Below are 57,671 nucleotides of genomic sequence, written 5' to 3' on the forward strand. Positions count from 1 at the left end.
TCTTTTCAACTCCTCGCTTGTGAAGCTGTTCTAGAAAACTGGTTAGCTCTGAACCGTTTTTAAATTGTTCTAAAAAAGCGTCGTTTAATAAATCTTCTGGTTTCAGAAATGTGTTAAAGTTAATAAATAAAAAAATCTCGAGGGTGAATTAAACCCCGAGATTTTTAAACTTACACAGTTTATGAGATACTGCCTTTGCTTTATAAGGCTTTAATTCCTTACAATGTGCTTATTTAAACTCACGTGTCTAAAATCTGGATAATCTCTTAGGTTAGGATTTATAAAAAAGAGCTCAATTAAATCATCGGTTATCTCAATATCATATCCTTTTCCTAGAGCTATGGTTTTTCTATTACTTTTAGTATTAATGTAGTTATTACAATGACTTATTCTTACATTTTTTAATGTTATAAGTTCCTCAAATTTTTTGTGCTTTCCAAGAAGTGATTGTCCATCTGTAATCAGAAAATCATTAAAACCATACACAATGCTATTCTTGAGTGAGAATAGACTTTCTTTACTTATATTAATTGCTTCTTTAATTAAGCCTTGATTATTGTCTTCTGTATTTACTAAGGTAATATTATTAGCCTTAACATTGGTTTTCTTTTTTGTGGGATCAAAATTTTCAGATTTTTTATGCGTGTCAATTTCAAAACAGCTAGATTTTTGAATATCTGAAGAATAGGGGTTTCTAATAGCGATGCTATTATTTATTGTAGATTGGGCTCCTTTAGTAAAATCAAAATCGTCATCAGTTGCTCTGTACGAAATTAAATTTTTCATTGTCACATTACCTCCATAGAATTCAAAAGAATCATCGTTAGAATAACTAATTTGGATATATTCTATAGTTGTTTTGTTTCCGACGCCAGCAAACGAAATACCGTTCAGTTCTTTTTTTGAACTTAATTTTCTTCCACAGTACTCTACTCTAATATATTTTAGTATTCCAGAAGAACTATTCGAGTTGTTTCCGCCATAGGTACTGAATTTCCTATTCAGTTCAAAGTCTAACACATCAACACCTCCAAAAGCGTTTATAGGTGCATCACCTATTAGTATTATACCGCCCCAATCTCCAGGCCTTCTTGAGTAGGCATCTCTATTAGACGTAAATACGATGGGTTTTGTGTCTAACCCTTCTGCAATTAGTTTTGCCCCCTTTGTTATAACGAGTGTGCCACAAGATTTGTAATCTCCTCGAATAACTGTTCCAGGCTCTATTGTTAAGCTTGCATTGTTTGTTACATAAACGACACCTTGTAATAAATAAGTATACCTGTTTGATAAGGTTGTATTTTCAGTTATTGTGCCTAATAATGTTTTATTCGGTTTTCTGTAGATTTCGTTTTTGGGATCAAAATTAGTCCAATAATCAAACCAATTCTCTTCGCCAGAAATTCCAAGAGTTGTTTGTGAGTAGTTTATATTACTGATTATAGTGAGTACGAATATTAAAACATTTTTTTTCATAATTGCTTTACCTAACTTTTTTTGCTACGTAAAACTAATATGTTTCCATTGTTGGAAACTGTATAGTGATTTATGCTTTTGTTATTAATAAATGTTTAATGTGAAGTAATTGTTAATTTAGGTTGGTAGATTAGGATTTTTAGATTTTTAATTAAAAGCTAAAATGAATTTGTAAATCCAATTCATAATGTTTGAATCGCTCTAATACGATTGTTTAAATAAAAAAACCTCACCTGTAGAGATGAGGTTTTTACTTTACGGTTAGAAAAAGTCTTAATTTTTATTATTTTCTCTATTTACATCTGCCATTAGGCCGCTAGGATCTATTTCGACGAATTTAACAGCTTTTTTTGCTTCAAATGAATAATATGGATTGGCCCATGACCAATCGTCTTTAATGCTCGCTTCTGTTGGTTTTTCGCCACGCATCATTTGTAATGGAATGTAAATATTTTCTGTAGAACCGTCTGTATAGGTTACAGTTAAATCTATAGGCATTGGCATTAAGCCTATGCGTTCCAAGGTTACAGTCTTATCATTTACAGTTTTAACAGCATAATCTATAGTATTAGTTGTTTGTGTCCAGTCTGTTAAATACCAATCTAATTCTAATCCAGATACTTTTTCTGCGACACGAATAAAATCATTTGGTGTAGGGTGTTTAAATGCCCAATCCTTAAAATATGTTTTTAAGGTCTGTTTTAGGTTTTCTTGACCAATTATATAGCCTAATTGCGATAAGAATACCGACCCTTTGTTGTATGCAGCGATGCCATAAGCCATATTGGTTTCAAACCGATCGGCATGTGTGGTTTGTGGTTTTTCTTTTCCAGATTTAACTAAATGATTATAACCTCTATATGCTCCAGAATTTGGAGTGATCTTGTTTGTTTTTGAAATTTCATTCATAGCTTGATCACTTATGTAACTGGTGAAGCCTTCATCCATCCACTCGTGTAAGCCTTCGTTGGTGGCTAATAGGAATTGAAACCAAGTATGTGCTAGTTCATGTGCAGTAACGCCTACTAAGCTTCCAAATTTTCGTTTTCCAGTAATTAAGGTACACATGGCGTATTCCATTCCGCCATCTCCACCTTGAATAACAGAATATTGTTCGTACGGATATTTACCAACATTGTTACTAAAATATTCCATTAGAGCAACCGTTTTGGGCTGTAATTCTTTCCAGAATTTTAAGTTTTCTTCAGGTAACGTTTTCTTGTAATAGAAATTAAGTAACGGGCCGTTAGGAACTTGCATTGTATCATGAATATATTCAGTATCTGCTGCCCAAGTAAAATCGTGTACGTTTGGAGCGATGTAGTGCAATGTTTTTTTTTTGCCTTCTATTTTTATATCGTCTTGAAGATAGCCAGTGCCGCCAACAACGTAGTCTTTGTTAATGGTTAATTTTAAATCGAAATCTCCCCAAACACCGTGAAACTCCCTTCCAATATAAGGATCGGCATGCCATCCTTGATAATCGTATTCGGCTAGTTTAGGATACCATTGCGTCATAGATAAGGCTACACCTTCTTTATTATTTCTTCCAGAACGGCGAATTTGTTCGGGAACTTGTGCATTAAAAACCATATCGAAAGTTACGCTTTCTCCAGGTTTTATGGATTTAGCCAAATCGACTTCTAGTACAGTACCTACTGTTTTGTGTTTAATAACTGTTCCATTTTGTTTTAATGAAGCAACCTTAATATAACCAATTTCATTTGGTTTTAAAAGGCTTATACGGTCTCCAACTCTAGAATCAGGATCAGCAATAGTTCGTGAGCGAATATCCATATCACTTCCTGGTTGAAAGGCATTAAAGTATAAATGGTAGAATACTTTATTTAAAACATCTGGCGAATTATTAGTATATACTAATTTTTGAGTGCCTTGGTATTGATAATTGTCTACATCCATATCAATTTCCATTTTATAGTCTACATGTTGTTGCCAATAAGTAGACTGAGAAAAGGGATTGCTAACGGTGTTAGATGTTGTTGTGTCTGCAATGCTTTTAGAGGCATCGCAAGCAGATAATAACAACGAAGCAGATAAACCGAATAATAAAATCTTTTTCATATTAAAAATGTGTATTAAAATAAAAAGCCTCAACAATTGTAGTGTTGAGGCTTTTTTAAATATGTTTATGTTATTTAGATAATTCTTGAGCCATAATTAAGGCATTATAGGCATTTACTATTTTTTTAGATTTGCTTAAGTCTGCAAAGGGTCTTATATCATCTGCTTCACCACCAACAATAACTTTAGTTGGTATAGGTAAACCCGAGTCCATAATAATTTGTTTAACTTGGGCTGCTGTTAATTTTGGGTATTGAGACCATACTAAAGCGGCAACACCAGCAACAGCAGGAGCAGCCATAGATGTCCCTCCCATTGTAGCATATTCATTTTCTGGAGTTGTAGAATATATTTGGGCTCCTGGAGCAAATACATCAACATTCTTTTTTCCGTAATTAGAGAAACCAGCAACCATTTCACTACCATATTTTGGAGCTAATGCACCCACTCTAATATAGGTATTTCCAACCTCTACACCATTAACATTATCGTCTGGAAAATTATATTCTGTATCGACATCTTTACTATCGTTTCCAGCAGCGTGAACAAAAATAACATTGTTATCGCTGGCGTATTTAATAGCTTCTCTTACCCACTCTGGGTGTGGAGAAAAACTTTTTCCAAAACTTCCATTAATTACCTGCGCGCCATTATCTACTGCATAACGAATAGCCTTTGCTACATCTTTATCGTACTCATCACCATTTGGAACTGTACGAATGCTCATAAGCTCAACATTATTAGCAACACCATTAGCTCCAAGGCCGTTATTACGTTCAGCGAGAATAATTCCTGCTACGTGTGTACCATGGCTTTCAGATTTTTTTACCGGAATTACGTTTCCATTTCCGTAACCTGGTTTATCATTAAAGTCATTTGGATTATCTCCTGTTTTGCGACCATTAAAGTCTTTGTTTAAATTATAATTGACTTGATCTGTATAATAATCTACACCTCTTTTCACTTGCTCTACAGCATCTTTTACAGAGTTTAAACCATTAGCATAAGCAAAGTTTGCTGTTTCAATAGCAGCTTTTAATTCTGAATTATCTCCAGCGTTAATGGCTTTTACTTCGTCTTTTGTATAGTCTTCTTTGTTAAAGTGAGCAGCTAAGGTTTTATGTGCTCCTTTTAATCTTCCATAAATTTGATCTAATCTATTTTTACCAGCTAAAGCCTGCTTGTAGTCTTTTTCATACATAGCTTCTGCTTCAGCATATCTTGGGGCATTTTGATCTCCGCTAGCAACTAAACGGATATATTCTAATTGCTCATCATAACCATCACCTAGAAAATTCCAACCGTGAATATCGTCAATGTAACCATTGTTATCATCATCAATTCCATTATTAGGAATTTCTTTTTTGTTGGTCCAGAGTACACCGTCTAAATCTTCATGATTAATATCTATTCCAGAATCTATAACAGCGACGATAATTTTCTTTCCTTTTTTATCTTTAATAATTTCAGCATAAGCTTTATCTACACTCATTCCTGGGATGGTGTCTTTAACAAGATCCAAATGCCCCCAGTTGTGTTTTTCTGTTTCGGTTAAAGGAGCTTCCTTTAAAGGTGTCGCATCTATGTTTTCAATAGGTGTTGACAAAATAGCTCCCCCACCACAGCTTGAAAGCATTACAGCAGAAATTGCTGAAAATAGTACTGTTTTATTAATTAGTCTCATAAATTTAATTTTAATGTAAAATATCTTTGCAAGTGAATGTTTCTTTTAGGCGTACGCCTTTTTCTGTATGTTTTACTGTAATAATTTCATTATGTGCATCATGCTCTAAAAACAGATAATAATTGTTATCTGCAGCTAAATTGAGGAATTTTTCTTTTTCATCAAGTGTTAGTAAGGGTCTTGTATCGTAGCCCATTACAAATGGAATAGGTAAATGTCCAGCTGTAGGTAGTAAATCTGCCATAAAACAAATGGTTTTTCCTTTATAATTTATCATGGGAATCATTTGTTTTTCTGTATGACCATTGGCAAAGAAAATATCGAAACCTAGGGCAGAGTTTTTTAGAATATCCTCTTGCGGAAGTGCTGTAAAATGTAAATGCCCGCTGGCTTTCATTGGTAAAATATTTTCTTTTAGAAAGGAGGCGACTTCACGACGATTGGGCGCTGTTGCCCATTGCCAATGTTTTTCATTACTCCAAAATTTAGCATTTTTAAAGGCTGGTTCTAATACGGTTCGGTCTTTATTGTATTGAATAGTTCCACCACAATGATCAAAGTGAAGGTGAGTCATAAATACATCAGTTATGTCATCACGATGAAAACCATACTGAGCCAATGATTTGTCTATAGTACTATCGCCCCAAAGGTGGTAGTAGCCATAAAACTTCTCACTTTGCTTATTGCCCATTCCTGTATCAATAAGAATGAGTCTGTTACCATCTTCTATTAGTAGACATCGTGCTGCAATGTCTATCATATTATTGCTGTCTGCAGGATTGGTTTTTGTCCATAAAGATTTAGGGACAACACCAAACATTGCGCCGCCGTCCAATTTAAAATTGCCGGCTAGTATTGGATATAAATTCATATTGCTTCGCAAAGTACTAAAATAGCTGGAAAAATTTAAAAACCTTAAGAATTTATTAAGAGATACATGCTAAGATAAAAGTAAATAAATTAAAATTAGAAATGTTTTATATTTTATTTAGGCTATTATTAGGTGAAATTTAATAAGGTTTTTATGAAAGAACTTCTTTTAATCGTTTACCAAAATCGAAAAGGGCTTTAATTTCTTTAATACTGGCTTGACGTTCACGACCGAATATTAATAAACAACTTCCATTAGATTCGATATGATAATAAGGATTACTTTCAAAAAAATGCGTAACATCATCATTAAAAAGGGCTTTAATACTTTCTTCATCTTCACCTAATAAATAAAAACGTTTCGAAAAATCGTTATGATCTTGAATAGGAATATCTTTAAAGCCTGCAAACGCATATATTTTTTCTAAAAACCCTTCTCTATCTAATGTGAATTCAGGGATAGCTTTATTTAAACTAATGTGTAACATTGTAGATCTCACAACTTCTTTTGCTATAAACTCCCCTTCAGAAAATTCAATATCAAATAGATTAAAAATTTTATTTTCTGGAGTTAATAGGTTGTAAATATGATTGATTTTTTTAGTTCTAAAAAATAAAAAATTATTCAAAAAATGTATTGCTTTTTGTTTTTCGGGAATGTAGTTTAGTTTATAGTTTTTTGCTAATTCTTCTATAGAAGTTTGTCTTTTGGTTAAGTTGTTCTTAATAATATTAGGCACAGGAAGTAAACGTCGTAATGCGAAAGGGTGTTTTGAATCGGTGTCATGCATATCTAATCCTACAACTTCAAAAGAACCGTTTCGTTTTTCAAACAATTCTTGATAGTTGTTAAGGTTTTCCATTACAGTATGGTCTACGAATTCACAAAGTGAAAAGTCGACTACAACATCCTCGTTTTCTGGGATTGCATCTATTTTGTCTTTTAATCTGTAATAATTTAAAAAACTACAAAAATGTTTTACACTCAAATAATAGTTGTTTTCACCCTGTGTTTCTTTAAACATTAAAACATTAGGTTTTAATACGTTTCTTGCGAATAGTGTAAAATTGCGACTTATTATAATGTGAATAATGAAAGTAATAAAAACTCCAGAAGCGATTCCTGTAATTAACCCAATTTTTAATGTTACAAAAAGAGTTACAAAAAAAATAATAAGTTGTTCTCTACCTATAGAGAATATATTACGTACTGTACTTGGGGAAGCTAATTTGTAACCTGTATAGACTAAAATAGCCATTAGTGCTGGTAAAGGAATCCTTGTGAGCTGAGTACTAAATAAAACTATAAATACAACTAAGAATAAAGCATGAAAGAAATTTGCAGATCGATTGCTTCCACCGTTATTAACATTTACCGAGCTTCTAGCAATTACAGTTACAACATTTAACCCTCCTAAAAAACCGCTGCCTATGGTTGCTAACCCTAATGCCTTTAAGTCTCTATTAACGTTTGAACGCCGTTTTTCGGGATCTAATTTATCGACAGCTTTAATGCTTAATAAAGATTCTATACTAGCAATAAGTGTTAGTGCTAGTACACTGGTCCAAAAGGGAAATGAATTTATTTTACTAAAATTAATAGAAGGTAATTGTTCTACAATTTCAGAAAATTGAGGAATACCAGAAATCATATAGTTATAATCTATAGGATTTGGTGAGTGAGCTATCATTTCAAAATAATAACTAAATGTTATAGATAAAATAACAATCCACATTGGAGCAGGAATGAGTTGAAGGTATTTATTTCTAATCTTTGAATAAAATACCATTATCGCTAGGCTTATGACTCCTGCAATGGCAGCATATATTAATCCTGTGTCTTGATAATGAAGACCATTGTTTATGGTATATGGGATTTCTAAAAGATAATCTATAGTATTTTCTCGCTTTATTTTATGAGCTAGCATAATATGGAATTGCTTTCCAAGGATAATTAATCCAATGGCGGCTAGCATTCCTTGAATGGCTGAAGAAGGAAAAAAATCGGCTAACTTACCTAAACGTAAGAAACCTAAAACTAATAGTAAAATTCCAGAACAAATAATAGCGGCATAAGCGCTTTCTATACCTAAAGCGGTTATGGTTAGTAATAGGACGCCAACCAAACCGTTTCCTGGCCCAGAAATGGTGACATTACTTCCGCCTAGTATGGAGACAACAACACCTCCTATAACGGCAGCAATGATACCAGAAATGGGTGGTGCATCGCTAGCCATTGCTAAGCCTAAACCTAATGGTAACGCTATAAGGCTAACTACAAAACCAGAAAATATATTTTTAGGCAGAGCTTTAAGAAATGGAGTTATATTATTCTTTTTTGAATTCATTGAATAATTAAGACATCGGTTGGTAATTCTGTTAAGATATGTTCAATATCATGTGGAAATAGGCGGTCCCAAAAAGTCATTTTTGAAGGCGCATTCATTATCAATAGGTCCGCACGAGAAATTTGTGCATAATGACCGATGGAGTAACCTTGTTTTCCAAAAATAGGTTGTAATTTTATAGTTGTATTTTTAGTATAGGTTTCAGGAATATGCTCAATAATTTCGTTTATTCTAGAGGCTTCTCTAAGTTTAATACGTTCTTTATAAATAGTTGCTTTTCTTAAAGATTTATCATCATTTACTTTTACTGCAACTTCATTTTGTTTAATTTCCTCTACAATAGTAATGCGATCTGCGTATAATTGCTTGGCTACATAAAAGGCTGTAGTAATGGTTTGTTCTGTTTTAGGATCTTTAAGCCCATTAACAACAATGTGTTGGCATGGAACTCTTTCAATAGAAGGTTTAATAAGTAAAAGAATAGAACACTTTGCTTGTCGTGTAATTTTTCTAGCAATAGAGCCAAGATAGTATTTTACAAAGTTTTCACGTTGAACAGCACCTAGAATTAGCAGGTCTATTTTTTTTTCTTCCGAGGTTGATAAAATGGCGTTAACAGGATTTTTCTCTGGCTTAAATACAATTTCATAGTCTAGAAAATCTTGCCTAAAAGCACTTAATATAAGGTTTAGTGCCTCTGTTTTTTCAGAAGAAGAGCTCCCAATGTGAATTAAAATTAATTTAGCTTTAAAAAACAACGATAAACGCGCTGCTTCGTACAAGTTGGCTTTTAAGTTTGGTGAAAATGCGACACCAATACCGATGGTTTTAAAGGGTTTTAAAATCAATGTTTAAACTATTAAATCAAAACCGAAGATAGTATTTTTTAAAAGAAAAGCACTAGTTTTCAAAATATAAGACAAAATAAAAAATAATATTTTTTAATAGGTGTTTTTTTATATATGTTTGCACAAAACATACCAATTTATGAAAAAAATTATTTTATCAATGGCTGTAATTACAGCTTTCGCATTTACAGCTTGTTCATCTGATGATGACAATAACGATTCAAACTGTCAAACTTGTGCTGGATTTGAAATACTAGGAGTAGCAACTCCTGAAGTACAGGTTTGTGAAGGTGAAGATGGAAATGCCGTAGTAGAAGGAGTAGAAATTGATATTACATTTGCTGATTATATTGCATCGCAAGAACTTAATACTACCTGCGAATAAGCTTTTTATTTAAAGATTAAATGAATTAGGTCTGAACAGTCTGAAAGATAATTTCACTGTTCAGATTTTTTTTATTCAATATTTTAAGGAGTTTATTAAATTAAAAGGGTCTTGACTTAATACTACATAACATAAAAAAGCCAGAATTTATTAGAAATTCTGGCTTTTTTTATGTTAGTCATTCAGTTTTAAAACGGCCATAAATGCTTCTTGAGGGATTTCAACATTCCCTACTTGACGCATTCGTTTTTTTCCTTTTTTCTGTTTTTCTAATAATTTACGTTTACGAGAAATATCACCACCATAGCATTTGGCAGTTACATCTTTACGTAAAGCCTTAGTGGTTTCTCTAGAAATTATTTTTGCACCAATAGCAGCTTGAATAGGAATATCGAATTGTTGCCTTGGTATTAGTTCTTTCAATTTTTCACACATTTTCTTACCAATAGTATGGGCATTATCTGCGTGTATTAATGCAGAAAGAGCATCTACAGGTTGTGCGTTTAATAAAATATCAACACGTACCAATTTCGATTTACGCATTCCTATTGGAGAATAATCAAAAGAGGCATACCCTTTAGAAACCGTTTTTAAACGGTCGTAAAAATCGAAAACGATTTCAGCTAAAGGCATATCAAATGTTAATTCAACGCGCTCTGTTGTTAAATAGGTTTGATTCGTAATGAGCCCGCGCTTTTCAATACATAAGGACATTACATTACCTACAAAATCGGCTTTAGTAATAATAGTTGCTTTTATATAAGGCTCTTCAACACGATCTAAACTAGAAGGGTCTGGTAAATCGGTTGGGTTATTTAGAATGATAATATCGTTTGGCGCTTTTCTGGTAAACGCATGATAACTTACGTTTGGAACCGTAGTAATAACGGTCATATTAAATTCCCGCTCTAAACGTTCTTGAATAATTTCCATATGTAGCATTCCTAAGAAACCACAACGGAAACCAAAACCCAAAGCGGCAGAGCTTTCAGGGGCAAATATTAAAGAAGCGTCATTTAATTGTAGTTTTTCCATAGAGTTACGAAGCTCTTCGTACTCATCTGTATCTACAGGGTAAATACCAGCAAAGACCATAGGTTTTACATCTTCAAAACCTTCAATAGCGTTTGTAGTTGGGGTTTTAGCATCAGTAATAGTATCACCTACTTTTACTTCTTTAGCTTCTTTTATTCCTGTGATTAGGTAGCCAACATCTCCAGCTTTAATTTCTTTTTTAGGCTCTTGAGTTAATTTTAAAGTACCAACCTCATCGGCGCCATAAGTTTTATTTGTCGCTATAAATTTTATTTGTTGATTCTTTTTAATAGATCCATTGATTACTCTAAAGTAGGTTTCAACACCTCTAAAAGGATTGTATACCGAATCAAAAATTAAAGCTTGTAAAGGCTCGTCTACATTACCTGTGGGAGCAGGAATACGCTCTATAATAGCTGTTAGTATATCTTCAATACCGATACCTGTTTTTGCGCTTGCAGGAATGACTTCGCCAGGATCGCAACCTAACAAATCTACAATGTCATCTGTTACTTCTTCTGGGTTTGCACTTGGTAGATCTACTTTATTAAGGACTGGAATAATTTCTAGATCATTCTCTAAAGCCAAATACAAGTTGGAAATGGTTTGCGCTTGTATACTTTGTGCAGCATCTACAATAAGTAAAGCCCCTTCGCATGCAGCTATAGATCTAGATACTTCGTATGAAAAATCAACATGACCTGGTGTGTCAATAAGATTTAATACGTACTGTTCTCCTTTATGAGTGTATTCCATTTGTATGGCATGCGATTTAATGGTAATACCACGTTCGCGTTCCAAATCCATACTGTCTAAAAGTTGATCTTGTTTTTCACGGGCAGTTACCGAGCCTGTAAAGTCGAGTAAACGATCGGCTAATGTACTTTTTCCGTGATCTATATGTGCAATAATGCAAAAATTTCTAATGTTCTTCATAAATCTAAAATCTTCCCATAAGTAAGATGTTGCAAATATAACGCATTTATTATGCTTTTCTTGAATTTATTTAAAGAGTAAAACCTTAGAGATTACGGTTTTTACCGTAATGATAAGTAATAAACATATAGTATCTTGCGCCGTATATTAAATATTATTTTTTTGAAAAGTTTTTTTTGTATATTTTTCTGTTGTTGGTTTTCGACGATTTTTGCTCAAGACCTTACTATTTCTGGAATTTTGATAGATAAAAATAATGAGCGCATACCGTATGCTAATATAATTGTTAGTAAAACAATAGCACTAGATTCTATAGAATACAAAAAAGGAACTTCAACAGATGAAAATGGGGTTTATAGATTTGAGGGCTTAAAAAAAGGAAAACATCAAATTAAGGCTTCGTTTTTGGGGTTTAAAGACGAAGTAAAAAAGATAAACCTTTTAAATAGTGTAACAATAGATCCTATTGTTTTAAAGGAATCCGTAGAAAACATAAAAGAAGTTGTAATTGCGGTTAAAAAGCCCGTTTTAAAAAAAGAAACCGACCGTTTGGTTTTTAATATTGCAAATACGGCTTTGAGTGAAGGAACGATTTTAGAGGCTTTAAAAAGCACGCCTGGCGTTTTGGTATGGGATGATAAAATCTCAATAAAGAACACGTCACCAGTAGTGTATATAAACGATAGGAGAGTAAATCTGTCGGCGAATGATCTTTCACAATTATTAGAAAATACATCTGCAAATAACATTCAAAAAATAGAAGTTATTACAAATCCGCCTGTAAAGTATGGTGCTGAGAGTGCAACAGTATTGAATATTGTGATGCTTAAAAACTTTATTGCTGGATATAGGGGAAATGTATTTGGAAACTACAGACAAGGTGTTTTTTCTAGATATAATGGAGGAGTAAATCAATTTTATAAGACTAAGAAAGTAAGTTTGAATGCGAATTATAATTTTGCGAAAAATAAGTCTAATAGAAATGAAGAGGAAAAAATTAATTATTTACAGAATAATATAATAGAAGAACGTTGGGACACCCGGCAAGACAGAAATACTTGGTCTGAAACGCATAATCTAAATTTAAACTTTGATTATTTTTTAGATGATAGTAATACATTTAAATGGTCTTCAAATGTATTGTATACTCCTTATTTTAAGTATTTAACACGAGGGAATACAAACGTTATAAATGCTAATAATGCATTAGAGTCTTATTTTAAGCCTCAGAATCTTTCTCAAGATGAAAAGTATAATATTAGTTTTGATTTTGATTTTGTACATCGTTTCGGCGATCAATCAAAATTATCTGCAAATAGCCACTTTACTGCTTACGACTATAATAGAAATCAAGAGGTGAATAGTGATTATTTCGATGCTAATGGTGTTTTTGATTTTAATACGGCTTTTAATACTAAGAATAATCAAAAGACAAACATATTTACATCTCAATTGGATTACGAGCTAACGCTAAATACAAGCTCTTCTTTTTCTACTGGCTTAAAAATATCTCAGATAGATACTAAAAGCGATATTACTCAATTTGATATTGATACAAATACAAATGAACAAATCTTGAATGTTAATAATACCGATAATTACCATTATGATGAGATTGTTTATGCTGGTTATGTGAGTTATGCTAAACGTTTTGGAAAGTGGGACGGATCTATTGGAATGCGTTTAGAGCAAACGCATTTAGAAGGGAGTTCTGAAATAGTAGATGCGCCTAATACGCAAGATTATTTAGAGTTTTTTCCAATGGTTAACTTGAGTTATCAAGCTTCAGAGGAAACCAGTATTTACACTAATTTTAAACGTAATATAAAAAGGCCAGACTACGAAGATTTAAATTCTTTTATGTTTTTTTTAAGTGATGTTAGAATTTTTAGAGGGAATCCAACTTTACAACCTGCATTCACCAATCGTGTGTTAGTTGGATTGGCGGTTTCTAATTTTAATTTTGAAGTGTATTATGAAAAAATAAAAGGAAATATTTTTGAATTGCCATTTCAAGATAATATAGAAAATATTATAATATACTCGCCAGTTAATTTGAGTGAAACTAAGGAATTTGGGTTAGATTTTACTGCTTCTTTTGATGTAACGAATAATTGGTCAGCATATCTTTTTACTACGTTTTATAATGCGGAAGATGAAATATTTTTTGAAGGCTCTGAATTGAAAAGAAATCAGTGGTCTAATTATACTTCGTTAAGTAATGCTTTTTCTTTTTTGAAAGATAAAAGTTTAGATATTAATGTTGATCTAATCTATAATAGTAAAAGCCAACAAGGTTTTTTAACTACTGAAGCTATATTTATATCTAATTTATCTTTGAGAAAGAAAATACTTAAAACAAAGGGCGCGTTATCCTTATCTGTTAGTGATTTGTTTAATACACAGGACTTTAAAGTGACCTCTAAGTATGCCAATCAAGATAATTTTAATTTAACCGATTTAGATACTCGTTATGTAAAATTAGGTTTTAGCTATAAGTTTGGGAATACTGCTTTAAAAACAAATGAACAGACTAAATCTACTACAGAGCGTGAGCGGTTAAAGTAATGTGTTTTGCTTCAAGAGATCTATGTTGCGGTCTATTCATTCTGTAAAAGGGTGTGAGAATTCGTAGTCTAAAGTATTAAACTACCACAAACCCCTAAACTAATAATAAGATAGCTAACTGCTAATATGAATAAAACTTTAGAGGCTTTTTTATTTTTAAACCGAATCGCAAGTCCTATTATTATTAATAATAGTGGAATGCCAAACATAATAATTAATATCATTAGAATAATTCCAGTGTAATTCCCTCCTTCTATAACTAAGCTGTTCATAATTTTATTAGTTTAGTTCTGTTCTAAGCGCTTCCAATTTAGCTCTTTTATCATCACGATAAAATAAGTTCATTGTTTCAAAAGGAATGATTTTATTATCCTTATTTACAATGTGAACACACGATTTTTTGACGGCTCTTACATCAAAATTATAAGCATCTATAAATTGCATAATAATGACACGAAATAAATTGTCGTAACCTAAATTAGGAGCGTCTATATTGGGTAAACAGCACATAATAGATTTTAAATTTTCTTCAGCAACTTCAACAGAATTACCTGTGCTAAACAGGTCTACCATTTTGCCTTGTAAGCTTTCGTCTTGTTCATATATTATAGTGTTCTTACTATTATCTAATAAATCAGCTGGGTTAATGTATCTGGTTAATGGAAAGACCTTATCTTCAAGTTTTAAAGCATACCCCATTACTAAGGCGTCTGGGTTACAAGGCACGGGAATTAAATCATCATTATTAAAAATAGTAGTTTGTTCCATTATTTTTCGTCTCACTTCAGTAAGTGTTATTCTATCTGTCTCTGGGTTAAAATGATTTAATCTACCAGCGATTTGAGTTGGTTGAAACGTTACGCCACGAACACTTTTTTGTTTTAAAGCATAATCTATAATTTTTCCTATTTCAGTGTCATTTAATCCTTTTTGAAGCGTTACGACTAAAGTTGTAGAAAGGTTAACTGCGTTTAGCTTAGCAATGGCTTGTTTTCTAATGCTATTTAAATTGGCGCCGCGTAATTCCTGTAACACTTTATTATCAAAAGAATCAAACTGTAAATAAATTTCAAAATCTGGAGCGTATGTTTTTAATTTTTCAGCAAAACCAGCCTCTTTGGCTATTCTAATACCATTTGTGTTTAACATTAAATGTCTAATAGGTAATGATTTTGCATACTCTAATATTTCGAAAAATTGTGGATGAATTGTTGGTTCGCCTCCGCTTATTTGAACAACATCAGGTTCCTTTTCATTGGCAACAATCGTATCCAACATCGTTTTGATTTCATCTAAACTTCTATGTCTACCATAGGTTGGAGAAGAACCTGCGTAACAGGTAGGGCAAGTTAAATTACAGCGGTCTGTGACTTCAATTACTGTTAAACAGGAATGCTGTTCATGGTCTGGACACAATCCACAATCATACGGACAACCATAATGTGTTTTAGTATTGAAAGTATAAGGTGTTTCACTAGGTTTGTTGTAGTTTCTAATGTTTTTGTAATAAGCAATATCATCTGCAATTAACACTTTCGAATTTCCATGTTCGTTACAGCGTTTTAACATATATACTTTATTGTTTTCAAAAACAATTTTGGCATCTACACGTCTTAGGCATTCTGGGCATAAGCTTAATGTGAAGTCGTAATAGGTATATTTTCTAACGGGCATTTTTTAATATTTTTAGTAGGGTTTTATTGTAATAGAGTATACAAATTAGACATAAAATTTGAATAGTACTAAGGCCAAAAATATAAAACACATTAGGCTTTAAAAACTCAACAAAAAAGCGAAAGGCGAAATATATAATCATAAACCCTTTAAATAGCATTCCATTTTTAAGACTAATGTTGTTTTTTATATGTTTTAAGCTAAAAAATAAGAATATTAAAAATAATAACTCGTATAAAGCGAGAGGGTGTCTTAAAATACCATCTCCTAAATCCAATCCCATAAAAAAAGAGGTTGCTTTTCCATAAGTGAATTCATTAATACCAGAGAGAAAACAACCGATACGCCCAATAAAAATTCCGAGAATAATGGGGAGAACAAATGCGTCTCCAGAAGCTTTTTTTTCTCCGATATTCTTTTTTGTTATTTCTACACCTAGAAGCCCACCAAATAAACCACCCATTATGGTTTTAGTGTTAAATAATTGAATAATGCTGGTTTGCGAAAGCGGTATTAAAGGGTTTTCTAAAAAACCAATAAGCCGTGAGCCTATTAAAGCCCCAATAGCAGCACCAAGAATAATGGATAATCTATTTAAAGGGGAAATGATGTCTTTTGTTTTCCGTTTTGTATAGATGTAGTATCTAAAAGCAACAAAAAAAGCAACATACTCTAAGATAAGATGAATACTTATATTGTAACTAAAAAAAAGGGGCTCGAAGGGAATATTCAAAAAATATATTTAATTGTAAAAATACAATAATTACAAAGAGAATAATCAGTTTGTATAAAAAGATGTAATTTTGCACTTAAAAAAGAATATTTTGGTTAAAATAGACAATATAGAACTCCCTGATTTTCCATTACTTTTAGCGCCTATGGAAGATGTTAGTGATCCTCCTTTTCGTGCATTATGTAAAGAACAAGGAGCAGATGTTGTATATACAGAATTTATCTCTAGTGAAGGATTAATTAGAGATGCTGCAAAGAGTGTTATTAAATTGGATATTTATGAAAAAGAACGCCCTGTAGGAATTCAAATTTTTGGTGCCAATTTAGATAGTATGTTACAAACGGTAGATATTGTAGCGCGTTCTAATCCAGATATAATAGATATTAATTTTGGGTGTCCTGTAAAAAAAGTAGTATCAAAAGGTGCGGGTGCAGGAATACTTAAAGATATAGATTTAATGGTCTCTTTAACCGAAGCAATGGTAAAACGAACGAGCTTACCTGTTACAGTAAAAACGCGTTTGGGTTGGGATCATGATTCTATAAGAATTGTAGAAGTCGCAGAACGATTACAAGATGTGGGCTGTAAAGCGATTTCTATTCATGGGCGAACCAGAGCACAAATGTATAAAGGGGATGCAGATTGGAAACCTATAGCCGAAGTAAAGAATAATCCAAGAATGCATATTCCTGTTTTTGGGAATGGAGATATTACAAGTCCTGAACGGGCTATGGAAATGCGCGATCTTTATGGATTAGATGGTGCTATGATAGGGAGAGCAACCATTGGTAATCCATGGTTTTTTAAGCAAGTAAAGCATTTTTTTGAGACCGGAGAGCATTTAGCTCCAATTACAATACAAGAACGCGTAGATGCAGCGCGTAGGCATTTACAAATGGCTATAGATTGGAAAGGAGAAACTTTAGGAGTTTTAGAAACAAGAAGGCATTATACAAATTACTTTAAAGGGATTCCTCATTTTAAAGAATACCGAACAAAAATGGTAACAAGTGATGACTCAAAAGATGTTTTTAGTGCTTTTGATGCGGTTCTTGAAAATTTTGCTGAATACCAATTCAAAAAATAAACTTAATCTTTTAAAAGATTTTTGGTTATCCTTACCGATGCAATTTTTGATGCTACAATGCCTAGAATGCTTATAGTAAAAAAGACAATAAAGCAATTTTCTACTTTAATAGCAACAGGGTATACTAGATTTGGAGTTATGTATATTTTTAGACTGTCTGGGCCGTATAATTGAATTAATAAAAGAATAAAGCTAATTGTAATACCTATTAGGCCTCCTACAATACTCATTAAGGTGCCTTGTAGGAAAAAAATACGACGAATATCTTTAACTGTAGCTCCAATATTAAACAGAGTACTTAAGCTTTTCTTTTTATCTAGCATCATCATGATTAAAGATCCTATAACATTAAAAAAAGCAATGATTAATACCAAAGTGAAAATAAGGTAAACCATAATGTTTTCGGTATTAAGCATTTTGTATAATGCATCGTTGAGCTGTGTTCTATTCTTTAATATTATTTTATCTCCTAGAATTGTTTTTATTTTAGATCGGATAAGGTCTTCATTAGCGTTTTCTTCCAGCTTAAATTCAATGGCTGTTATTTGATTTGGCGAAAAACCAAGGAGTTCTCTAGCCAATGTAATAGATGAATAAATGTAGCTGTCGTTAAGTTTTTCATTAACATCAAAAATACCAATGTTAACTGTATTTATTTTTTTAAAGGCTTGTTTAATAGAGGTGATTTGTCCTTTCCCTGGTTTTGGCACATACATAGAAACACTCTTGCCGTAATCTAAAACCCCAATAGATAAGCTATTGGAAATACCTAATCCTACGACTACTTGACTTGTATTTGGAGCAAGCCAGGTCCCATACTTAACAATAGAATCTACAACATTTACTTTATTGTAGTTATTGTCTACACCTTTAATAAAAGCGGGGTGTTTATTATTGTCGAAAGCGACTAATACACGTTCTTCTATAATTTTAGAATAGACGATAACACCATCAATTTCTTTAAGTTTATTTTCTTCATCTTCTGTTATAAAAAAAGATTTTCCAACGGCAGTTTCTGCTTTTAAATCGGGATCGATTATGTTAGAAAATTCTAAAGCGTACGATTTTAATCCAGCAAAACCAGATAGTACCACAAAAAGAGAAGCAGAGCCTAAAATAATTCCAACAATAGCAATATAGGTTATAAAATTAATGGCATTATTGCTGCTTTTAGATCGTAAATACCGTTTAGCTATATAATAGGAAACATTCATAATGTAGTCGTATTTTGAGAAAAAAAGATATTATGAATGTAAGAACAAATCATTGATAAAGGGAACTGTTATAATGGGTATGGTTATGATTTTTTTCGCTTACCTAAAAGATCAGGATCATTTATAGGGTCGTCCTTACCTTTTAAGGACTGTTCTATTTTATCGATATATTCTAGAGAGTCATCAACATAAAACTGCAATTGTGGCACACGTCTTAATTGATGTTTAGTCCGTTGGGCTAACTCATGTTTTATAAAAGGTTGATTGGATCTAATACCTGTAATAAGTTCTGGTGCTTTATTATTAGGAAAAATACTTAAATAGACTTTAGCCATAGATAAATCTACAGTAACCGACACTTTAGAAACAGATATAATCACTCCTTTCATACCTCCTTGTGTTGCTGCACCTTGCAGTATATCCACCAAATCACGTTGTAATACTGATGCTATTTTTTTTTGTCTTTGACTTTCTTCCATCTTCATTGAAATTTAAAAGGTATCACTTTGTAATTGCTTATGTTTTAGTGTGATGACCTTTATAAAAACTCATCGTTAAGTTTTTACAGTGCAAAAATAGACGTTATTTAAAGATTATCTTACTTTTGAAGGCAAAATTCGTACTTTAAAAAAGAATTATAGTATAAAATAGCTAAAGTTCGCTTTTAAGGAAATTAAAAATAAAGACCTATGATGAAAAAAATAGAACATATTGGAATAGCAGTAAAAAGCCTAGAGACTTCTAATGAATTATTTGCTAAACTTTTTGGAGAACCCCATTATAAGGTAGAGGAAGTTACCAGTGAAGGGGTAAATACTTCTTTTTTTCAAGTAGGGGAAAATAAAATTGAATTATTAGAAGCGACCAAAGCGGATAGTCCAATAGCTAAATTTATAGCAAAAAAAGGAGAAGGAATTCACCATATAGCTTTTGATGTGGAAGATATAGAGTCTGAAATAGAGCGACTTAAAGGAGAAGGGTTTTTGGTGTTAAATGAAACACCTAAGCAAGGAGCCGATAATAAGCTGGTTGTTTTTTTACATCCAAAATCATCAAACGGCGTATTAATTGAACTTTGTCAAGAAATAAAAAGATAATTTCCTTGCTAGAAATTAAAATAAATAGTAATATTGCACTCCTAATTTTAGGTCCCATAGCTCAGTTGGTTAGAGCACCTGACTCATAATCAGGTGGTCCTTGGTTCGAGCCCAAGTGGGACCACTAGTAACAGTAAGCCTTACAGAGATGTAAGGCTTTTTTTGTGCGCTGAGGTTAAACATAGGTTAAACATTTTTGTATTATCTATATTTGCTTTTACAACCAAAAACGTTTTTTATGCAATCTTCAAGTAAAGTACTTTCCTTCTATTTTGATATGCTTTTTGTTAAAAGTATTCAATCTGTCAAAGATGGTTTTAAAGGGAATTCTACATTACAAGAAAATGGATACTCTTACCTTCAAGACCATAATTATTATTTAAAAGATGAAATGGTTGAAGATAATGGTACAATGCCAGTTTTTGTAACAGACATTATTGGTAGAGAAGAGTTTTTAGACCGTTTACTAAATTTTGAAAACATCTCTATTTATAGAACTATTGAAACAGAAGTTTCTAGATTAAGTAATTTAGTAGACAAGAAAGAATACCTAAACAACATCTTTAATGATTTGAAAATTCTATTTAGAAGAGTTGTTAATACTGTTTCTGATTCTATTGAATTAGTAGATGATTCTCTAACAGAGTTATTAAGAAATCTAAAGGATAAGTACGCTAATATTATTATTTCACATTCTGTATTTGGTAACTTACACAAAGATATAGGCGCATCATATTTTAGATGCTTAGAGTCTTTGAAACCCTCATTTTTTTCAAAACTATTTGAAGTTACTTGCATTTTAGGGTTGATTGACGATATTGACATTTATGAAGAAGATTTTGTTGAAGCTTTTACAAGTTCTAAACCTCAAGAATTGTCTACTAAGATTAAGTTTATTGAAATAGGAGGAATAGTGGCTTATTATTTTATGTCAATTAAACCGTTCTTCAAAAACTTCACAAGTATGTCAATACAAAACAGTGAAGCGTTTTTAAACAAAGACAATAAGTTCTTTACCGCCACAGGAATTGACAAAGCTAGGTCTACTTCAAAAGAAAAACATTTGGAAATTAAATCTACTATTGACTTACACATTAACAAGCTTAAAAAACAATATATAAAGTAACCTTACTTTACACCTTACCATCTTCCTTACCCTATGCTTACCTATTGTAAACATAGGGTTTTTTGTTGTCTTTCTTTGTTGAAGTATTAACAAGGATAGTCGACTATCCATAACATTTTTAAGTTATGGAATTTATCCAAAATGAATTAAAAGAAATAAAGGAATTGCTGATTAAACAATCTATTCAGCAGAAAGAAATTTTAACAATTGAAGAAGCTTCAGAGTTCTTAGGACTATCAACCTCTAGGTTATACAAAATGACAAGTAATAAGGAAATCCCTCATTACAAACCTGGTGGAAAGAAAATATATCTAAATCGCCAAGAACTAGAACAATGGATTCTGAATAGTAGAGTTGCTTCCATAAATGATTTAGATGATGAGTTGGATAGCTATTTAAGTAGAACTAACAAAAATCTAGCATCATGATAGATTTTGTTAAACTAAAGTATCAGAACAGAGATAAAATGGAGAAGTTCATTACCAATTCAGATAATTTTAAACGTTGCTACGCAAAGATGGAATATCATTCAGGAGAAATACTATACCCTTATAATGTTTATATAAAAAAGATGGAAGTTAGCATTAACGAGAAGTCTGCTTATTTAAAAAACTCTCTTCATAAAATGGCAAATTATATACAGTATAACGACGACCATAATTACAATGACTTTGGGTATAAGAGGGTATGTGACGCTATAGGTTACATTAACAGTAAAGTAATAGACTCACTTTCAGCAAAAATAACTCAACTTGAATTTGGATTGAATATTAACACACCTGTACCAGCTGAAGAGATAATTATAAAGAACATATTATTCCATAAACACAAATTGTGTAATGTGAATACAAAGTTTAATGGCAAGGGTCGATATAAACAATTTGAATACAGTAATTTTTACATAAAAATTTATGATAAAGCTAAGCAGTACAAGCTTGACACTAATATTTTAAGGTTTGAAATTAAGTATAAAGGAGCTAAAGGCATAAACCCACTTGGAGTTTATAACCTAGCTAATCTTAAAGAGAAAGAAGTTCTAAAAGCGTTGTTTAAAGACTTACTTAAAAGGTTTGATGAACTTACTATTATAGATAAGATAACAGATAAGGTTTCTAAAAAGGATAAAAAGGAATTGACCAATTATTTAAGCATTAATTATTGGGAGAATTTGTCTGAAAGAGAGAATAGGAATCTTAAACCAGTACATATTAAGAGGTTTAATTCTTTACTAGAGAAAAACAACTTACTAAACACAAAACAACTTCTAAGAGAAAGACTAATTCAAAAGTTTGAAACTTTAATAAGTAACTAAAAACAAGTGACAAATTCCACTTGTCTTATAGTTGGAATTTGTCACTTCAAAAAACATAAATATTATGGCAAGCATCAAAATATTATTAAGAAATAAACCAAACAAAGAAGGACAATACCCAGTAGTTTTAAAGATTATTAAAGATAGAAAAATTAAGGTAATTACATTAGGAATTAGTTGTTTAGAAAAAGATTGGGATAAGGCAAATGCAAAGTTCAAAAAGAGTCAAAACAACTACTTACAGAGAAATAGAGCGTTGCTTAAAAAGAAAGAAGAAGCTTTAAAGATAATTGATGATTTTTTTCTTGAAAGTATTGACTTTACTTTAAATCAATTTGAAGCAAAGTTTAGAGGAAGAAAATCTTCAAAAGTTACTGTGTCAGAATTCTGGAAAGAAAAGATTAGTGATTTTATAAAAGCTGGAAGAATAGGAAACTCAAAACCTTACAAAGACACTTATAACTCGTTTTTTAAATTTCATAATAACAAGAATTTAGTATTCAGAGAAATTACACCAACACTACTAGATAAATATGAAACTTATTTAAGAAGTAATAATAATTCTAATGGAGGGATAGGTATTAAAATGAGAACGATTAGAGCTTTATTTAACTATGCTATTAAAAGTGGAGTTGTAGATGACAAATACTACCCTTTTAAAGTTTATAAGATTTCAAAATTTAAAGCTAAAGGAATTAAAAAAGCCTTGATTAGAGATGAAATGAAGTTAATGGAAGCTATTGATACCCAAAAACACCCTCATTTGATTAACACAAAAAACTACTTAATATTTAGCTATTATATGGGTGGGATGAACTTTGTAGATATGATGAAGTTAAAATGGGATAATATACAAGGCGATAGAATTCAATATATCCGTTCTAAAACTAAAGGGAAATTTACAGTTAAAATGTTAGAGCCTGTAAAGCAAATTATAGCCTACTATAAATCTCAAAATAGACCAACAGATTATGTGTTTCCTATTCTATTAAAGAAAGACTTAACACCTATGCAGATTGAAAATAGAAAGCATAAAACCTTAAGAAGATTTAATAAACAACTTAAAGAGATAGCAAAAATTCAAGGTGTAGAACAAAATGTAACATCTTATGTCATTAGACACAGTTTTGCTACCAACTTAAAGTTTGCAGGTATTTCAACAGATGTAATAGGTAAATCTATGGGACATGCAGATGTGAGCATTACACAAGCTTACCTTAAGGAATTTAAAGATGACATTATTGATGATGCAATGTCAAAACTTTTAGAAGAGCCGATACTACAATATGCATCTTAAAAACAATATGAAAAAGACTCTCAGTAATGAGGGTCTTTTTCATTATAAACTGAGTCTATTCAGATTCAAATTAAAAATAATTCAATTAAATATTAACCTTAAAAAACATAAAATTATGGAATTGAGAAAATCCGAAAGGAAACAAGCAAAAATTAAAATGGCATTACAAGGTAGTTCAGGAAGTGGAAAAAGTCTAAGTTCACTTCTACTAGCAAAAGGACTAACTAATGACCAATTGGATAGAGTGGCTGTGATAGACACAGAGAATGGTTCAGCTGACCTTTATGCTCATTTGGGTAACTATAATGTGTTACCATTACAACCACCTTATACACCAGAGAAATATATAGAAGCTATAACAGTATGTGAAAAAGCAGGAATGGAAGTAATCATTCTAGATTCCATTTCACAAGTATGGGATGAGCTTTTAGATTTTCATTCAAAATTACCAGGCAATTCTTTTGCAAATTGGAATAAGGTCACACCAAGACAAAAAGCTTTTATCAATAAGATATTGCAGGCTGATGCTCATATTATAGCCACAATGAGAACAAAACAAGATTATGTGCTACAACAAAAAGATGGTAAGTATGTTCCTGAAAAAGTGGGATTAAAAGCAGTTCAAAGAGATGATGTTTCTTATGAATTTACCATTGTATTTGATATTGACATCAAGCACTTTGCAACTGCAAGTAAAGACAGGACTAATCTATTTTCTGGGAGACCAGAGTTTATGATAAATACTTCTACTGGAAAACGCATTTTAGAATGGTGTACTTCTCCTGTAAAAGAGGAAGATGTAAAACAGAGAATAGAAGAATGTTTGTCTGTAAGTCAGTTAATGGAACTGTACAAGGAACACCCAAGTTTTCAACTGCCATTAAAAGCTTTGTATCAAGATAAAAAGGACCAGTTAGAAAAATTAGTTAACCCACAAAATTTTAGTCAAAATGGAAATAGTATCAGTAACAGAGCTTAACAAGCAACGTAATGGAATAATTAATATTCCTGAAGGTAAGCCACAAATTGTTCATCATTTAGAAATACCTTCAGAAAAGAAAGAATATCCACAAAACCCATTCATAGAGGCTAACACAAAAGAGGTTAGCCTTTCTAGTTTAAAGAATGATTGTATCATTCCTGTTTTTAGTAAGGATAATGAAAAGACATTAGCACATCAAGAGTTTATTGAGATAGCTCAAGATTGTGTTGGTAAAGTGTTTTCTCATCATACAATTGAAGTGCCAGAGGTAAGAGTTTCTCATCAAATAAAAGGCAGGACAGCTGATGCCATTTACAAGCCTGTAAAAGAGCTTTTAGACCATGAGAAAACACAGTATTTTGAAAGAATGGCATTTATCATTAGAATTCCATCTATTACTGAAAATATTAATGGTAATGATGTTGCATTAACTATTGGCGGAGTAAGAGCATACAATCAAGAAAATCTATACAATAGAAAAACTTATGAGAAGTTTAAATTCTTTGTAGGTTTTCAAAATATGGTGTGTTGCAATCTTTGTATTTCTACAGATGGTTATCAAGATGAAATGAGAATAGGTAATTACTCTGAATTACAATCTAAGATTTTAGATTTGATTCAAAATTATAGTGCTCAATCTCATCTAGAACAGATGAAGCAGTTATCACAGCAAAATTTAACTGAACAACAATTTGCTCAACTTATTGGTAGAGCAAGATTGTATCATTATTTACCTAAAGAAGAAAAACTACAAATACCAGAATTATTACTTAATGATGGACAGATTTCTACAGTAGCCAAAGACTATTATTTAGACGATAGCTTTTGTAGAAATGAAAATGGAGATATAAACCTATGGAATATTTATAATCTCTTCACAGGAGCTAATAAGAGCTCTTATATAGACTCTTTTCTATCAAGAAATGTCAATGCCTTTGATTTCTCTAAAGGTCTGGCAAATGCTATCAATGGTGATTCTAAACATCGTTGGTTTTTGAGTTGAGTGAGACCCAATCTCTATTTATATGGAGGTTGGGTTATCTGATTAGCTTACCTGAAAAACAATCCTATTAGCCTTATATTTTTTGTTTTTACCAGAGCAAGGAACTATTGTTTTGTTATTCATATCCTCAAGTAAGTCCATGAAACGGATATATGTAGGGCTTGACTCTACATTAGATACAAAACATAGTCTATAATTTTTTCTGTTATCTAGATAGAAATTCCACTCATTTCTTGTGAGTTGAAATTCATTTAAGTCAGATGAACTCCCTTTACACTCATAGTAGAATTCTTTGTTACCGTCTTTAACTAAGAAGTCATATGGGAAGCCTTGTTCTTCAGATTCATTTAACCAAAGCACTTGAATGTTTTCATTGGCTTTAAACATATTTTTTAGTTCTATAAATAGAAATTTCTCTGCCATTCTACCAATTTTATTATTGTAGATGGTGTTTTCAGAAATATCAACATCTTCAATCAAATCTTCTTGTGGTTGTAATATGTTTATGATGTTGGTTAGTTGACTTGAAATGAACTCTAGAGATTGTGTGTTTTTTTGCACTTGCTTCTCTATGGGTGAATATAATTTGTTGTCTTTTATTGCATTAGGTGTTGATTTGCTTTTTTTTACTATAGACTTATTGTCACTTATATTAGTTTGAAGTGCTTTGGTAACAATATTTGAATTTAGTTTTGACAAAAGTAGATTTAGCTCTGAATCATCATAATCCATAGCTTTTAGATTTACATAAATCCCATTAGTTTTAGATGCTAAATTTTTAGATTTAATTCTAGCACTTTCAATCTGACTAATACCAATGATATGTATGACACAAGTCTTTTTTTCTTTGTCTATTAATTTTATTATCTCAGTGTCAAAAGAAACCCTGTCATTAGCATCACCATCACTAATAACAATAATATTTAGGTTTTTTTCTTTTGATTTAGTTATGGTGTTACATAGAGCAAAATAAAGAGGAGTTCCAGCAGGAATTGGGTTTTTTAACCCTTCAAGATTAGAAAGGATTCTATCTTGATTATAAGGACCCTCATAAACTGGGTCTAACATAGGTATTATGTCTAGCTTATTGTCTTTAATTTTTTGTTTTCCATCACTATCAAGTTGAATTTCACCTCTAAATGTTGATATGCTAATATTTGATATGGACTTTAAATTGGGCAGAATATTAGAAACTAATATTTTTTTAACTAGGTCTGTTCTTGTCTTGCCATCAGGGAGAAGGTGCTTATTCTTTTCTTTAGTTCCATCCATGAAACCCATACTTCCAGATGCATCTACCAAAATTTTATAGTTAATCGCCATAATTTAATATCATTCAGTTAGTGACTCTACAAGCTTTTTTAAACTATCCATTTCTTCAAGAGGAATAAATTCTCCTACTGTTTTACTTTTGAAAATACCATTGGCAATATCAACTTTCTGCAACATAGGTATAACGTATTTTAGGTAATGATTAAAGTATTGGAATACGTCATTTTTATTTACAGCGAGTTTATATCCTCCTTTTTTAGTGTTTGAAACGATAATGATTCCTTTGTATCTGAGGTCTCTTATGACTATTCTAAGGTTTTCTGTACTAATATCCTTTCCAGTATAATACTTAATTGAATTAACTAGTTCATAAGTGTAAATAAAGTGCTTAGGAGAAATTTTTTGATAAGTAAGCAGTTGCGATAAGACATGTTTATGTACTGTGTCACTATCCTTTTCTAGCAAGTCTTCAGCATCAGTTTTAACAATATTATATATCTCCTCGTTGATAACTTCTGCTTTCTCATATTTTTTGAAATGAGATGATTTGTCTTTTGGAGGGAAAAAGGAAGTCTTTATTATTCTAGATTTGAGAACACTAAAAATTTCATCTTTTATTGGAGACTCAAAAATAGGGTTTACTATTCTACCAAACGAACCTGAAATTAAATCTGCAAACTGTATTAAAGGTTCATCAAAATCATTTGACATTTCATAATTATCAAATAAAGAATTAGATATTTGACTGGCTAAATATGATTTTAAGTCTGTATGGAAATTTTCAGAAATAAGGCTATCCATAACAATCTTGAAATCATGATAGCTATTGTTTATTAGTCCAATAAATATCTTCTGAAAATATTTATAAAAAACCTCTTTAAACCTCAAGCCTCCTTGTTCTTTTGAAAGCTCATCTTTGTTTATTACTAGAATATGTATTGTGAAGTCTAAATTCTCAACCAAATGAGAAAGTATATCCAATCTCTTATTATCATTGTTTCTTAATGCTCTAGAACTGGATTTTATTTTATGACCTGATAAAAAATTATTACTTATTTCATCTCTAACTTTTCTTGCTTTTTCTAGGTTAGACTCCTTTATAATTATGGCAGAGTATACGAAATGGGTAATGTTTTTTACATCATTATTACTTAAGGCAGAAGTGCCAAACTCATCACCAAAAACGTATACTTTCTCCATTTTTAAAAGATTTTATTCTGACCTTCAGAATTATTGTTTTTCTTAATAAACCATGTAGGCTCATCACCTTTAATGACATCATAATCTATACCTAGAGCTGAGAAGTGCTTGTGGGCTACTTTTACTTTTCTAATCTCATGGCTAAATCTTAATTTACTGACATCAGCAGTACCTTTAGTTTCTCTAACTAATTGAATCTTGACACCTTCATTGTCTTTTCTGATTACAGCCCAATCAGGGTTATAGTTTCCAATAATTTTAGGAAAATCAATCTTGTACTTGGAAGGAAACTTGAAGAACAAATTGACATTGTTATCAGCTTCAAGTTTATGTGTGATGAAATGGTCTTCTACCTCAGAATCTTTTTGTGTATTATCATAGAGTCCATGATTAGGTGTAGGTACAATTTCACTCTGTACATAGTCAATACTAGCAGGGAATAGCTCTTCCACATCCTTGTCCATTGAGGTGTTAGAAATTTCAAAGTTTATATTATCAGCTACATGATTTGCAAGCGAGTTTTTAACTATGTCAATCAACTTATTACTAAAACCTTCAGGATTTTGAAATATCTTTTGTTGTTCCTCTAATGGTACTTTTTGAAGTATTTTGAAACAGGTGTCTTTGGTTAATTTAGTTGCTTGTTCTAGCTTGTCTATGACATTAAAGACATTAAACCTTTGTTGGCTTACCTGAGACTCTCTAGAGCCTCTTTCTCTATTGTCAGATACTTGGAAGTTTAAAGGTTTGAATCTAGTGACTCTTTCTCCATTTTTAAATAATACTTCTGGGTCAGATTTATAACTTTCAATATTGTGAACTACAAAACCTCTCAGTTTAGGCTCTTTTAAAATCCTTTCAAGATTCATTCCTTCCTCAAGAGGAATACCTTCATCTTCAAATAGTCCACCTCCAAGAACTTTTCTATTTCCAATAGAGTCTTCTTTAATGATGCTAACTAAGGCTCTATCTTCCTCAATAGATTTGATTCTAAAGTTAAAAGATGTCATCACAAAGTTACCTTTAGTAATTACCATTTTTGGGCTTGGGAACTTGTTGTGAGGTTCTTTCAGTTTTTCTTCAATTTCATTAATTAACTCATCTGTCTTTACTACAATATCATACCTAGATTTTAAAGTGAGTTTTTTCCAAAAAGACTTAAAATCCTCGCTAGTGTAATATTCATTATTCCTTTCAGCAGGAGCTCTTTTTGGCTTTGGGGCTGGAGGTGCTTCTCCTTCTTTTTCTATGTATTCTTGTTGTAAAGAATTTGCAAAAGATTCATAGCTTTCATTTGCAACTACAGTAAGAATATTTACTTGGTCATCATGAAGTCTTTCTCCATCTTGATTTACAGCAAGTCTAAGTCCTCTACCTATTTCTTGTCTTTTCTTAGTGACTGATAAGGTTTGATTTAGAGTACAGATTTGAAATACATTAGGGTTATCCCAACCTTCTTTTAAGGCTGAATGGGCAAAAATGAAACATACATCTTCATCAAAAGAAAGAAGTCTTTCTTTACCCTTCATTATTAATTCAAACTGCTTCTTTTCAGCAGTTTTTTGTTTAGCATTAGTACCCTCAGAATCTACATATATGGTTTGTTCTTGACCTCCTTTAGGTTTGTGTTTATAACTAGCAAAGTAAGAAGCTTGAACATCATCTGGAGACTTGCCTTTGAATTCTTCTAAATCGTCTCTAAGTCTTCTAAATTCTTCATTAAAAATTTTTCTAATGAGGCCTTCATTTTCTCCATCACCTATGAAGTTTTTAACCTTGTCAATGAAAAACAAAGAGATAACTTTTACACCTCTTTTCTTCATCTTTTTTTGATGATGAATGTGTTGTTCTATTGTCTCTCTTATTTGATACCTGAATATATCAGGTCTAGAAACCCCATCACCACCATCTGTGGTAAGCGTTACTTCATTTTCAAATTGAATGAACTCTTTGCCTTTTTCAGAACCAATGTTGGTAACAGTATAGCCTTTATGTTCTTCGAGGTTTGTTTTGTCATATAAATCTTGGTCTTGTTTTAAAATAACCTCTTCAACTTTTACAATCCCATTTTTATTAGTGTTGGCTACAACTGTAGCTTTAGCACTTCTACCTGTTCCTTTAACTGTTTTAAGGCTCATTAAGGCTTTTCCACCTGTATCAACTTGCTCTATACCTACAACTTGAATTCTTTTTACTAGATTTCTTCTAAAAGCCTCTACAGGAGTTAATCGATAAACCAAATTAGGAGTGTCCCTATGTGTAGCAGAATATCTTAAAGAAAATAGAGGTTTGAGTGTTCTAAGTGCATCTTTGGATATTTGTGAACTCATATTTTGAGGTTCATCCATTATAACTATTGGTCTAGTTTGTTGAATGTACTCATATGGCTTTAGCTCTCCTGGTAACTTATCTGTAAACTTGTAAAGGTTATTTGTTTTAGAGTTAAAAGATGCTAGTGTAATAAGTAAAATCTCTACATTTTTATTTGTGGCAAAAGCTTTTACTTTTTGAGGTTTTGCACCATCATAAGCTTTTAAATCTACTCTGTCATTTCCATATATTGCTCTAAAATGGTCTCTAGTGATTTCAAAAGATTTTTTTACACCTTGATAGATTGCAATAGATGGAACTACAATAATAAACTTACTGAACCCATATTTTTGATTTAGCTCTAGGATACTTCTAAGGTATACATATGTTTTACCTGTTCCTGTTTCCATTTCAATAGAAAATGAAGGATAACTATATGTGTCATTACTTACACCTTCAAGCATTTGTCCTTCTTCTTTTTTTAAATCTAAGGATGCACCAATTTTCATTGTGGGAGTTTGCTTAGCATCCATTTCTGCATCAAACTCTTCTTGAACAAATTGTAAGTTTTCTAAAAGCCATTCTTCATCTAAATCTTCATCTTCTGGCAAGTTTGGTTCAATACTATGAATGTTAGTTAAAGCATTAGAGTTTATTGAGTAATCTCCTAAACCATTGAATAGTTCCACAACATTATTGATGGCTTTAAGCTGAAAATCTTGATTGTCATTAAATTTAAACTTCATAGCTTATATGGTAAAAAGTTTACATTGATTATCTAACATTTGCTTTAAGCTATCATTACCTTCAAAAGCTTTATCTAAACATACCAAGTGGTCTGTGTCTTGCAATGTTATTTTAGAGAAGTCTGTATCCTTGAAGCTATAGAGCATTGATACATACAAGGTGTAAGGAACCCACTCATGAGTTATTTTAAACACTCCAGACACAATCTCTTCTTGTTTAGCAGTAAGAGGGAAACCTTCTTGTAAAGTTATTTCTGTAATAAAATCTTGTGTTTGTACTCCATCTAAAAGAGGAGTTTTATAATCTAGTTCTAGTTTGGAAAATAAGTCTACAATTCCTCCTTGAGTATCAGACTTAAAATCTTGCCATTTGTAAATATTAGATGTACTTTGTCTAAATGATTTGAAACCCAATGCAGTTTCTGGATAAAATATTCTTTGTGCATTTTTTAATCTAGCTTTTGTTACTTCTGGGATATATTTATAACCTAGTTTAAATGCTTTACTTTTTTTGTTTATTTCCTCATTTATTTGAACGCAAATAAAATTTAGCGATTTACTTGAGTTAAGCTCAAAAACAGAGTGCCCTGTAGTTCCAGAGCCAGCAAAAAAATCCAATACTATATCGCCATCTTTGGTGAAATAGTTTATTAAATCTTTAGAGAATTTTAATGGCTTAGGATTATCAAAAAAGACATTTAATTTTTTTTGTAAATTGTCATCACTAGAAGAGAATTTCAACACGGAAGGTATATTTTCATTTAAGTTTTCCGATAAAAAGTATTTCCTTCTAGGTTGTGTTTTTTCATCTTTCCCAAAAACTATTATTTGCTCTTCTAGCATTCTTTCTATAGTTTTAGAGGGGTATCTCCAACCTTTTTCTGGCATTGAGCATTCTTTTTTTGTTAAGGGGTGAAAAATTGGTAAAAAATAGTCTTTTGGAGCTTGGTCATTATTAGGCCAAGCCATTGATACTTTTTGAAAAACTCTTCCTTCTTCATCTATGATGCTATATGCTTTCTCACCACCACTGACATCTTGTTTATTCATCCAGTTTCTAAACTGAGTATTTATTTCTTCAAGAGTATATTCGATTTTTTTATTATCAAATAAACTCTTGTCTAACTTGTATTTTTTTATTAAAGTTTTGAATTCTATTGGAAAATCTGTTTTGCCAAGGTTTTTGAACAACGTTTCTGCTTTATTCAAAATTAACTGAGCATTTTTTTTCTCTCTTTTAATCTGGTCTTCTAATAGGCTAGAGTTGTCCTTGGTGTAGCAAAGAATAAATTCGTTTTGAACAGATATTTTGTTAGAGTCACCCTTAGGATTGCCTTTATCCCATGTAATAATGCCTAATTGATTTTCTTCTCCATATATTTCATTTAGTAAAAGGGTTAGGTTGTTTAACTCATTTTCATCAATATGAACTAAAAGAATCCCATTTTCACATAACAAATCTTTACCGATTCTTAAGTTTGGATACATGCTTGTTAACCATTTAGCATGAAATTTACCTGAAGATTTTGGATTAGAAACTAAAACACCTTCATCTGACTGTTGCCCAGTTTTTCTTAAATACTCTTCAGTTGAATCACCAAATGTATCTTCATATATGAAATCTTTTCCTGTATTATAGGGAGGGTCTATATAAATCATTTTTATTTTACCCATATACGACTTGCGTAGTATTTTTAAAACTTCGAGGTTCTCACCTTCAATAAAAATATTTTCAGTTGTATCTTCATTTACTCCTTCACCAATACAAGGTTTTAATGTTCCAGTTGGTGATTTAGCAGCTATTCTTCTAGCATCTTGTTTTCCTATCCAGTTTAAACCAAAATGCTCTTTAGCAGTATTATCTGTAGCAAATTCTCCAATAAGCTCTTTAAGAGTATCTACATTAAATACTCCATCTTCAAAAGCTTCAGGGAAAAGCTGTTTTAATTCGTTTAATCTATCTTCTGAAAATGTATATGATGGTGTGAATTCTTGTGACATTTTATTGTTGGTTTTCTTGTGTTATAAAGTAGTCTGTATCCCAAATTTCTTGACAAATTTCTAAGTATAAATTTTGTCTTTCAGCAATGTCATCTTTTTTAAAAGAAGTATATGCTTTGAAATTCATTGCTTTAAGTGTGCTGTTGTTTAGGAAGTTAGGATTGTTTTCATAGTATTTAGGGTGTAAGGTTTGGACTAATACATTTTCTTTAATATAATGTTCATACTTATCTTTATATGGCATGTCATTATAAGATTGATTAGTTCCATTAGGTAATAAAACTAAATCACCGAGCCTATTTCTAATTTCATTGAACTCATGAAGTTGTTCAAACTCATCTTGATGTTCTTCAAATTTGTCTGCCCAAATATGCTCAACTTCATATCTTTTACCTTCTGGGTGAAAAAACTTTTTAAACGAAGATTCTAATCCTACTTGTTGTTCTATATAACCTGTAATTCTACACAACAAATATTTTACAAACTTATAATTCATACCATGAAGTCTAAAGTTTGGCATACCTTCTTGTAGAGTATAATCAAAAGCTTCAATCTTAGATTTAAGTATATCTCCTAGTTCTGTAATTGACTTATCTCTAATCTCTTTAACTAAAGTGTACATTGTATATCTAATACTACTTTGTGAAAACTTTTTGAAGTTTATTGACCTACTAACAACATAAGTTTCAATATATCTAGCAACCATGTTTAATTTTTGGTTTATAACATCTGTTGTATCTTCTTTTTTTATTGGAGCAAGTAGTAAAGGGTCAAACAAAGAATTTGCAATAGAGTACCTATTTACATAAAATAGATATGGTAAGTCCTCATTATAATGCCATTTGGCATTATATATTTTATGATAGAGGTCTGAGTAAAATTTAAAATCTTCATTTACAAAATTGTAAAATTCTTTTGAGGTGCTTATACCTATTTTGTTTTGAGAGTCTTTTACCCAAGTATGAAACCTAGTACCAATTTTTTCAAAATCTTCATTTGTAGAGCCAACTTTACCTTGTCTAATGGTGTCTGCAAATTTTCCTCTTAACCATGATTGAAAAAACCTTAAGTCTTCATCTTTTCCAATATCATTGTTTAATTTTTGAATTTGTTTTTTCCAGAGGTCATTTACATCAGTTCTTTCTTCTGTATTAGATATTTTAGATAGGATATAACCTTTAAGCATTTCTGTAGCGGAAAGGCTTAGACCTCTGTCGTTCATGGTTTCAAAGATGGTATATGCGTTGTCTTCAGAATATGCAATAATTTCTACTAGAACAACATTGTCTTTTAACCAATCAATAAAAAAGGGTAAAGGTCTTCCTTTTAATTCTTCAGGAAAAAATTCTTTAATGTCATTATACCTATTAACCAAACTATGTACAGTTTCATCATCATTTTCTTTTGGTATATATTCTCCTTTTTCTCTTAAAGATTCTAGACAATCTTTTCTGCTTTCATCTACCATGTTGAATGTCCTAGAACCATACTTTTCAGAATATACTAAAGAAGCAATCTCTACATTATCTGTATTTAATTGATTTTGAAGGTGGTTTAAGTAGATTAGAAGTAATGTCAATGAAGTAATTCTTTGTTGTCCATCAATTATTGATTTAGAACTGCCTATGGCACTAAATACTACTGGACCTAAATAATAAGAATTATACCCTTCAACTGCTGACCTATCATGTTCTTCCTTATAGCTATTGAAAAAAGATGTTTCTAGGTCTGATAATAGTTCTATAACATGTTTTTGTTGCCATTTGTATTCTCGTTGAAAATAGTCAATAGTATATTTTTTCTTATCTAAAATATCACTAATAGACCTGTCATTTGCTTCTATTTTGTTGGTGATTCCTTGTTGGTTGCTCATTTTAAATTAAATCATCTATGTTATCTGGAGCTGGAGCTTCCATTGAATTAGTGTTAGTATAATTTTCTACTTCCTCTGCTGGACCTAAATCAGAAATAAATTCTGAGAAGCCACCTTTAAAAGAAGGGTTACTAAAGTTATATTCTCTGTATGCATCACATGAAAATCTAGCATCACAGTTCCTACAAACTCTAGTCACAAATTTTTGTCTTGTTCCTGGTATTCTATCTTTAAGTTTTTGTTGTGTTGGAGGTGTGAAATCTCTAGTTTCTATCTTATCAACAACACAAGCAAAATTTTCAATTGTATTCTGAACATTGTCTTGAGAGAATGGTATGTCTATTATTGGTTGCCAAGTCTCCATTTCCCTAGCCATTTTAACATCATCATCTTCGTTAATAGCTTTTTTTAATGCTCTAGGGAATTGTGTTGCTATTACAGCAGTTTTATCAAGTTTTTCGCCTCTTAGCTTCTGCCATATATGAGTATAGACATTGAGTTGGTCTTCATAATCAGTGATATTACCTTTTACAAAATCTGCATCATGAGTTTTGATGTCATACATTGTTGTATGGTCTGTTTCATTATCTCTAATAATATCTACAACACCTTCAATAGTAAATTTGTTTCCTTTAGGTGAGAGCTGTTCTGGTAATGTAAGTTTTACTTCTGTCTCTGTAACAGTTTCAGCAACTTCTCTTAGCTTTTTGAAATACATAATTACTTGAAGTAAACCTTGTCTTTTAACCTCTGGAGAAAGAGCATGTCCACCTTCAAGTCTTAATCGCTCATAGTTGGCATTATAAGTCTCGATTATGAATTCTTCCATTTCTACAAGATATAAGGCTTCCAAAGCCTTTTTCTTGTCTCTTTTAAACATTCCTAACTCTTCCTTCATGCCTCAGTTTTTTCTCTTCTTAAAATTAATTCTTGATGCAAATCCTCAATAGTGTTATGAACTAATGAGCCAAAGAACATAGTTTGACTCCTTGATGGTACAAATCCATACTTCCTGAAAATCATATACTGTCTTGGACATCTGTCATAAGCCAAGAAATCTGCTGTATAAGAATAAGGCTTACTAATACTAGATGCTTTAGATTCTGAAATTTCAGGAAGTTCCTCTTTGTCAAACACTTCCATATTGGTTGCATTTATACCATTTAAGGTGGTATTGATATAGTGAACTATACTTGATTCGGAATTCTTTTTAGGTGGGTTCAGCTTTGGTAAAATGAGTAGCTTTTCGGCTCTTGATAAGCCAACATAGAAAACTCTCATAATGTCAAACCTTCCAATTTTCTCTAGTGGTTCTCCATCATTTTCTTTCAGGTTTCTAATAATAACCTCTTTCTTATCTGCTTCTGTAAACTCTCTTCTCTTTGGGTACATAAACACTACAGGAAACTCTAAACCTTTAGATTGGTGTATAGTCAGAAACTGTATATTTCCTTTAGGAAATGGATTTTCTTCATCTTCAAACTCAGATTCTCCCATTCTATAGATTGTATAGAGGTAGGAAGAAAAGAATAGTCTTGAAAAACCTTCTTCGTTCATAAAACTTGCAGACAGTATTGGAGAATACAACTCCATAAACCTTGTTATGAATTCTACAATTTTTGAGAGATTGCATATTGGACCTTCATTACCTTCATTCTCTGCTAAATCAAAATGATGTTTGAAATGACTGAAACCTGTTAATTGATAAAATAAATCGAGTATACTCCAATCAAGAGCTGTAGCCCTATTAATAATTTGTGATAGTTTAAAAGGTGTTTGAGTATCATCTTTAATTCTCTCATTAATCACCCTTGCTAAATACCTACTTAAAAGTGCTGTTTTAGCTTCCTCAGAAAGATTGTTAGCAGTAGAAAGTTTTCGCCTCATTAACTCTAAATCAAACTGCTGGTCTAAATCCCATTTTTCAACATTTACAACTTTAAGCAAAGAGGTGTAATCTTTAATTACTCTTTCAACCTCACTTTTTTTAAGGTGAATAAATCTCTTTAAATCAACATCTTTTTTGATTATTTCTTTAACTGAATTATGAGCTCCACCTATCCAAGCTTTGTATTTGTTGAATTCAAAACCACTAAACTGAGAGGAATCAGGTAAATCAAAAATGTGAGAGAAAACACCAAATACCTCAGTTGCTTCAATACCTTCAAGAAAATTACCTGCTCTTGGTGCATAAACGTTTAATCCTTCTTCTTTTAAAGACTGAATCATTGCTTGGGCATCTTTATTTTTTAAAGAAGGAAAAAGGAAGGCAATTTGATTAGCATCTTTAACTGTGCCATCAACAACTAACTGTTTACAGAACTTAGCTGTTTTTGAAATCCAGTAATCATCTTCAATATACACTACAGATGTTTTTTCATCAGTAGAGTTAGCAACTATGCCTTTATCATGAACCCTGTATTGATTTTTAACATCCCCATTTTTAGTCCAGTCTTCATTCTCTATAAAGGAAGAGTAGTAGTCTACTATTTTCTTTCTAGACCTGTAATTGATTGATAGAGCAATTTTAGTTGTCTTTTCATTTAGGTAATGATTAACTCTATCTGGAAATTCAACAAAGTTTTCTACAGTAGACCCTCTGAACCTGTATAGAGCTTGGTCATCATCACCTACAACACAAATATTCTTATTGCCGGCTAATTTAAAATAAAGTTGTTCTTGTATGTGGTTAGTGTCTTGATACTCGTCAACTATAATATGTTTGAAAATTGTGGAAGCACCTTCAAAACTTTCAATAACCTCTAAAGCTTTTTCTTGTATTAAGGATAGGTCACACCTTTCTGTATCCTCTTCTTTTAAACAAGCTCTATATTCTTTATACATAAGAAGTATAGAGTACAATGTGTCATCATCATTAGTCTTTAGTAAAGCATCTTCAACATCTAATCTTTCCTCTGAAAATCTATTAAAAAGAGCTACACACTCCATTATAGCTTTATGCTTGTTAGGGTACTCTGGTTGCTTTTTTTGAAAATATGCATTAATCTCAATATCAGAAATATTACCAGCATCTAAGAGTCTAGTCCAAGTCCTCATTTTTTTGAGAAAGAAATATTGTTCTAATTGGTCAATTGTCTTTACAGGTTGTGGTCTTTTCCTGTTTGTAAATCTCCAATCACTGATAAGTCTATTACAAACTGAGTGGACTGTTCCAATATACATACTAGCTACATCATATTGCACACCAGTATGATTACTAGCTAAACCAAGTAATGACTGAAGCCCTTCTTTTAATTGATGAGAAGCTTTCTCAGTAAATGTTGTTAGTAATATTTCATCAGGTTGAATATTGTGAAATACTATAAGGTTTAAAGTTCTCCATAATAGAACTCTTGTTTTTCCTGAACCTGGTCCAGCAGTAATGTAAAGAGGCTTATCAATGTGTAAGATTGCTTTTTTTTGTGATTCATTAGGAGTGAAGTTTGTCTCAGTCCAAAGTGTTTCTATAGAAAAATTCATTGTCATATTATTCCCCTTCAATTTTTAATCTTTTTAAAGCAATTTTTACTGCTTCTATTGCCATATCTTCTCCTTTTACATCATCATAAACTTTCTCACTAAGCCATAGTTTTAAAAGCTTGCTATGGTCTATTTCTAAAGCGATAGCTAACTTGTCTATTTGTTCTCTTGTAGGTTTTCTATCTCCCTTCTCAATTTTACTAATTAAGGCAGTGTCAACATCAATCATAGAAGCTACTTCTCTGAGTAATAGAGATTTTTTTTCTCTTTTCGATTTCAGTAATTCTGATAGCATAATCATTAGTCAAATTATTTCTTGTCAAATATTGTCTAAATCTAAATAGAATTTTTGGTAAAAAAAATTTTAAAAAAATATTTTTTAGATGCTTTGTGAGAGCCTGCCATACCCTATGCAAAACCCCCACTCAGTTCTGGGAAAGGAAATACCGCCCTATCACTTATATAGTTAATAAAATTCTTCGACAGAATAAATAAATCCAAGTTGATAGCTGTGATTTTATTCAAACAAGAGTTTATTTTTCTATGTGATACACTACAACTCAAAAATTTTAGAAAATGGTTAGAATCGTAAACTACAAAGAGAGACAAAAAGAGGATGGAACTTCATTCTTTGTTTTGGAACTGCAAGGAGGAATTGAAATGGTATTAAGCAAGGTTACAGGTAACTTCTACGCTACTGCTAAGCGTGCTTTTATTCCAAGTACATTTGATGAACAAACTTGTACTGGACTTATTGGTACAGAAATGGCAGGGAGCATTATTAAAGAAGAATGTGAACCTTTTACATATGTTATTACCGAAACAGGGGAGGAAATAACCTTGAAGCATAGATGGGTATATAAGACAGAAGATGCTGTTAAGCCAAAACAAACTGCTGTGAAGTATGAGCAGAATGTTATTGCAAATTCTGAAGTGTTTTCTCAAAATGGTATTCTTGAGCATGCAGAGTAAAAATATAAGCCTAGTCTATGTAAATAGATTAGGCTTTGTTTTTTGAGCTTTAAAGTTACCTTACTTAATTATACTTATTTGCTAATACCTACATAAATAAAAGATAATCTAACTGAAGTTTGTTTATAATATTTCTGTAAGGATATATTATTAATCTTGAAGGTAAGAGCAAATAATTAATACAGGGTTTGGTCATTGCTTAAAGAAAGAAAAGAACCAAAAGAAAGAAACTTCATACTTCTTTCCCTTAACCATATGTGTATAAATTTTGCGAAGAATTGTTCTGAAGTATTTCAGAAAGAAACTTCTTTGTCAAAGGTATATGAAAAAAATTAGAATATCAATGATTTTTAATACTAAAAACGATGGAAGTATCAGAAATAAGTATCTCATATTCAAATAGTAAGAAAGAGAAACTAAAAGTAAAAAACAGCAAAGAGAGCTATAAAATTCTATTAGACTCTTGGGACAAAAATATAATCGAACTTCAAGAAGAATTTAAAGTTCTTCTACTAAATAGAAGTAATACTGTTTTGGGAGTATATCCGTTATCAAAAGGAGGTGTTTCTGGAGTTGTTGTGGATGCTAAATTGGTGTTTAGCGTAGCCTTAAAATGTAATGCTTCAAGTATAATTGTAGCTCATAATCATCCTAGTGAAAACTTAACACCAAGTGAAGCAGATAAATTGATAACTAGAAAACTAAAAACAGCAGGGAGATACTTAGATATTGCTTTGTTAGACCATTTAATTATAACTAAAGATGATTATTATAGTTTTAAGGATAATGAGTTGATTAAATAGTTTTATCTATTTACGAGAGAGCATGAATACAATACTTTTAAGCTAAATTCTTAAGGTTTTAAATAGGTTAGATAGGTATTAATAGCCAAAATTTGATTTTACTTATCAAAGTTTACTATATCACAAAGACTAACTTCAAGATTATCTGCAATTCTTTTTAGAGTATAGATAGTAGGGTTAGTCCCTCCAGCTTCTAGACGACTTAAATTAGATTTTTCAAGATTGCATTTAGCAGCAAGGTCTTGTTGAGGAATACCTTTTTCCTCTCTTAAGCTTTTAACTCGCTTTCCAATTGCTAACTGTAACTGCTTTTTATCTTTCATTTTAAACCTATACCTATCTAGTTACCAAAAATGATAATTTAGTGTGTTGTTTTGGTTATCATAAATGATAAAATAGCTATGTTTGTTAAATAGATTTTAGACTTAAAATGAATAAAGAAGACCTAGAAATTAATGATAATGAACCATTTGTAAGGTTAGTTGATAAAATTAAGCAAGAAGTAGATTCATTAGAAAAAAGTATTGGTCATAAACCAACTTTTAGCGAGTATGTAGAATCACTAATAGATGTAGGAGCTATTTCTACTAATAAACTTAAAGAAGATTTAAGAGTATTAGCTCTAGGTTGGAGTGGAGCAAAACTAGGAAAGAGTAATTGGAGAAATCTTTACAATGAATTACAGAATGAATCTCTAGAAACAGACAAAAAAGTCACTAAAGAAGACGATAAAATGGAGAAGAATAAAATTTTAAATTTCATTGAAGGCTTAGGTATAGAGCTAGATGAAACAATAGTAAAAGGAATAAGGAATATTGGTGTTTTAAAACTGGTAATTGGAATATCTGGTTTTCTACTATTAAGGTTTTTAGTGTCATACTTTGGCTCTGATGACAACGTCTTTACTTTCTATTTCTATTCAGCAATAGGTTTGGTATTGTTTCTAAGTTGGTATATGAGTGAATTAAAGGAAGGTGCGAAGATACTTTCTGTGTTGAGATTTCTAGGGGCTATTCTTGCGTTAGTAATATCATTAATTGTAATTGTAGCATTGCTATATGGAATAATCCAATATTTAATAGAAGCTTTTGAATACTTGTATCAACTATTTTCTTAATTGTGAATAAGATAAAAATTAAACTAAGTGAAATAAAGACAGAGCTTGAATCACTTGCTGATAAAGGTCTGTACACAAGAGGTAAAATAGATTGGTGGCTTTTAAAATACGAGAAGCCATACCAAAGTGTCTGCAATAATTTTAGCATACTCAAAGCAGAGTTTCCATACACAGACATAGATGGTCATAAAATGCTAAAGCGTGAATTTGCTTTTAAGAAACTATATGAATCACTTAATGAAGTTTCAGATTGTTACAGGGGTCAAAACTTAGATAAAGAGCTTGTGAATATAAACGAAATTATTACAGATTTTAAATACTAGTCAATGGAAATAACAGGAAAAATTAGAGTCTTATACGAGACTCAAAATATAGGTAATAACGGCTTTAGAAAAAGAGAGGTTGTTGTTACTACAGAAGAACAATATCCACAACATATTTTAATAGAATTTATACAAGAAAAGTGTGACTTACTAAATGAATATGAAATAGGTCAAGAAGTAAAGATTAACCTTAACCTAAGAGGCAGAGAGTGGATAAACCCAGAGGGTGTTTCTAAATACTTTAATGCAATTCAAGGTTGGAGAATTGAACTATTAAATAATGTTCAAATAGCAGAAATTGTTTTGCCAGAATTAGAGCAAGCCAGTTTCATAGATGACCAAGACAATGACCTACCATTTTAAAATACAAATTACTTAACCAATAAATATAGAAAAATGAAGAAAATCTTTTTAGCAATAATAATGACACTAGTTTTAGTAGCGTGTTCTAGTGATGATAATGAAAGCCCAGATATGGCAAATTCAAATTTAAGTTACAAATTAATTTACACAACAGGTTTGCTACCAGAATCTTTTCTAGTGCGTTCAGGAAATACTATTACCTATGAAGATTCTTTTGAATTTAAAGAAGTAGGGTACGATGTAGATACAAGAACTGTAACAGTAGAGACAGGGTTAAACCCAATTAAAATAGAATCAAATTTCTATATAGAAGGAGGTTCAGAAGTAAATATTAAGTTAATCGATTCACAGGGTAATATAGTAGATGAAGAGAATATTGCAGAAGTAAATTACACATATATCCACAATTTTTAAAAACCAAATATGATGAAGAATATTTATTTAGTATTAATAGCCATTTTATCTTTTACAGCATGTTCAAGTGATGATAGCGAAGAAGAACAACAAATTAGTCAATCTCATATTGTGGATTTTACTACAGGAACATTACAAGATTGGGTATCTGTTTCTTTAACTACCACATTAACTTTTGAAGACGGTTCTCAATCAACTATCAATTCAGATTTTGATTATACTGATAATATGGTAAGCGTTGATATTCCTGAAAATACAGCAAGCTTTGAACTGGATTTTTATATAGAAGATTCATCACAAGCTGAAATGCGATTTTATGGCTCTGTAGATGATGTTAATGTGCATCAAGAAACCTTGAGTCAACAGAGTTATCAATATCAATACACTTTTAATTAAGGCATGTACAATTCCTTATTAAAAGAATTACACTTTAAAATAGGAGAACAGTATGAGTTAAACGAGTTTAATCTTAAGTCTTTAGAGTCAACTTTTAGTAATGGTTTAGAGTATGAAAATTATGAGTATCTAAAAGACGATGTTAACACTTTATTTAGGTTGAGGTTATTGAGCAATGTAATACTTCAATATAATGGGGATATCCTTTCAAGAATAATTTACAAATTAGCTCTAAATGATTTAGAAAACTTGATAGCCAGATTAAATAGTTATTTGCCTTTAGATAAAAAGCTAGATACAGAAAAAATCACTTTAGGTAAAACATTTACTATTTTCAGATTTCAAGAATTTAGTGTATCGCTAGATATAGATAAGGATATAGAGTTAAGAGTAATTAGATTTCTGGGTTAAACATAGGTTAAACATTTTAGCTAAAAAGAGCAAGTAACTGAAAACAAGTGAAAACACAAAAACTCTTAATCGTCTTAAAATCAACAATATGAAAGTAAATGCAAGAAAAGGAAAGATAATAGTTACAGACTCATAATCAGGTGGTCCTTGGTTCGAGCCCAAGTGGGACCACTAGGAAAAACTAAAGCCTTTCGAATTTTCGAAAGGCTTTTTTGTTTTTATTAAGAATAACTTATTAATGGAAGAAAAGTATAAAATCGTATTTTTAGAACATTATTTTTTAGAACTAATGTTTATAAGTATATGAAAACAGTATTAAAAATCATTTTGATATTTTTTCCTTTAGTATTTTTAGCTCAAAATGGCTCAGAGGTTTATAAAGTCAATTATGATCAATACAATAATGGGGAAAAACTTGATAAAACATTAACCATATTTTATCAAGATCAGATTGTCTTTTTGTCTGCACCTGAAAATAAAATTCAACATTTTTCAGATTTTAAATCACGTCAAAATATTAGTACTATTACATACGACTCTAAAGTTTTTAAGAGTATAACGCCGTTTAGTGAGTTACCTAAAGCAAACCTAAGCGATAAGAAAGCTGTTCTAATTAATTATAGTTGTAAGTATGCTTCTTTTTCATATTTCTCGAATACAATAGAAGTCTGGTATACCGAAGATTCTGAAGTAAAAGGGAGCCCTTACAGTAGGTATTTACCTAATAACAATGCACTTGTTTTGAAGGTGAAAATTAATGGAAATCGAGAAATTATAGCAACAGGTATTACTAAAGAACGAAACGATATGCCTTCAATTGCTTTTATGGACAAGGCAACAACAGTTAGTAAAGCTGAATTTGAAGAACTGAAAATAAAATCTAGATACAAGCGATTACAAGTGTTTGATAATGATATTATAAATTTTGACCCAAGTATTAAAGCGCCAAGTAATACAGCGCTTAAAGCTAATAAAACATATCATTTTTCGAAAGGGTCAGTAATTATGAAAAAAGTAGTATTAACCCCAGAATTAAGAAATAGTAAGTATGTATTTGCTAAATTGAGTTGTAAATCGAATGGTGATGCTTACGATAGAACAGGTTCCGTTTTTATTGTTCCTGCTAATAATAATAAACAGTCTGTGCTCGATGCTTATCTTTATGGTTTAGAAAAACTACCCATATATACCGATAATAAAGGCAATGAATTTCAAGGGATAAGAGCAGAAGGCAATTATTTGCCTCCAACAGAAATGCTTCGTTTTTATACATCGTTTGGGGCGAGTCATTTTAACGAAAAACGAGAAATTAATACTTACAATTGGAGTGATAATGTAACGTATAAGCAAGAAGTGTCTTCTTTAATACCTTCTAATGTCGATGAGGTGTGGGTTGGTGTTTTTGTAGGTAATTATGATTCCGGAGGGCATATAGTAAGTTTAGAATTGGATTTTTATCCTGCGTTTAATGATGAAGAGGTTAGAAAAAACACGAAATACATAGCGCCCTTATTTTCTACGGTAAACACAATGGAAATGTCTGGGCAAAATTACGGTAACCTTTTTAATAACGATACTTTAAAAGTTGATTTTGAAGTGCCAGAAAAAATAGAGAATCTTCAATTATTGTATACAACGACAGGACATGGAGGTTGGGCAGGAGGCGATGAGTTTAATCCTAAATTAAATCAAATATTTATCGATGGTCAAGTGGTTTTCACGATAGTCCCCTGGCGAACTGATTGTGCGACCTATAGAGAAAATAACCCAGCCTCAGGAAATTTTAGAAACGGATTGTCTTCTAGTGATTTGAGTAGGTCCAATTGGTGTCCAGCAACATTAACTCCTCCGTATGTTATTCCGTTACCTATGCTAAAAAAAGGAAAACATACTATAAGGGTTGTTATAGACCAAGGTGTTGGTGCTAATCATTGGAATGTTACAGGAATCCTTGTTGGAGAAGTGGCTTTAAAAAAATAATTAGCATAATTAATTTTGAGGAGTGAATTTATTATATAAGCAGTTTTTTGGCGCTTTTTATAAATGCTTTTAAGCTAATAATGAGAGTGGTGTCTGTGAGTTTAGGTCTTGTTTTATAATAATTTAGTTTAGGAATGAACTTTCTTAATGTAAAAAATATATAGGCGATCTGAGGCTATATGTTTTTTAAGCAAAACGAATTCTAGTTTAGAATCTACGAATACTAGAAGGACTATAATTAGGTAAGAGCATCCTATTACTTTTGGAGTGTAAATAATTATAAATCTTAAAAACAAAATATTATGAACACTCTAAAAAACAGTATTGTAGCTTTAGCCTTATTAGTAACCGCAACCGTATTTGCGCAAACACCAGAAGTAGAATTTGATATTTATGCAGAGTCCTCAAGGAACTCTTCGAAGTATTTATTGGTAAATAATGTTGCGATGCGAGATTGCCCATCAAGGTATTGTGAAAAACTAACGACTATTAGAATCGGAACCAATGTTCGATTATTAGAAAAAAGCGATGAATCGCAAGAAATAAATGGAATAACCAGCAGATGGTATAAGGTGAAAATGGGGCCAGAAACAGGATGGATATGGGGCGGCTTGATTTCTCAAAAAACAATGGTAAGTCAAGCAAATGCTGAGGTTAGATTTGTATTTGGTGAAGCTGGAATTACAGAGGATGATGAAAAACAATATCAAATTAGAGCCGTTAAAAATGGAGTAGAATTAGATAGAATATTAATGTCGTTTGAAGCATTAGATTATACGAGCATAGAAAATATAGGAAACGATGGATTGCAAAATGTAGACGATATTATTGTAATAAATACGACTGTTGAGGAAGGTTGTAGTATGGAAAATGAAGCACTCTATATAATCTGGAAAAATAATAAATTACAGAAAAAAGACAATGTAATCGCTTCTGTTAATTTGTTGTCTAGCGAAGATTATTGTGCCTTATTTTATTCAGAAATAAAAGAATAAACGATTGTTAATGTATTAACACTGTGTTTTTAGAGATGCAGTGTTTCTTATATTTTGAAATAAATAAACGAAACAAGTGGAAGCTAATAACTTCAATACGGGTTTGATTATATTTGTTTTATAGCAAAGTATTTTAATATATTCTGTGTCATAAATTTTTAAAAACATAAATTCATTGAATCGTTTTCTGTTATATATAATATTTTCTTGTTTGACTTTTAATACATTAGACGCTCAAAACAAGCAACTTAGAGCTTATGCTTTAGAAGATGGTTTGCCACAATCTCAAGTATATGATATTGTTCAAGATAATAAAGGGTATTTATGGTTAGGAACGCAAGGTGGCGGATTATGTAATTTTGACGGAGACGTTTTTCAAATATGGAAAGAAAAAGATGGGTTATTATCTAATTACATACAGGCTCTTTATGCTTTAAATGATACATTATACGTTGGCAGCAAACGCGGACTTTCAATAAAGGTGAAAGATAAATTTACTAATATTAAATCGCCTCAAATAAATCAATTCTTTTTTCATAATAAACAAAAAATTATAGCAACAAAAAACGGATTATATCTACTTTTAGAAAACAAATCCTTAAAAAAAATTTCAATCAATTTAGAAATTGATTCTAGTAGTATTAATGGCATTATTTATAAAAAGGGTTTTTTTTGGTTGGCTACAGGTCAAGGGTTTTGGAAATTAAGCGCATTAAGTAGTAATGCTAAAACCATTGATAAGCTAGAGACTAATAACTTTAAAGCTGTTATTGCTTATCAAGAAACAATATATGCAGCAACCTATGATGATGGCACATTTGCTTTTGATCTTCTAGATATTGAAAATCCTATTCTAATAAAAGAACCATTACGAATAAATGCGATGTCTATTCAAAATAATAATGAACTGTGGGTTGCAACCGATAACGATGGGATTTCAATAATAGATCCTGAAACAAATGCAGAAAAAGCACTAATTAATACTAGTAATGGGCTATCGGTACCGCATATAAGAAAAGTGATAACCGACAGACAGTCGAATATTTGGATTGCTACATCAGGTTGGGGGATTTATAAATATTTTCAGAATAATTTCCAGCATTTTAATGTGAAATCAGGATTAAAAGGGAATCGAGTTTATGCAGTGCACAATACTAATAATGGTCTGTGGGTCTCAAATTCTGAAACAGGATTAGTTAAAATAGATGATTCGGGTATTCATCATATTCCCGAATACAAAACTTTCTCAGGGGTGAAAATAAAGACCATTACTAGTGATGTTAAAGGTAATATTTGGGTAGGATCTGAAGGACGTGGTATTTTATTTAGAGAAACTAAAACCGTTGATAGTATTATTATTGATTCCAGTGATATACTAGATATAAAACAAGAAAAAATAATTAAAAAGGTAACTAAAAACCACCTTTTAAATTCAGAAACAGGCTTTCCATTTAACTGGATTAGAAAAATACATACAGATAAAAATGCTATTTGGGCAGCAACGTATTCTAGTGGAATTGTAAAATTTAATTACCATTCTAATACCGATAGTTTGACTATTCGAAAGGTTTATGGAAAAAAAGACGGCATAAGTGATCTTTTTATAAAGGACCTGGTTAAAGATAATCAGAATAGATTATGGTATAGTACCCAAAATGGGCATTTAGGCTATATTAAAAATGGGAAAGTAAAAGATTTTGGTGCAGTATTAAACATGAAAATAGCAATAGGGACGTTGTTGTTTCGGAATAATATACTATTTGTAGGTACAGCAGGTAGGGGGATTTGGTGGGCTAATCTTGATGACTTGGGGGATTTTAAGAAACTTAATGGATCTAAAAAAGTGTATTCAGAAAATATATATCAACTAATTTTTGATGATCAAGGGTATTTGTGGGCAGGAACAGAGTCGGGTGTCGATAAAATTATATTAAATCAAGAGAATAATATTAATGATGTTTTTCATTTTGGTAGAAATGATGGCTTTTTAAGCATTGAAACGTGTCAAAATGCAGTAGATAAAGACCGTCATGGTAATGTTTGGTTTGGAGGAATTTATGGGTTAACCGAATACAAGCCAAATGAAAATAAGGAAGTAAGCTCTAAACCAGAAATTTTTTTTAAAGATGTGAAGATTGCGTATAAGAGTGTAGATTCTTTACACTTAAAAGCGTGGACAAATACAAGTAATACACTACAACTTAAACCAAAACAAAGGCAAATTAGCTTTACTTATAAAACGGTAGATTTAGACCACCCAACAGAGGTTCAATACCGCTCTAAGTTAAATGCGTCTCAATGGAGTCCATGGACTACCGATAATACTCAGAATTTTTCAGGGTTAGCCTATGGCAGCCATAAGTTTTCTGTACAGTCAAGAAATAACAGATGGGACATCAGTGACCCCATTCAATTTATGTTCTATATAGACCGTCCAATTTATAAAAAAACAGAGTTTCAATGGGGGCTAATCGTTTTAGTGATAGTAATTTTAGGTTTTAGTGTTATTAAATATATAAAGCGTTTAAAGTTAGAAAGTAAGACTGCGCAAGAACATTTAAAATTACAAAACCATTTATTAACTCTAGAGCAGAAAGCTTTACGTTTGCAAATGAATCCACATTTTATTTTTAATGTTCTTAATGGCATTAAGGCTATGGCGATTACAAAGCCAGATAAGATGAATACGATTATTAATAACTTTGCGGTTTTATTGCGTGAAACACTAATTAATTCAAGGAAAGAAACCATTACTTTAAGTCAAGAAATAAAAACATTGAATCATTATATTGAGGTTGAAAAACTCATGGCCGAAAAATTATTTTACTACACTGTTAATATTAACAGTAATTTAGATCCTGAAGAAATTTTAGTGCCACCAATGCTTATACAACCTTTTGTAGAGAATGCGATTAGACATGGTATTTTAAAAGGGAAAAGAGAAGGGAAATTGAGTATTACATTTGAAACGACCGAAGCGTATTTGTACTGTAAAATAGAAGATAATGGTATTGGTATTTTTGCATCGCAAGCGTTAAAAGCTAAAACAGATCATCAATCTATGGCGCTTATTGTTACTCAAGATCGCTTAGAATCTATTTCTGGAAAAGGAACGTTACAGATTACGGAAATTAAAAATAAAGATGGTACCATTGGCGGCACAAAGATTACTTTTAAAATCCCTTTAGAAACTGATTATTAAAAATGATGTTAACAGCAATTATTGTAGAAGATTTATTAGACGCCTTACAACTCTTAAAAAAAGATTTAAAAACAAGGCACCCTGAGATAAAAATTATAGATACAGCGAGAAGTGTCGTAGAAGCGGCTAAAGCTTTAAGAAAAACACAGCCAGATGTTCTGTTTTTAGATATTATGCTTGGAGACGGGACTGGTTTTGATGTTTTAGAGATTTTCCCAGATTTACAATCTAAAATAATTTTTGTTACTGCAAGCGATGAGTATGCTATAAAGGCATTTAAGTTTGCGGCCATAGATTATGTGTTGAAACCGTATTCTTACGAAGAGCTAGATCAGGCTATTGCACGTGCTAAAGCGCAAATTCAACCGAATAAAGAGCGTTTAAATATTTTAAAAGAAACGTTAGCTGCGCCAGAGAAAAAGCCTAATAAAATATCACTGCATACGCTAGATAAAATTATTATCGTTGCTCTTGATGATATTGTGCGTTGTGAATCAGATAGTAATAATACAATTTTTTATCTTCAGGATGGTCGTAAGGTGTTTGTAACTAAAACATTAAAGTATTTTTCAGACATGTTGAAACCTTATGAGTTTTTACGTATTCACCAAAGTCATTTGGTTAATTTGCAATGTATAAACGCTTTTATTAAAACTGATGGCGGTTATTTAATGCTAAAAAATGGAGAAAATGTTCCTGTGTCTGTACGAAAGAAGGCAGAGGTAATAGAGATACTGGATAGAATGCATCGCTAGGATGGCTTTGTAGAAAGTCTAAAATAGTGAACGCTCTCTTCAGTTATATAACTGAAGAGAGCGTTTATTGTAATTAATGTTATTTATTATATTGTTTTTTTAACTGTAAAAGCATTTCTTTAGTGATAGCATCTAGATCAAAATCATGTTTCCAGTTCCAATCTTTTCTAGCTGTACTATCATCAATACTTTGTGGCCAAGAATCTGCAATTTCTTGCCTAAAATCTGGGGCATACGAGATTTTAAAATCGGGAATGTATTTTTGTATGGAGGCAGCAATTTCTTTAGGTGTAAAAGTTATTCCTGCTAAATTGTAAGAAGATCTTATTTTTATGTCATCATCACTAGCAGTCATAATGTCTACCGTAGCTTTAATAGCATCATCCATAAATAACATTGGAAGGGCAGTATTTTCAGATAAAAAACAGGTATAAGATTTGTTTTTTACCGCTTCATGGTAAATTTCTACAGCATAATCAGTTGTACCACCGCCTGGAGGTGTTTTCCAACTAATAATTCCTGGATATCGAATACTTCTAACATCTACCCCATACTTTTGATTGTAATATTCACACCAACGCTCGCCTACCTGTTTTGTAATACCGTAAACCGTTGTAGGCTCCATAGTGGTGTACTGGGGCGTTTCTTTTTTAGGAGTTGAAGGCCCAAAAACCGCTATACTAGAAGGCCAGTACACTTTTTTAATTAAATTAGATTTTGCTAAATTTAAAATATGAAATAATGAGTCGGTATTTAAGTCCCAAGCCTTCATAGGGTATTTTTCGCCCGTAGCACTAAGCATTGCAGCCATAAGGTATATTGTGTCTATATTATACTTATCAACACACATTTTTATTGAAGCATAGTCCATAGCATCAATAATTTCAAAGAGACCAGAATTAACTACTTCTAAATTAGTATAACTAATGTCGCTTGCAATGACATTGTCATCACCATAAATCTCTCTAAGTTTAAAGGTTAGTTCAGATCCAATTTGACCACAGGCTCCAATAATTAATATTTTTGTAGACATATTTTAAATATAAATTTATATAATGGTGTAAAAATAAAAAGATTTTAATCATAAGTTGAAAATTTCAACTTAAAAAATGCATTCATAAAATTTATGTAATTTAGCTTAGGAGAAGTGCTCAATACAATATATTTGTAATTCACAATAGTTAAATAAAAGTATGAAGTTTTTAAGTATCTTGCTAGTATTAGCTTGTTTAGTATCATGTAAAAAATCTGTTGAAGTTATTAAACAAGATAAAGAGAATCAGGTAGTAAAAGATACAGTGGCGTTATCTAAAAACGACATTTCAAAAATTAAATATTTAAGTTATGGAGTCGATAAGAAAGCAAAGAATACATTAGATTCTTGGCTTGCTTATAATACTATAGCATTAGCTATAGAAGATTTAAAAAAAGCAAATTTTAGTTTTTTTACTAAGGATAAAACTGTTTTTGATTCTGTTATGGAGGACTTAGATACAACCATTCCCAAAAACATTAATATTGCCTCTATTAGAGCGCGGTTATTGGTTTTAAAAACAAAGCTTTATAAATTAGAAGAAGCCACACGTTTACATACAACTTCAAAAAAAGAACAGTTATCAATAATTAAAGAAGTTTTCGAAGCATTCTCATATGTAACATTGTTAATTAATAAAAAGTTTGAAAAAGAAGCACAGAACATTATAAAACCAGAATAAAATGAAGCAACTATATATTATAGTATTTACGATTTGTCTTTCTTTCTATTCTTGTAATACTGCGTCTACGGTTAATGTTAAACCTGCTTTAAAAAAAACATCAGTAACGTTAACTAAAGATATTGATTTAGCATTAGATTCATGGCATAAAGCAGCTAGTAACGCCGATTTTGAATCCTATTTTGATTTAATGACAGACGATGGTGTTTTTATTGGAACCGATGCTACTGAAAATTGGCAGAACGATGCCTTTAAAGCATTTTCTAAACCTTATTTTGATAATGGGAAAGCATGGCATTTTACCGCATTAGAGCGTAATGTTTACTTATATGAAGATGGGAAACTCGCTTGGTTTGATGAATTATTAGACACACAAATGAAATTGTGCAGAGGCTCTGGAATTATGAAATTGCAAGATGGTAAATGGAAAGTTGCACATTATGTATTATCCATAGCTATTCCTAACGATAATGTTAATGAAGTCGTTCAGATCAAATCTAAATTTGATAGTACTCTCATTAAGAAAATGAGCGCTAAAAGACTGCCTCAAAAATAAGAAATCCTAAGTTTTTATTTAATTTATAACGAGCGAGTTTCACTAAATAAAACGAGTTCTTTAAAAAATAAATATCTGATTTTTAAAGAATAACTATGATTTATTAATACGCCTTATTTGTAGGTGTTTATTATAAGATAATTAGGGTATTTCTTTTTTAGCTTGTTTATATAGATAAAACATATAATACCTTTTTACTAAGGAACTAGACTATTGTATGTTATTAATTAATTCTAATTATAAAAATTAATATGAGAAAACTTACTTTTTTAATTTGTAGTCTTTTAGCATTTACTTATGCTCAAGGACAATTTAATCAAGATGCACCATGGATGTTGGGTTTGAATATTCAAGCACGAAAAGCATCTAATAACCCTGTTACTTTTCAAGAAACAGTAGATGCCTTTAACGCTTACTGGGAAACAAGAGATCCTAGTGTAAAAGGAAGTGGTTATAAACCCTTTAAGCGCTGGGAAAATCACTGGAAAAACTACGTGAAAGACGATGGGACATTACCAACCCAACAGGAACTCTGGGAAACGTATTTAAATCAACGAAATATTGTTTCACAAAGAGCGCTTATAGCAGACGTAAGTGATTGGCAACCAGTAGGGCCATTTACACATACCAATACAGGCTCTTGGTCTTCTGGTCAAGGACGTGTAAATGTTGTAGTAAAAGATGCTGCAAATGCAAATACTTATTATGCAGGAGCGCCAGCAGGAGGTTTTTGGAAAACTACGGATAATGGTGCTACTTGGGCGACTTATACAGATGACTTGCCACAAATAGGTGTTTCGGGTATTGCAGTAGACTATGATAATCCGGGTACAATATACATTGCAACTGGAGATGATGATGCTGGAGATTCTTCAAGTATTGGCGTAATGAAATCTGTAGATGGCGGATTAACATGGAATACTACAGGTTTAAATGCTGGGAATTCTCCAAATAGAATGAATGATATTTATATAAATCCTAACGATTCAAATATGCTTTGGGTTGCAACAAACGGAGGAGTGTATAAATCAACAAATGCAGGTGTGACTTGGAGTTTGAAATTATCAGGAAACATCAAGGATATTAAAATAAAACCAGGAAATACGAATATAATATATGCGGCTAAGACATCGTTTTCAGGAACAGAATTTTTAAGATCTACAGATGAAGGAGAATCCTTTACGGTTGTAACTTCTGGCCTTCCAGCATCCAATGCAATGACTAGAGTTGCTATAGATGTAACTCCTGCAAATTCAAATGTAGTCTACCTATTGGCAGCAACATCAGGGAGTGAGTTTCTTGGAGTCTATAAATCGGTAGATTCTGGAGCAAGTTTTACCACAGTAGCAACACCCGTTAGTGTTGGTAATATTTTTGAGTCTACACAAGCATGGTATGATATGGCATTTGCGGTTTCAGATACTAATGAAAATGAAATTTATACAGGAGTTTTAAATGTTTGGAAAGGGATTGTTGGTGCTAATGGACAAGCAACATTTACAAAAATAAATAACTGGAGCTCACCGGCTAGTTCTACTTATACACATGCAGATATTCATTTTTTACGTTTTTTCGAAGGAGAACTTCTCGTTGGATCCGATGGTGGTTTTTATAAATCTAGTAATGCTGGAGTTAGTTTTTCTGATATAACAGCAGGCATGCAGATTAGTCAATTTTATCGTATCGCTGTTTCTAAGCAGTCTTCAGATAAAATGGTTGGCGGATTACAAGATAATGGAGGTCATGCTTATAATAATAACCAATGGCAAAATTATTATGGTGCAGATGGAATGGATACAGCTATCGATCCTGCGAATTCTAATTTATTTTATGGCTTTATTCAACGAGGCGGATCGTTATACGCTTCTTCTTCTGCTGGGGCTGGAATTACAAGAACAGTTTCTAGTCCTGATGGAGAAAATGGGAATTGGATTACGCCATTATTTATGAATAGCGATAGTGAATTATATTCTGGGTTTAGCAAATTATATAAGCTTGAAGCTAGTGGTTGGGTTGCTGTGTCTTCTTCTTTTGGAGAAAATGTTGATGTATTGGAGATAGATGATCTAAACCCGAATAATGTATTCGTGAGTACAGGTAGAACCTTAAGAAAAAGTACTAATAGAGGGGTTAGTTTTGTGAGTTTACCAGTATCTGCTTTTGTCCCTAGCATCCCTTCAAGCAAAGGCATTACTTCAATAGAAGTTAATACAGAAAATAGCGATATTATATATGTTACTACCTCTGGTACAACAGGCTTAGTCTATAAATCTATAAATGGAGGTCAGAATTTTACTAGTATTTCCAATGGATTACCAGGCGTCACTAAAAATAGTATTAAACATCAAGCTTTGCATTCTAAAAACCCGTTATTTTTAGGGACTAGTTTAGGGGTTTATAGATATGATGATGATAGTTTAGCATGGGAATTGTTTAATATTAATTTGCCTAATGTTACTGTAACCGATCTTGAAATTAATACGACAGATAATAAGATTACTGCAGCAACTTATGGTCGTGGAATATGGCAATCGCCATTACCAACAGAATTGGCGGCTACCGACGTTAGGTTGGTTAATGTTACAGGAATTGGAACAGCAATAGATTGTAATACTAATATTACACCAGAAATTATTATTGAAAATAATGGCGTAAGTACAATAACGGCCGTGGATGTAATATATACAGTTGATGGTGTAAATACAAACTATAATTGGTCAGGGAGCTTAACTTCAAATCAAACAACAACGATTGTATTACCTCAAATTTCACTAGCAAAAGGGCTGCATACATTTTCGGCAATGACTACGACTACAAACGATGCGTATGCAACGAATAATACTTCAGAAGAAAAAGTAATTTATGCTAATGCGCAAGATGCGGTACAGGTAGAGAATACTTTTCAAAACGATACAGATGAATTGTTGGTTATAGATCAAGACGGGACTACTCAATACTGGGAAAGAGGCTTGCCATCGGGAACTATTTTAAACGATACGGCAAACCCTTTAAATCAAGTTTATGGAACCAATTTAAACGGGAATTACGCAGATAATACTAAGAGTTATTTGCTTACAGGGTGCTATGACTTAACAACGATGACGGGGCCGAAAATAAAATTTGATATGGCATTCCAACTAGAGGAAAACTGGGATGTTGTATATCTAGAATATTCTACAAATCAAGGTGTAGATTGGACTGTATTAGGAACGGCATCAGATCTTAATTGGTATAATAGTGATAGATTGCCAGGGGCAGACTGTAATAATTGTCCTGGAGCGCAATGGACAGGTCAAAATGCTAGTTTAACAGAATATAGCTACGATTTAACCGCATTTACAGGAGAAGCAAGTATAATGTTTCGATTTGTATTCCATTCCGACCAAGCTGTAAATCAAGAAGGTGTAATTGTAGATAATTTGATAATAGAAGAAGGCATATTGAGTATTAGTGAGTTCGAAACTGCTAATTTTATCGTTTTTCCTAATCCTTCAAAAGGCATTTTTAATATCAAGACTAAAGCAAATACTAGTTTCAATATTAATGTATATGATGTTACAGGGAAACGTGTTTTAGAGCAAAATAATATAGAGGCTAATAAAAAGGGATACCAATTAAATATTGGAGGGTACGATTCAGGAATTTACTTTTTAAATATTTCAACAGAAAAAGGAAAAGTAACCAAAAAAATAATCCTTAATTAAATTCTATAAAATTCAACATTACAAAAAACACATTCATTAATTTGAATGTGTTTTTTTGTTAAAAGTATGTAGAGAAGTGTTAATTTATTTTATGCTTAAAAATATCTAACTAAATTACGTAATTAAAAACCCGTCAAAAAACTACCAATGAAAAAACTACCACTTATGGGTACTATAGCTTTATTAAGTTTGGTATCATGTAAAGAAGACCTTAAAAAAGAAACTGCGGAAGCCGTTGTTGAAGAAGCCGTACCAGGAATTAATTTAGATTTTATGGATACGTCAGTAAAGCCTAATGAAGATTTTTTTAAATATGTAAACGGAAAATGGTTAGAAAGCAACGAAATCCCTGATGATAGAACTTCATGGGGAAGCTTTGCTGAATTACGTAAAAAAACAGATGCAGATGCTTTGTCAATATTGAAATCTGCAATGTCTAATGATAAAGATATTGAAAGGATAGCAGTACTTCCTGGTTCAGATCAAGAAAAAGCCGTGCACTTATTTCAAACTATAATGGATACTATTGGAAGGAATAAACAAGGTTTAGACCCAGTTAAACCTTATTTAGAGAAAATAGATGCTATAAAAAATATAACAGATTTACAGGCTTTTTTAATAGAAATGGAACCCAAAGGAGGAGCTGGTTTTTTTGGTTTTGGCGTAGGTTCCGATCCTAAGAATAGTAATAGAAATGTAGCCTATTTAGGTGCGGGAGGTTTAGGATTACCAGATAGAGATTATTATGTGAAGGATGATGAAGATTCTAAAGAAAAGAGAGCTAAATATGTTGCGCATATTACTAGAATGCTACAATATTTAGGAGATACAGAGGAAGAAGCACATAAACAAGCAGAACAAGTTTTGGCATTTGAAACGCGTTTGGCAAGACCTAAGATGGATAAGGTAGATCGTAGAGATGCTCGTAAACGTTATAACCCAAGATCTATTGCAGATTTACAAAAAATGGTGCCTGCAGTAAACTGGAAAGATTATTTTTTAGGAATTGGAGTAAAACAATTGGACACAGTAATTGTAAGTGAGGTAAAATATTTTGATGCCTTACAAGATATTTTAGCAGAAAACAATGTGTCAGACTGGAAAGCATATTTGCGTTGGTCTGCATTAGATAGTGCCGCAGGATTACTTACAACGGAATTAAATAAAGCTAATTGGGACTTTTATAGTAAAGAATTGAGTGGTGCTAAAAAGCAACGCCCTATAGAAGAACGTGCGCTGCAAACATTAAATGGAACTGTAGGTGAAGCTTTAGGTAAATTGTATGTAGACAAGAAATTTCCACCAGAAGCGAAAGTAAAGGCAGAA

Annotated in this window: 48 protein-coding genes and 1 tRNA gene (1 of these 49 running past the window's edge); 27 read left to right on the forward strand and 22 right to left on the reverse strand. The window is 31.6% G+C overall.

What is annotated here, in order from left to right; all coding sequences use genetic code 11:
* Nucleotides 1–210: 210 nt before the first annotated feature.
* From AC2D8I_RS03465 to AC2D8I_RS03490, 6 genes are all read right to left on the reverse strand, one after another.
* The gene (locus AC2D8I_RS03465; protein ID WP_484704598.1) at nucleotides 211–1,476 is read right to left on the reverse strand and encodes a hypothetical protein; all 1,266 of its coding nucleotides are present in this window, start codon (nucleotides 1,474–1,476) and stop codon (nucleotides 211–213) included.
* Nucleotides 1,477–1,749: 273 nt separating this feature from the next.
* Nucleotides 1,750–3,558 carry a M1 family metallopeptidase gene (locus AC2D8I_RS03470; RefSeq protein WP_484704599.1) on the reverse strand — a complete coding sequence of 603 codons (1,809 nt, stop codon included), beginning with the start codon at nucleotides 3,556–3,558 and terminating at the stop codon, nucleotides 1,750–1,752.
* A gap of 70 nt (nucleotides 3,559–3,628) precedes the next feature.
* A complete protein-coding gene (locus tag AC2D8I_RS03475) occupies nucleotides 3,629–5,242 on the reverse strand; it encodes a S8 family peptidase (protein ID WP_484704600.1) in 1,614 nt (537 codons plus the stop codon).
* 10 nt (nucleotides 5,243–5,252) lie between these two features.
* Complete coding sequence (locus AC2D8I_RS03480) at nucleotides 5,253–6,113, reverse strand: MBL fold metallo-hydrolase (RefSeq protein WP_484704601.1); 861 nt, start codon at nucleotides 6,111–6,113, stop codon at nucleotides 5,253–5,255.
* Between the two features lie 151 nt (nucleotides 6,114–6,264).
* Nucleotides 6,265–8,460 (reverse strand): SulP family inorganic anion transporter, encoded by a 2,196-nt coding sequence (locus tag AC2D8I_RS03485; protein WP_484704602.1) that lies wholly within the window; start codon nucleotides 8,458–8,460, stop codon nucleotides 6,265–6,267.
* Nucleotides 8,457–9,308: a universal stress protein gene (locus AC2D8I_RS03490; RefSeq protein ID WP_484704603.1), complete on the reverse strand. Its 852-nt coding sequence runs from the start codon at nucleotides 9,306–9,308 to the stop codon at nucleotides 8,457–8,459. The genes AC2D8I_RS03485 and AC2D8I_RS03490 overlap by 4 nt, the downstream gene beginning before the upstream one ends.
* 160 nt (nucleotides 9,309–9,468) lie before the next feature.
* Between AC2D8I_RS03490 and AC2D8I_RS03495 the strand changes: the two genes are divergently transcribed.
* Entirely contained in the window at nucleotides 9,469–9,693 is a 225-nt protein-coding gene (locus AC2D8I_RS03495) for a hypothetical protein (protein ID WP_484704604.1), read from the forward strand.
* Between the two features lie 174 nt (nucleotides 9,694–9,867).
* On the opposite strand, the gene lepA is transcribed toward AC2D8I_RS03495, so the two are convergent.
* Complete coding sequence (gene lepA, locus AC2D8I_RS03500; RefSeq protein ID WP_484704605.1) at nucleotides 9,868–11,664, reverse strand: translation elongation factor 4; 1,797 nt, start codon at nucleotides 11,662–11,664, stop codon at nucleotides 9,868–9,870.
* A gap of 162 nt (nucleotides 11,665–11,826) precedes the next feature.
* Between lepA and AC2D8I_RS03505 the strand changes: the two genes are divergently transcribed.
* A complete protein-coding gene (locus AC2D8I_RS03505) occupies nucleotides 11,827–14,232 on the forward strand; it encodes a TonB-dependent receptor domain-containing protein (RefSeq protein ID WP_484704606.1) in 2,406 nt (801 codons plus the stop codon).
* A 68-nt stretch (nucleotides 14,233–14,300) separates the two neighbouring features.
* Here AC2D8I_RS03505 and AC2D8I_RS03510 read toward each other — a convergent pair whose 3' ends face one another.
* From AC2D8I_RS03510 to AC2D8I_RS03520, 3 genes are read right to left on the reverse strand one after another with little or no spacing between them, the layout of a single operon-like run.
* Entirely contained in the window at nucleotides 14,301–14,504 is a 204-nt protein-coding gene (locus AC2D8I_RS03510) for a hypothetical protein (protein ID WP_484704607.1), read from the reverse strand.
* A 7-nt stretch (nucleotides 14,505–14,511) separates the two neighbouring features.
* Nucleotides 14,512–15,906 (reverse strand): radical SAM protein, encoded by a 1,395-nt coding sequence (locus tag AC2D8I_RS03515; RefSeq protein ID WP_484704608.1) that lies wholly within the window; start codon nucleotides 15,904–15,906, stop codon nucleotides 14,512–14,514.
* The gene (locus AC2D8I_RS03520) at nucleotides 15,896–16,639 is read right to left on the reverse strand and encodes a prolipoprotein diacylglyceryl transferase family protein (RefSeq protein ID WP_484704609.1); all 744 of its coding nucleotides are present in this window, start codon (nucleotides 16,637–16,639) and stop codon (nucleotides 15,896–15,898) included. The genes AC2D8I_RS03515 and AC2D8I_RS03520 overlap by 11 nt, the downstream gene beginning before the upstream one ends.
* A 91-nt stretch (nucleotides 16,640–16,730) precedes the next feature.
* Between AC2D8I_RS03520 and dusB the strand changes: the two genes are divergently transcribed.
* Complete coding sequence (dusB, locus tag AC2D8I_RS03525; RefSeq protein WP_484704610.1) at nucleotides 16,731–17,726, forward strand: tRNA dihydrouridine synthase DusB; 996 nt, start codon at nucleotides 16,731–16,733, stop codon at nucleotides 17,724–17,726.
* Between the two features lie 2 nt (nucleotides 17,727–17,728).
* On the opposite strand, the gene AC2D8I_RS03530 is transcribed toward dusB, so the two are convergent.
* Together AC2D8I_RS03530 and rbfA are read right to left on the reverse strand one after the other, a co-directional pair.
* The gene (locus AC2D8I_RS03530; protein WP_484704611.1) at nucleotides 17,729–18,940 is read right to left on the reverse strand and encodes an ABC transporter permease; all 1,212 of its coding nucleotides are present in this window, start codon (nucleotides 18,938–18,940) and stop codon (nucleotides 17,729–17,731) included.
* Nucleotides 18,941–19,023: 83 nt separating this feature from the next.
* Nucleotides 19,024–19,419 (reverse strand): 30S ribosome-binding factor RbfA, encoded by a 396-nt coding sequence (gene rbfA, locus AC2D8I_RS03535; protein ID WP_484704612.1) that lies wholly within the window; start codon nucleotides 19,417–19,419, stop codon nucleotides 19,024–19,026.
* A gap of 213 nt (nucleotides 19,420–19,632) precedes the next feature.
* Between rbfA and mce the strand changes: the two genes are divergently transcribed.
* The 8 genes from mce (at nucleotide 19,633) to AC2D8I_RS03575 (ending at nucleotide 25,757) form a co-directional block, all read left to right on the forward strand.
* Nucleotides 19,633–20,037 (forward strand): methylmalonyl-CoA epimerase, encoded by a 405-nt coding sequence (gene mce, locus AC2D8I_RS03540; protein WP_484704779.1) that lies wholly within the window; start codon nucleotides 19,633–19,635, stop codon nucleotides 20,035–20,037.
* 50 nt (nucleotides 20,038–20,087) lie between these two features.
* A tRNA-Ile gene (locus AC2D8I_RS03545) sits at nucleotides 20,088–20,161 on the forward strand.
* 114 nt (nucleotides 20,162–20,275) lie between these two features.
* Nucleotides 20,276–21,163: a hypothetical protein gene (locus tag AC2D8I_RS03550; protein ID WP_484704613.1), complete on the forward strand. Its 888-nt coding sequence runs from the start codon at nucleotides 20,276–20,278 to the stop codon at nucleotides 21,161–21,163.
* Nucleotides 21,164–21,327: 164 nt separating this feature from the next.
* Nucleotides 21,328–21,591, forward strand: a complete 264-nt coding sequence (locus tag AC2D8I_RS03555; protein ID WP_484704614.1) for a helix-turn-helix domain-containing protein — start codon at nucleotides 21,328–21,330, stop codon at nucleotides 21,589–21,591.
* Nucleotides 21,588–22,475 (forward strand): hypothetical protein, encoded by an 888-nt coding sequence (locus AC2D8I_RS03560; protein ID WP_484704615.1) that lies wholly within the window; start codon nucleotides 21,588–21,590, stop codon nucleotides 22,473–22,475. Before AC2D8I_RS03555 ends, AC2D8I_RS03560 begins: the two co-directional genes overlap by 4 nt.
* A gap of 64 nt (nucleotides 22,476–22,539) precedes the next feature.
* The gene (locus AC2D8I_RS03565; RefSeq protein WP_484704616.1) at nucleotides 22,540–23,772 is read left to right on the forward strand and encodes a tyrosine-type recombinase/integrase; all 1,233 of its coding nucleotides are present in this window, start codon (nucleotides 22,540–22,542) and stop codon (nucleotides 23,770–23,772) included.
* 115 nt (nucleotides 23,773–23,887) lie between these two features.
* Nucleotides 23,888–24,751 carry an AAA family ATPase gene (locus AC2D8I_RS03570; RefSeq protein WP_484704617.1) on the forward strand — a complete coding sequence of 288 codons (864 nt, stop codon included), beginning with the start codon at nucleotides 23,888–23,890 and terminating at the stop codon, nucleotides 24,749–24,751.
* Complete coding sequence (locus AC2D8I_RS03575; RefSeq protein WP_484704618.1) at nucleotides 24,723–25,757, forward strand: DUF3871 family protein; 1,035 nt, start codon at nucleotides 24,723–24,725, stop codon at nucleotides 25,755–25,757. Before AC2D8I_RS03570 ends, AC2D8I_RS03575 begins: the two co-directional genes overlap by 29 nt.
* 42 nt (nucleotides 25,758–25,799) lie before the next feature.
* On the opposite strand, the gene AC2D8I_RS03580 is transcribed toward AC2D8I_RS03575, so the two are convergent.
* From AC2D8I_RS03580 to AC2D8I_RS03615, 8 genes are read right to left on the reverse strand one after another with little or no spacing between them, the layout of a single operon-like run.
* Nucleotides 25,800–27,080: a protein NO VEIN domain-containing protein gene (locus AC2D8I_RS03580; protein WP_484704619.1), complete on the reverse strand. Its 1,281-nt coding sequence runs from the start codon at nucleotides 27,078–27,080 to the stop codon at nucleotides 25,800–25,802.
* 9 nt (nucleotides 27,081–27,089) lie between these two features.
* Entirely contained in the window at nucleotides 27,090–28,229 is a 1,140-nt protein-coding gene (locus AC2D8I_RS03585; protein ID WP_484704620.1) for a DUF3800 domain-containing protein, read from the reverse strand.
* A 2-nt stretch (nucleotides 28,230–28,231) separates the two neighbouring features.
* Complete coding sequence (locus AC2D8I_RS03590; protein WP_484704621.1) at nucleotides 28,232–31,285, reverse strand: restriction endonuclease; 3,054 nt, start codon at nucleotides 31,283–31,285, stop codon at nucleotides 28,232–28,234.
* Between the two features lie 3 nt (nucleotides 31,286–31,288).
* Nucleotides 31,289–33,286: a site-specific DNA-methyltransferase gene (locus tag AC2D8I_RS03595; protein ID WP_484704622.1), complete on the reverse strand. Its 1,998-nt coding sequence runs from the start codon at nucleotides 33,284–33,286 to the stop codon at nucleotides 31,289–31,291.
* Between the two features lies 1 nt (nucleotide 33,287).
* A complete protein-coding gene (locus AC2D8I_RS03600; protein WP_484704623.1) occupies nucleotides 33,288–35,159 on the reverse strand; it encodes a DUF262 domain-containing protein in 1,872 nt (623 codons plus the stop codon).
* 1 nt (nucleotide 35,160) lies between these two features.
* A complete protein-coding gene (locus tag AC2D8I_RS03605) occupies nucleotides 35,161–36,057 on the reverse strand; it encodes a PD-(D/E)XK nuclease family protein (protein WP_484704624.1) in 897 nt (298 codons plus the stop codon).
* On the reverse strand, nucleotides 36,054–38,639 hold the full coding sequence (locus AC2D8I_RS03610; RefSeq protein ID WP_484704625.1) for a UvrD-helicase domain-containing protein: 2,586 nt from the start codon (nucleotides 38,637–38,639) through the stop codon (nucleotides 36,054–36,056). Before AC2D8I_RS03610 ends, AC2D8I_RS03605 begins: the two co-directional genes overlap by 4 nt.
* Before the next feature lie 7 nt (nucleotides 38,640–38,646).
* Nucleotides 38,647–38,934 (reverse strand): helix-turn-helix domain-containing protein, encoded by a 288-nt coding sequence (locus AC2D8I_RS03615; RefSeq protein WP_484704626.1) that lies wholly within the window; start codon nucleotides 38,932–38,934, stop codon nucleotides 38,647–38,649.
* 281 nt (nucleotides 38,935–39,215) lie between these two features.
* Between AC2D8I_RS03615 and AC2D8I_RS03620 the strand changes: the two genes are divergently transcribed.
* A complete protein-coding gene (locus tag AC2D8I_RS03620; RefSeq protein WP_484704627.1) occupies nucleotides 39,216–39,611 on the forward strand; it encodes a hypothetical protein in 396 nt (131 codons plus the stop codon).
* Nucleotides 39,612–39,976: 365 nt separating this feature from the next.
* On the forward strand, nucleotides 39,977–40,414 hold the full coding sequence (locus AC2D8I_RS03625; protein ID WP_484704628.1) for a JAB domain-containing protein: 438 nt from the start codon (nucleotides 39,977–39,979) through the stop codon (nucleotides 40,412–40,414).
* A 98-nt stretch (nucleotides 40,415–40,512) separates the two neighbouring features.
* On the opposite strand, the gene AC2D8I_RS03630 is transcribed toward AC2D8I_RS03625, so the two are convergent.
* The gene (locus AC2D8I_RS03630; protein ID WP_484704629.1) at nucleotides 40,513–40,737 is read right to left on the reverse strand and encodes a helix-turn-helix domain-containing protein; all 225 of its coding nucleotides are present in this window, start codon (nucleotides 40,735–40,737) and stop codon (nucleotides 40,513–40,515) included.
* A gap of 107 nt (nucleotides 40,738–40,844) precedes the next feature.
* Here AC2D8I_RS03630 and AC2D8I_RS03635 point away from each other — a divergent pair, with 107 nt between their 5' ends.
* From AC2D8I_RS03635 to AC2D8I_RS03680, 10 genes are all read left to right on the forward strand, one after another.
* Nucleotides 40,845–41,531, forward strand: a complete 687-nt coding sequence (locus AC2D8I_RS03635; RefSeq protein ID WP_484704630.1) for a hypothetical protein — start codon at nucleotides 40,845–40,847, stop codon at nucleotides 41,529–41,531.
* A 2-nt stretch (nucleotides 41,532–41,533) separates the two neighbouring features.
* Nucleotides 41,534–41,854: a hypothetical protein gene (locus AC2D8I_RS03640; protein WP_484704631.1), complete on the forward strand. Its 321-nt coding sequence runs from the start codon at nucleotides 41,534–41,536 to the stop codon at nucleotides 41,852–41,854.
* A 3-nt stretch (nucleotides 41,855–41,857) separates the two neighbouring features.
* Nucleotides 41,858–42,217, forward strand: a complete 360-nt coding sequence (locus AC2D8I_RS03645; RefSeq protein ID WP_484704632.1) for a DUF3127 domain-containing protein — start codon at nucleotides 41,858–41,860, stop codon at nucleotides 42,215–42,217.
* A gap of 33 nt (nucleotides 42,218–42,250) precedes the next feature.
* The gene (locus AC2D8I_RS03650) at nucleotides 42,251–42,631 is read left to right on the forward strand and encodes a hypothetical protein (RefSeq protein ID WP_484704633.1); all 381 of its coding nucleotides are present in this window, start codon (nucleotides 42,251–42,253) and stop codon (nucleotides 42,629–42,631) included.
* Between the two features lie 9 nt (nucleotides 42,632–42,640).
* Nucleotides 42,641–43,027, forward strand: coding sequence for a hypothetical protein (locus AC2D8I_RS03655; protein WP_484704634.1), 387 nt, complete (start codon nucleotides 42,641–42,643; stop codon nucleotides 43,025–43,027).
* Nucleotides 43,028–43,030: 3 nt separating this feature from the next.
* A complete protein-coding gene (locus AC2D8I_RS03660; RefSeq protein ID WP_484704635.1) occupies nucleotides 43,031–43,438 on the forward strand; it encodes a hypothetical protein in 408 nt (135 codons plus the stop codon).
* A 303-nt stretch (nucleotides 43,439–43,741) separates the two neighbouring features.
* A complete protein-coding gene (locus tag AC2D8I_RS03665) occupies nucleotides 43,742–45,418 on the forward strand; it encodes a PNGase F N-terminal domain-containing protein (protein ID WP_484704636.1) in 1,677 nt (558 codons plus the stop codon).
* A 302-nt stretch (nucleotides 45,419–45,720) separates the two neighbouring features.
* The gene (locus AC2D8I_RS03670; protein WP_484704637.1) at nucleotides 45,721–46,413 is read left to right on the forward strand and encodes an SH3 domain-containing protein; all 693 of its coding nucleotides are present in this window, start codon (nucleotides 45,721–45,723) and stop codon (nucleotides 46,411–46,413) included.
* A 211-nt stretch (nucleotides 46,414–46,624) separates the two neighbouring features.
* Nucleotides 46,625–49,615 carry a sensor histidine kinase gene (locus tag AC2D8I_RS03675; RefSeq protein ID WP_484704638.1) on the forward strand — a complete coding sequence of 997 codons (2,991 nt, stop codon included), beginning with the start codon at nucleotides 46,625–46,627 and terminating at the stop codon, nucleotides 49,613–49,615.
* Nucleotides 49,616–49,617: 2 nt separating this feature from the next.
* Nucleotides 49,618–50,370, forward strand: a complete 753-nt coding sequence (locus AC2D8I_RS03680; protein ID WP_484704639.1) for a LytR/AlgR family response regulator transcription factor — start codon at nucleotides 49,618–49,620, stop codon at nucleotides 50,368–50,370.
* Nucleotides 50,371–50,449: 79 nt separating this feature from the next.
* Here the strand turns inward: AC2D8I_RS03680 and AC2D8I_RS03685 are convergent, their stop codons facing one another.
* Nucleotides 50,450–51,403, reverse strand: a complete 954-nt coding sequence (locus AC2D8I_RS03685) for an NAD-dependent epimerase/dehydratase family protein (protein ID WP_484704640.1) — start codon at nucleotides 51,401–51,403, stop codon at nucleotides 50,450–50,452.
* 160 nt (nucleotides 51,404–51,563) lie between these two features.
* Between AC2D8I_RS03685 and AC2D8I_RS03690 the strand changes: the two genes are divergently transcribed.
* The 4 genes from AC2D8I_RS03690 to AC2D8I_RS03705 form a co-directional block, all read left to right on the forward strand.
* The gene (locus AC2D8I_RS03690) at nucleotides 51,564–52,085 is read left to right on the forward strand and encodes a hypothetical protein (protein WP_484704641.1); all 522 of its coding nucleotides are present in this window, start codon (nucleotides 51,564–51,566) and stop codon (nucleotides 52,083–52,085) included.
* 1 nt (nucleotide 52,086) lies between these two features.
* On the forward strand, nucleotides 52,087–52,641 hold the full coding sequence (locus tag AC2D8I_RS03695) for a nuclear transport factor 2 family protein (RefSeq protein WP_484704642.1): 555 nt from the start codon (nucleotides 52,087–52,089) through the stop codon (nucleotides 52,639–52,641).
* Nucleotides 52,642–52,892: 251 nt separating this feature from the next.
* The gene (locus tag AC2D8I_RS03700; protein ID WP_484704643.1) at nucleotides 52,893–56,345 is read left to right on the forward strand and encodes a T9SS type A sorting domain-containing protein; all 3,453 of its coding nucleotides are present in this window, start codon (nucleotides 52,893–52,895) and stop codon (nucleotides 56,343–56,345) included.
* 147 nt (nucleotides 56,346–56,492) lie between these two features.
* Nucleotides 56,493–57,671, forward strand: the 5' portion of a protein-coding gene (locus AC2D8I_RS03705) for a M13 family metallopeptidase (protein ID WP_484704644.1). The gene runs 909 nt beyond the window's last position; only the first 1,179 of its 2,088 coding nucleotides appear in the window; it begins with the start codon at nucleotides 56,493–56,495; the stop codon falls past the right edge of the window.

Source organism: Lacinutrix sp. YIN62, from assembly GCF_057219185.1.

Excerpts from the sequence above, each read along its gene's own strand:
- AC2D8I_RS03635 (WP_484704630.1), top strand. The coding sequence starts at position 40,845 with ATGAATAAAGAAGACCTAGAAATTAATGATAATGAACCATTTGTAAGG.
- AC2D8I_RS03565 (WP_484704616.1), top strand. The coding sequence starts at position 22,540 with ATGGCAAGCATCAAAATATTATTAAGAAATAAACCAAACAAAGAAGGA.
- AC2D8I_RS03585 (WP_484704620.1), bottom strand. The coding sequence starts at position 28,229 with ATGGAGAAAGTATACGTTTTTGGTGATGAGTTTGGCACTTCTGCCTTA.
- lepA (WP_484704605.1), bottom strand. The coding sequence starts at position 11,664 with ATGAAGAACATTAGAAATTTTTGCATTATTGCACATATAGATCACGGA.
- rbfA (WP_484704612.1), bottom strand. The coding sequence starts at position 19,419 with ATGGAAGAAAGTCAAAGACAAAAAAAAATAGCATCAGTATTACAACGT.
- AC2D8I_RS03615 (WP_484704626.1), bottom strand. The coding sequence starts at position 38,934 with ATGCTATCAGAATTACTGAAATCGAAAAGAGAAAAAAAATCTCTATTA.
- AC2D8I_RS03665 (WP_484704636.1), top strand. The coding sequence starts at position 43,742 with ATGAAAACAGTATTAAAAATCATTTTGATATTTTTTCCTTTAGTATTT.
- AC2D8I_RS03655 (WP_484704634.1), top strand. The coding sequence starts at position 42,641 with ATGATGAAGAATATTTATTTAGTATTAATAGCCATTTTATCTTTTACA.
- AC2D8I_RS03470 (WP_484704599.1), bottom strand. The coding sequence starts at position 3,558 with ATGAAAAAGATTTTATTATTCGGTTTATCTGCTTCGTTGTTATTATCT.
- AC2D8I_RS03495 (WP_484704604.1), top strand. The coding sequence starts at position 9,469 with ATGGCTGTAATTACAGCTTTCGCATTTACAGCTTGTTCATCTGATGAT.
- AC2D8I_RS03575 (WP_484704618.1), top strand. The coding sequence starts at position 24,723 with ATGGAAATAGTATCAGTAACAGAGCTTAACAAGCAACGTAATGGAATA.
- AC2D8I_RS03530 (WP_484704611.1), bottom strand. The coding sequence starts at position 18,940 with ATGAATGTTTCCTATTATATAGCTAAACGGTATTTACGATCTAAAAGC.
- AC2D8I_RS03680 (WP_484704639.1), top strand. The coding sequence starts at position 49,618 with ATGATGTTAACAGCAATTATTGTAGAAGATTTATTAGACGCCTTACAA.
- AC2D8I_RS03610 (WP_484704625.1), bottom strand. The coding sequence starts at position 38,639 with ATGAATTTTTCTATAGAAACACTTTGGACTGAGACAAACTTCACTCCT.
- AC2D8I_RS03515 (WP_484704608.1), bottom strand. The coding sequence starts at position 15,906 with ATGCCCGTTAGAAAATATACCTATTACGACTTCACATTAAGCTTATGC.
- AC2D8I_RS03700 (WP_484704643.1), top strand. The coding sequence starts at position 52,893 with ATGAGAAAACTTACTTTTTTAATTTGTAGTCTTTTAGCATTTACTTAT.
- AC2D8I_RS03485 (WP_484704602.1), bottom strand. The coding sequence starts at position 8,460 with ATGAATTCAAAAAAGAATAATATAACTCCATTTCTTAAAGCTCTGCCT.
- AC2D8I_RS03580 (WP_484704619.1), bottom strand. The coding sequence starts at position 27,080 with ATGGCGATTAACTATAAAATTTTGGTAGATGCATCTGGAAGTATGGGT.
- AC2D8I_RS03605 (WP_484704624.1), bottom strand. The coding sequence starts at position 36,057 with ATGAAGGAAGAGTTAGGAATGTTTAAAAGAGACAAGAAAAAGGCTTTG.
- AC2D8I_RS03650 (WP_484704633.1), top strand. The coding sequence starts at position 42,251 with ATGAAGAAAATCTTTTTAGCAATAATAATGACACTAGTTTTAGTAGCG.
- AC2D8I_RS03465 (WP_484704598.1), bottom strand. The coding sequence starts at position 1,476 with ATGAAAAAAAATGTTTTAATATTCGTACTCACTATAATCAGTAATATA.
- AC2D8I_RS03660 (WP_484704635.1), top strand. The coding sequence starts at position 43,031 with ATGTACAATTCCTTATTAAAAGAATTACACTTTAAAATAGGAGAACAG.
- AC2D8I_RS03695 (WP_484704642.1), top strand. The coding sequence starts at position 52,087 with ATGAAGCAACTATATATTATAGTATTTACGATTTGTCTTTCTTTCTAT.
- AC2D8I_RS03625 (WP_484704628.1), top strand. The coding sequence starts at position 39,977 with ATGGAAGTATCAGAAATAAGTATCTCATATTCAAATAGTAAGAAAGAG.
- AC2D8I_RS03475 (WP_484704600.1), bottom strand. The coding sequence starts at position 5,242 with ATGAGACTAATTAATAAAACAGTACTATTTTCAGCAATTTCTGCTGTA.
- AC2D8I_RS03595 (WP_484704622.1), bottom strand. The coding sequence starts at position 33,286 with ATGTCACAAGAATTCACACCATCATATACATTTTCAGAAGATAGATTA.
- AC2D8I_RS03690 (WP_484704641.1), top strand. The coding sequence starts at position 51,564 with ATGAAGTTTTTAAGTATCTTGCTAGTATTAGCTTGTTTAGTATCATGT.
- AC2D8I_RS03570 (WP_484704617.1), top strand. The coding sequence starts at position 23,888 with ATGGAATTGAGAAAATCCGAAAGGAAACAAGCAAAAATTAAAATGGCA.
- AC2D8I_RS03510 (WP_484704607.1), bottom strand. The coding sequence starts at position 14,504 with ATGAACAGCTTAGTTATAGAAGGAGGGAATTACACTGGAATTATTCTA.
- AC2D8I_RS03620 (WP_484704627.1), top strand. The coding sequence starts at position 39,216 with ATGGTTAGAATCGTAAACTACAAAGAGAGACAAAAAGAGGATGGAACT.
- mce (WP_484704779.1), top strand. The coding sequence starts at position 19,633 with ATGAAAAAAATAGAACATATTGGAATAGCAGTAAAAAGCCTAGAGACT.
- AC2D8I_RS03630 (WP_484704629.1), bottom strand. The coding sequence starts at position 40,737 with ATGAAAGATAAAAAGCAGTTACAGTTAGCAATTGGAAAGCGAGTTAAA.
- AC2D8I_RS03645 (WP_484704632.1), top strand. The coding sequence starts at position 41,858 with ATGGAAATAACAGGAAAAATTAGAGTCTTATACGAGACTCAAAATATA.
- AC2D8I_RS03590 (WP_484704621.1), bottom strand. The coding sequence starts at position 31,285 with ATGAAGTTTAAATTTAATGACAATCAAGATTTTCAGCTTAAAGCCATC.
- AC2D8I_RS03685 (WP_484704640.1), bottom strand. The coding sequence starts at position 51,403 with ATGTCTACAAAAATATTAATTATTGGAGCCTGTGGTCAAATTGGATCT.
- AC2D8I_RS03600 (WP_484704623.1), bottom strand. The coding sequence starts at position 35,159 with ATGAGCAACCAACAAGGAATCACCAACAAAATAGAAGCAAATGACAGG.
- AC2D8I_RS03550 (WP_484704613.1), top strand. The coding sequence starts at position 20,276 with ATGCAATCTTCAAGTAAAGTACTTTCCTTCTATTTTGATATGCTTTTT.
- AC2D8I_RS03670 (WP_484704637.1), top strand. The coding sequence starts at position 45,721 with ATGAACACTCTAAAAAACAGTATTGTAGCTTTAGCCTTATTAGTAACC.
- AC2D8I_RS03480 (WP_484704601.1), bottom strand. The coding sequence starts at position 6,113 with ATGAATTTATATCCAATACTAGCCGGCAATTTTAAATTGGACGGCGGC.
- AC2D8I_RS03560 (WP_484704615.1), top strand. The coding sequence starts at position 21,588 with ATGATAGATTTTGTTAAACTAAAGTATCAGAACAGAGATAAAATGGAG.